The following is a 57,671-nucleotide window of genomic DNA, read 5'->3' on the forward strand; positions in this document are numbered from 1 at the left end:
AAACTTCTACTAACCATTCTTTCTGTCTTTCATCCAATGTGTTGTAAAACTCTGTATTTCTCTCTTGATTTACCGCAATTAATTTTTCAGATTGAAAATTTCTTATCCAATACTCTGTGCGATTACTCACCGCTCTCATTTCATCTAATGCATAGCTCCTATCTATTTTCTTTAATATCCCCTGTAAAATAGTTGAATCAAAATTTAATAATGGTAACGTTCCTGCTACTTGATTAAATTTCGGATATTCTTTAAACCCGATAGTAACTCTAGAAAGTTTAATTGCATCAAGTAAATCTTCATTTTTGAGCGTTTTATTTTCATAACTATCTTTCAATCGCTCATATTCTGTATAATTGCGAATCACATCTTCATCAAGACCGATATGAAAAGCTGCGTTTGGTCTATATTTTGCAAACATAAACAGAATTACTTCTGGTAAATACACTTTTAACAACTCACTAGGTGTAATACTATTTCCTGAAGAACTAGACATTTTTTCATGATTGCCTTTAATTCCAATAAAATCATAAGCAACATAATGAGGAGCTTCACGATTGAATATTTTCCTTGCAATTTCTTTTGATACATTATAACTACCCGTTTCTGATGAATGGTCTCTGCCACCCGGCTCAAAAACAACCTCCTCTATCATCCATCTCATCGGCCAATCGATTTTCCAATTTAGTTTCATTTTATTTGTATTTAATACGGATAACTCTTTTTCATTTCCGCATTCACATTCATACCGGATTGTTTTTAATACTTCATCAAAATGTGTAATAGTTGTTGTATCTTTCCCGCACCTCTCACAATATAATGTAGCTGGATAAAAGCTCTCTCGCTCTTCTTCACTACACTCTCCAGTTTTAAAATCCATTAAAATATTATATATATCTTTTCGTTTATACAAAGCCTCTAATATATTTTCGTTATACCTTCCGCTTCTATATTCATCATGTTGATAAATAAATTCCACTCCAATTCCAAATGCTTGAAGCGATTTTTCAAACTCTTTTTCAAAATGCTCCGCATACGAGTTATGACATCCATACGGATCTGGAATATCACAGTATGGCATACCAATATACTTTGCAAAAGATGGATCAATATTTTTTGGAACTTTTCTAAACCTATCATAATCATCCCACGAAAATATAAAACGAGTCTTTTTCCCTAAATCTTGAAGTGCTCTTACTACGAAATAAGTCGTTATGATTTCACGAAAGTTCCCAATATGAACAGAACCTGACGGACTAATTCCAGATGCACAAACAAACGTTTCTTTATTTGGATGTTTCCTAATTAATTCATGTGCTACTTCATACGCCCAATGCATATATTACTCACCTCAATTATTTTTTTGTTTTCTAATTTCCAGTTTTATGCAACAAAAAAACTCTCACCCCCAAGATTATTCATCTTGAGGACGAGAGTTGTTAGCTTCGCGGTACCACCTCAGTTTGTTAATATGTCACCATATTAACCTCTTCAGGTACGGCAAAATATGCTTATACCCTATCTCTATAACGGGAGAACCCGTCGCACCATCCCTAAATAAATTAGTTCCTTGCGCAGCTCCAAGTCTTTTTTCGTTAAGATGTATACCGCTCTTTCTCAGCTACCAGAGCTCTCTGTACGTATTCTTTCTTAACTACTCTTCTCTTCTATGCCTTAAATATTAGTTTTTTAATATGATAATTTATAACACTTTTATTGTCAAACTTTTCCGAATCGAAATCGTAAAATTATCTAAAAAAATTCTTTATCGCTTCTAATTGAATTTTGTGGCTACACTCATCACAACAATATGCCCCTTTTGGTTTCTCTTTAAATCGCTTATATTTTTCACTACCTTCGTAAACACGAAATATATTCTTACAAGAAAAGCAAACAATTTCATAAAACATCATATGCATTTTCCTCTCCTTGTTTATATATACACTTTTTTAATCACTTGTGAGAAGGTCATTTTTCTACATTATAAATTTTAATATCCTTTGACTAAAAGGTTTACCTCTATTCTTATCGAATTATATTAATATCTTATAACGCGAGGTGAACATCTTGTTCAGTAATATAGAATTAGTTTTAGATGCTAAAGCAAGTTTAGCTGAAGGACCATGTTGGAATGAAAAAAAGCAACTTTTATATTGGGTTGATATTATGGAGAGAAAATTATGCATATACAATCCTACCGCTAATACGAACCGAGTAATTGCTCTCAATCAACAAATTGGCTGTGTTGTTCCATATTTAGAGGATGTACTACTCTTAGCTATGGAAAACGGCTTTTATTCTATTAATGTAAATACAGAAAAACTGACACATATTTTTGACCCCGAACAACATTTAATAGAAAATCGTTTTAACGATGGAAAATGTGATCCCGCTGGTCGTTTCTGGGCAGGTACTACAGATACATACGGTATTAATGCTGCAGGTTCCTTATATTGTTTACATAATAATTTGAGTGTAGAGAAAAAAATTTCACATGTAAATACTTCAAACGGAATGGCTTGGTCACCTGATCATACATACCTTTACTTTATAGATACACCTACTAAAAAAGTGGTTCGCTATCAATATAATATACGTACTGGAGAAATTCATAATCCAAGTGATGTAATCATTTTCTCTGAAAATGACGGTCTACCTGATGGTATGACAATTGACGAAGAAGGTTGTTTATGGATTGCACATTGGGGAGGTTCAAAAATAACTAGATGGAATCCCTCTACTGGAGAACAAATATTAAGTATTCCAATTCCTGCGTTATATGTAACATCATGTACGTTTGGTGGGCCTAACTTAACTGATTTATATGTTACAACAGCCAGAACAAGAATGACGGATGACGAATTAAAACAGTATCCACATGCTGGTGGTATTTTTCGAATTCAAACAAATGTTAAAGGCTGCCCCACCTATTCATTTTGTAATGAAAATATTGGAAGTGACACAATATGAACCGTATCGATTACATAAGACAAGAAGAAAAGGAATATCACGATCTTTGCTATGAACAATATAAACTATTTGAAACTGGATCTTGGCTTCACAAGCCGGTTAAAACAGTTATGGATTTAATGGACTACTTTGAAGAGAAAAACAAATTACAAGTGCTTGATCTTGGCTCTGGCGTCGGTAGAAATAGCATTCCAATTGCACAAAAGATTAAAAATGCTAGCGGAACTGTTACATGTGTTGATTTACTTGATTCCGCTTTAACAAAGCTACAAATTTATAGCAAAGAACATGACGTATTCGAGGTTATAAAAACAGAACAAACAGCAATTGAAAACTATCATATTAGATCTAATACTTATGACTATATCGTTGCAGTATCAAGTTTGGAACATGTCAAATCAGAAGAAGATTTTAAAAATGTACTCCAATCTATGAAAAGAGGTACAAAAAACGGCGGTATTAATTGTTTAATTATTAACTCTAACATACAAGAAATTGATTCAATAACGAATGAAGAATTAGAAGCTTTAATTGAAATTAATCTTTCAACCGAAGAAATGATAAGTGCTTTAAAAAGCATTTATAAAGAATGGAAAAAACTAAAAGTTGAAATAAAGGAATTAGCTTATAATATAGTTCGTAATGAAAGACACGTTCAATTAAAAACAAATGCCATTACGTTTGTCGTTCAGAAATAACACTATAAAAAGTAAGAATATTTCCTCATATATTCATAGGAATACCCTTACCTTTTATTTTGTTATTAGTTTTCGCATCATCTAAAATATAATTTTCATTCGAAATACTACTCAGCTATTAATTGAATTCATTAACTGGAAGAAATATTCCACTTCATGAGTCTCATTCAATTTATACCATGAATGAAGTGTATCCGGCGCAAATACATCTAATTTCCTTAATACTTCTATGGCAAATTCTAGAGGTGCTACACCCGATGCAGTAATAAGATTTTCACTGGATGCTACAGGTCCTACTTCATAAAAATTTTCTCCTTTATAAGTAGGACAAACCATTTTCATATAATCTAAATTATTACTTGTGTGATTTATAGAATCCAAGTAACCGTAATTTGCAAGACCTATAGTTGCACCGCAAATGGCAGCCACAATTGTACCAAGCCTTAAGGCTTCACCAACTTTTTTCAAAATAGGTTTATGTATTTCTTCACTCCAAGTATTCCCTCCAGGTAAAATTAATAGATCGTTACTCTCAAGGATACATTCATCTAGGGAAATATCCGGCTTTATATTCAAGCCCCCCATTGAAATAATCGTTTCTTTATTTATTCCAACTGTTACTACTTTAAAAGGCGCTACATCTTTTTTGAAATATCTTCCTGTATTAAGTTCAGCAATTAAATGTCCGTATTCCCAATCAGACATCGTGTCAAATACATATAGATATGCTTTTCTTGTTTGCATTCAATAACACTCCATTCATATACTACAGTTTTAAATAAAAAAAGTACTCTTTTCAAGTTTAACATTTTATGCAATATTTATGGTTTAAAATTCCAAATAAAAGAGCACTTGTTTCCGCAAGTGCTCTTTTCGGGGATTTTGAGATACCCTATTAACGAAAGTTAAGGTTACTTAAAGTTAAGAGGTATTTATACTATATGCTTGTCCTTTATATTTGTGCATAATCAATATATAAATATCTTTAGAAATATTTAAAAACTTTTATTTATAGTTCTTTCTGGCATTTTATCATTAAGAAATTTATTGAAGGTTTATTCTCCATGTTCTTATTTGGTTCATCAATTTCGGAAACTTGTACTAGTCCATATTTATTAAAATCTCGTTTTATAGATTCAGAATTATAGAAGAACATTTTTACGCCTTCCATTATTTCGAAATAGTCTTTATCCAACTGTTTCCCCTTCCCAAACATTGGGGCTTTTTGAGAAACAGTTGTGAAAACCATATATCCACCTGATTTCAGCTGATTATAACAACCTTTAATAAATTGCTCTCTCTCTTGCTTATTCAACAAATGTAGAAGTGCATGACTGTATATACCATCATACGATTTGTTATTAAAAGGCATCTCATTTACCGAACCATGATAGATACTAATATCTTCTAGGCCATTTTGCATTGCTAAATCAATGGCTGTTTTTGAAATTTCAATACCTGTTACATTTATACCATTATCGATAAAAACCTTTGCATTTCTTCCATAACCAATACCCGGAACTAATATATCCTTAACGTTCTTTTCAAGAAAAAATCTTTTGTCAAAATTGCAGATTCTGTAGGTTCAAATCCCCACATCGTTTGTTTTTCAATAAAACTTGATTCCAAAAATTCCATTATGTATCTATCTCCTTATTTTCAATCCATTTTTAGTATCAAATTAAAAGCATTTTTGTATTTGCTATAAAGTTTTTTCTTCTATTCATACCACTTACCTTAGTCATCGTAGCTCCATTGAATATAGCATAATAATAAGCCTATATCTAATATAAAGATTGATTAAAAATCTACCCTATTTTATTAACCCTTACGTTTATAGAAAATAAAAAAACAGCCAATATTTTTATTGTAGTATTGGCTGTTTCTCATGAGAAATCATCTTTTTATATTGTACTGATCTAATATTTTTTCTAACATTTCTAAAGTTATTGGTTGTGCTTCTTTTATTAATTGATAGCCAATACGCCCATTCGGTTCCGCTGTAACTTGCTGTAAACTCTTCACATCATGAATCCCTTTTTCTCTTAATTGCATATAAAGTTGTTGTTCTGACATTTTTGCCTGCATCAAATTCTCTTTTACAATCTCTCCGTTTTCAACAATTATAATGCTACTTCCATTTAGGAATTGTTCCACCTTCCTTGATTTCAATTCAAAGAAATGAATGGTAAGTAGTATGCTTGCAAATATGATAGCTGCAAATAGAGATGGGACTACTTTTCTACTTAATACAGGTTCTACAATAATACGGCCAATTGAAACAACTATAATTATTTCAGCTCTTGTCATTTGGCTGACAGATGTACTACCTGTCATTTTCAAAACAATTATTCCTGTAAGAGTTAATATAATACTTTCCCAAATTATATTCATAATAACCCAATCCTTTAATGGTGGATATTACTATCATTCCTATTAAAAGTGTATTTTACTTCCCTATCAAATTGTTAAACCCTTCAGACCATGATGGAAATACAGGTGTCCATCCATACTCTTTACGTGCCTTATTATTTGAAGCTCCTCTTTCCCAACTATTTTTCCCATCTTGAACTTTAGGCTTAGGTGCCCCTATCGCTGCTGCATATATCGGTAACCATTCTTTACTAGTTGCTGGATAATCATCTACAATATTTATGATTCCTGAAGGCCAATTAAGAACTAGCATAGTAGCTCTTGCAGCATCTTCGACATGTATAAACGAGCTTATCCCGTCTGATGCAATAATCTCATTATTACCATCAGAAAGTATACATATTTGTCCATTAGTTTTAAGAGCTTTTTGCAATGCATGAAATCCACTATTTGTAGCAGAACATTCGAAACCATAATTATATGTTTCTATTATTTTTTCTTCTGAATCATATATGTTTTTCGCACCAAAATTCTTTGCAAAATCTCTTCTATTTTTATTAGGCTCAACAACATCCACGTGCTCAACGCCTACATAGTATTTTAAGAAATAACAAGCGAGTAAACCAATAACTCCCATTCCAGTTATAAGTACTTTTTCATCCTGTTGCGGGTTTAGTTTCAATACTCCTTTAGCGGCATCACACGAAAGAATAGATAATAAAGCAACTTTAGGTTGTATAGAACTAGGCACTCGAATTACTTTATGCCCCTTAACTATCCCTATTGTTTCATGTCCATAAAAAAAACTACTTTATCGCCTACGTTTACATGTGTTACTTTATTACCAACTTCAATCACTTCACCATAACTTTCATATCCAGTTTTTCTTGGATAAAAAGGATTCGTATCCGTAACATCGGATCCATTATACTGTGGTAACTCGGCCCCAATGCTTATAGCTCCTGCAATTGTTTTAACAATAATTTCATCGTCCTGTACGGATCTAATTTTACCCGGTTCCCACTTAAGTTGTTTCGCACCTTCTAAAACTAACTTATACTGTTCCATTCATATCCTCTCACTTTATAAAAATATATTCTCACTAAATTTCAAACAATGTATAATAGATTCATCCAAAATTAAAGCTATAACGTTGGCTAGCACCCAACAGTGATAACATGATAATTGAATTTGATGGATATAGAATAAACGAGTATGTTATTGGCCGTAACTGTTCTATTAACGAATTAATAACGATGTATTTAAATGTAAGAAATGAAGAGATATCTAATGAGGATCTGCTACGCTTATTTTGTGTACGATATTATTACAAAAAAAATCCAAAGTTACTACAAGAAGACGTCACTAGCAATGTTGTCATTGATTTAGATACGGACTATATTTATACCCCAAATAGATAACAGTAAACTAGATTGATTAGTATTTATGATTCAGCTAAGTGTTTAATAAAATAAGTAATTGCCCAAATTAATGTCGCAAATTGAGTGACAAAATACATTGTCCATTCAAAGCCAGTCAGTTTTCTCTCTCGTTTAACCTTCTTTAAGTATCTGTAAAATATGAGTGTACTTAAAAACATAAGTAACAATGATAATTGCTGTAAATCATCGACTATACGTACCGCCATAGACTCCATCGCCCTCCTATTCAAAATAAAAGCTATACTTTAAGAGTATCATTAATTGGTAGTTTTTTCCATTTTAAACACTTATGTCATAAATAAAAAGAGCACTCAGCTATTGAGTGCTCTAAAAAATATTAATTAAACTCAGTTCCTTGTAATGGTTACATGTAATTCCCCTTACTTTTTATAACTCAGTTCTATTACTTGTGGTATATACTTACTATCATATTTTCTCGTATAGATTTCTCCATCTGGAGTAACTAATTGTAAAACAATCTCACCACAAACCCCATCTAGTATTTCAAATTCACCTTGTGCATTTGAAATACTGCGTTCCTTACTTTCTTCAATTGAATCTTCATATATTTTCACATTAGATATAGGTTCGTTATTTTGATCTACGATAATACCTCTTGAATACTTACCAACCACGATGCATTGGTCATCTTTTTTATAATATTTAGTCACAACTATAGCTCCAATTATTATAGCGGCACACACAAACAAGAGAATTATTTGGCGCCTCACAACAAACCTCCTAATTCAAATTATTCTTTTCTAAACTGAAAATTCAAGTGTCTTGATTGGTTGATTTCCTCAATTACTTTACAAATACCTTCTTCAATCTTATCTTCTTTTACATTCGAAACATTTAACTTTAACAGTTTTTCTTTAGGAAAATTCCTCATATAATTCTTATCAATAGTATCGACACTTATTTGCATGTCACCTAATTTTTGTATAAGTGTTTCTGTAACTGTGTTTTTCTGCATTTCTAAACAAGTGTGTATTCCAAATGTGTTTTGTCTATTATATGTAAATAATGATTGATCTTCATTTTGCACTTTTTCTAATGTTTCTGCTAGTTTTATTGATCTATTGTAGTAGGAAGAATTAATTTTACTTTTATGACGTTCAAACATACCGCTCTTTATATAAATTTCTAAAGCCGCTTGAGAAATCATCGGACTATCAATATCTAGTATCTTTTTGTATGTATAGAAAGCATTTGCAATGGATGGTGGGATGACTGCAACTCCAACCCGTAAACCAGGAAAAATAATCTTCGAATAACTTTTCAAATATATGACATGACTACAATTATCCAAGCTATATAACGGATCTGCTTTTGAATCAGTTTCTAAATCTGCTAAATAATCATCTTCCACTATAAATACATTGTATTTCTTAGCCAATAGTGCGATTTTTTCTTTCTCATCTTTAGAATAAGAAGTTCCAAGCGGATGATGATATCTCGGTATCGTATAAAAGAATTTTATTTTTCCAGTTTGAAATATTTGCTCCAATTCATTCAAATCGATACCTTCATTCGTACGTTTAATACCGATTACAGGAACTTTATTTATTTCTAGATAATCAATATATAGATGATATGTTGGCTGTTCAATTAATACAGTTTCATTTCCATTCGGAAATGGTATAGAAGTTAATATAGCAAGCGCCTGCTGCACACCTGACGTTATAAAAATATTGTCTTCTTTCGTGAACACTTGATAATTTGCCAACTGTTTTTGAATGACTGGAATTAAAGATGGTAACCCTTTCGGTGTTCCGTATACGAACAAATCATTTTTATAAGTATCAATAGCCTTATTAATGCAATGCTGAAAATCTAAATATGGGAAAACATCTGGATCTGGTGCTGAAGAAGCGAAATCAATTATCTCGTTATTTTCTATGGTACTCCCAGATTTCTTAACAACGTAGTATCCACTTTGAGGGACAGAATATATAATGTGACGCTTTTCTAATTCATGAAGCGCACGTATAACTGTTGCCTTATTACATTCATATTGCGTAACGAGTGACCGTATAGACGGTAATTTCTTCCCTTCTTTTATTTCTCCATTTTGAATCATATTTTCTATGTCACTTAAAATATGTAAATACTTATACATATTACACCTCCTCCAGCAATTCTATATTTAATTACATCGGTTCTCTATTCATATAGCATTCATTCCTCAATTAGTTAATTTTCCGATCATCTATATCGTAAATCCCAATAGCATATGAATCATTTTCAATCCATTTCTTTACTGCTTCTGTTTTAAGTACCCCTTCAACTTCTTTTTCTATTTTCTGTCCAAGTTCTCTCGCCCCTACTTCATCATCACTAAGCTTAGATTTTATATCAATGGTAACAGGTTGATTCTTTTTATAATTTATTTGCTGAATACCAAACCCTTCATATCCATTTTTTCTGAATACGTCATCAAATATATGTCCAAAAACTTGATTCCATCTACTCTCTGCCTTTACAACTTCTCTATTTCTTTGAGTTATATTGATTTTATAAGACGTTACACCTTGTATCACCAATCTTTTATTAATATCATTTTTTATTTCGTTACTATCTTCGCTATCAGCAATCTCTAAATCTAATATTCTTTCTTTTTCATCTCTTATAGCAGCACTAAAAAAAGATTCCTCCTTTACCGCGGCTGTAGCAATATCCATCACTATAGACTCTTCACTTTTAGCATCTTCAATCTCATTCTCACAGGCACATAATAAAGTGAAACTTTAATCATTGGGGGTTTTGTTCATCCCCAATGATTATTAGTTGAACCAATCGGGCTTTTACGGGCAGTTGATCCCCCCACCTAACTTCTTTCGCTGAATTTTGAGGTGGGGATCTTACTGCCCGTTAATGCGGAATAAAACAAGTGGAAATAAAAATACAAGTAACTTCTTTCCCTTTCTCATGCAGCACCCCTCCATATATTTTCATTTACGATAAACTTTTTACTTTGACATATAAATACCTTCTTTAATTATTTAAATTTAACATTATTTCACATTTACCCCACTTAACAAGGGAATTACAATTAATAAATAGAATATCTCTATGAATAAATAAAAAGTGAGGGATATATAATGCAACGTGTAAATACGATTGATATTAGTAATGTACTACAATTGGAAAAAACTCTTTCGACTTTATTAAATAAAATGATTTCTTCAAAACTAGACCTTGAAAATTGGTTAAAAGAGCAGTCAAAAGTAATTTGGGACATCGAAGAACAATTAAGATCACATTACATCGCCTTTCAATGTAATACGGATGATGAAGAAATAAAGGATACTTTTGAACATGATCAACAATTTGTAAAGCCACTTTTAAAGCGGTACCAAAATTTATTGGATAATAAATATTTAGAGTCACCTTTTCGAATGGAATTAGATTCTAACGTATATGGTTTATTAGATACAAAAATAAAAAATGCTCAAAAGTTATTTTGTGAGGAAAATATCGAATTAGAAATACAGGAAGACAAATTAGTCACAGAGTACTTTGAAATTACTGGAGGATTAAGTGGAATTTGGGACGGAGAAGAAAAAACGATAACAGAATTACAATCCTATTTACAAGATTCGAATCGTGACACCCGTAAAAAGGCAAAAACCATTATTTCTGAACAATTTTTATCTGTTGAAAAAGAACTCCAAAACATATTAAATCAATTAATTGAAATTCGCCATCAAAAAGCAAAAAATATTCAACTAGAGAATTATCGCGATTATATGTTCAAAAAATACGAGCGTTTTGATTATTCAGCGAAAGATTGCTATGAACTAGCTGAATCCATACGTAAGTATGTTGTGCCTCTTAAAGATAAAATATTGCTAGAGAAAAAAGATAAACTGCAAGTTGATACGCTTCGCCCGTGGGATGTATCAGCTGTAACTCCAGATCAAAAAGTACTTAAACCTATTGCAAATGAAAATGATTTAATTGAAAAGAGCACTCATATCTTTAATAAACTAGATGTTGAATTTTCAGCACTTTTAAACCGAATGTATAAACACAATTGTCTTGATTTAACAAGCCGCAAAGGAAAAGCAGCTGGTGGCTTTTGTGAGTACTTACCAGCTTCACAATTATCTTATATTTTTATGAACTTAAATTATACACAAGATGATATTGTCACTTTTATACATGAAATGGGTCATAGTATTCATAACGAACTCATAAAACCATTAAAATTACGACAGTATATAGAAATTCCAGCTGAAACAGCTGAGCTAGCCAGTATGACAATGGAGTTATTCTCGCTTAATTATTGGGATACCTTCTATACAGACAAAAAAGATTTAAAACAAGCAAAAATTAACTTCTTTAAAGATGTTATTTCATATTTACCTATTATGCTTATTGTCGATCAATTTCAACACTGGCTGTATGAAAATCCAAGTCATACTTCTGAAGAAAGAAATGAAAAATACTTACAACTTCAAAAACATTATCAGTCTAGCGTCATACATATTGATGGCTACGAAAACTGGATAGCAACGAGTTGGCTACCTGTACTCCATATTTTTGAAGTACCATTTTATTATATTGAATATGCGATCGCCCAACTTGGTGCATTACAAATGTATAAACAATATAAAGAGGATCCTAAGCAAGCGCTAGAAAATTATAAAAAGGCATTATCACTAGGAAGCTCGCAATCTATAAAAGAAGTGTATGATGCAGCCGGTATTCGTTTTGATTTTTCTGGTGAAACAATTAAAGAACTAATGCTATTTGTAGAAAAAGAATTAGAATTACTTGAGCAATTATAAGAAGAAAGCTGCACCTATATTTTTGGTGTAGCTTTCTTCTTTATTTTATTAATCAGCTCTATGTACTGAGTATCTCCATATCCGATTGTTGGAAAAAGATAAAACAACTTTATTAATAATTCACGAGTTGATAAATCTTTATTTTTAGAGATGAATTTCATTACTGCATTATCTTCTGTTAACATTTCTAAAAATAAGTCTATAGCCTGATACATTACAGGTGGTACCTTATGAGAGGTCTTTTTATGGTTTACTAATACTTCATTGTATATAGAAGAATAATTCCCCAATTCAAGTTCAATTTGATTTACTTTAAATTCATCCTCTCTAAAGCTATTTAAGTATACCTTCCCTTCATAAGCAGACTGTTCAAGGTGAGAAAGTATGGTAAGTAGGTTCATTTGGCAAAACATATCTTCACCAAACCATAGAACAATACATTTATACTTTTTCGTAAAAAGGTTTTCTAACGGATCTATAACCTTTTTTATATAACTTTCTACTGAACTGTTATGTCCTTTCGCTCTTGTTTTAATAAACTCTTCATTAAAAACTTGAGTAGTAGCCGAGTTCACACACATTGCCTCATTAAATGGTGCATAATCAGAATCACCCATTAGCTTTTCGTTTTTAAATTCTTCATACATAACTTGACCATTTAATATGTTAAGTACCTCTTTATCAAATAGCTCACTCTTCCTATTTCGTAACTGCTCAACCTCTATTTTTCTAGAAATATTCATATTAAACGCCCCTTCTTTATTTAAATTTAGTTTAACAAATGATTGAATAGGCATTTTGTTAAGTTGGTATTCTCTTGGATTCATTCCAAAAACATTTTTAAAACTTCTACTATAAGCCTCTTGGGAAGAGTAATCGTAATCCAATGCGACCTCAATTATCTTCCTACCATTCTTTAAATCCTCCGTAGATAAATACAACCTTCTAAGAAGAATATAACGTCTAATACTGAAACCCGTTACTTGATGAAATTTAAAAGAGCAATAATAAGGAGAATACCCCATGTAACGAGATAATTCATCTAATGAAAATCTCTTTTTTAAATTGCTCTCAATCCAATTAATCATCTGCTGTATATGTTCATTCATTTCCTTCACTCCTTATTTAAAAGTATAGGAGAAGTGCATTTCTTTCTTTTGATATTTCTTGTGTTTTATAACATGAGCCTTTCTCTAAAGTCTTTATAATCTATATATAAGTATTAATTTTATATTTTTTCATCTATCTTATTTTGTCATACCTTCTATTCATTTTTCAATTTAGCGTTAATGAGTATGTTGGCAACACCTTACTAATTATTAAAGGTCAATTTACATCATATTTCATTTTAAAGGATTTCAAAAATTAAACACGAATTTTATAAAATAAAATTCTTTTAATTCCCAAGTTAAAAAATTAAGGTTTGGAAAGGACGTTTCAATGAACAAGCTAGAAAAAGAAATACTTCAATTCATAAATGAACAGTATCCGTTGAATTTTATTAACATTAAGCCAATAACAAATGAGATGTATGAATGTCTTACAGAACAAGGTACATACTTCAGTAGAATTACAAACTACAAAACATATGAAGAACAGATAGAGGAAGTTTTATATACAAATTTTTTATATCAAAATGGTTTAGGTGTTCCACCAATAATCCCTTCATTACAAGGGAATTTTGTAGAAAAATTCACATTAGACAAGGAGATTTTTGCTGTATTATATAAAGCTGCTCCTGGTATACATTTACCAAGGTCTGAATGGAATTCTAATATATTTAAAAAACTTGGTAAACAAATTGGAAAATTACATCGTATATCTAAAAGCTTTGAAAAGATTAAACCAGTAAAACATATAAACGATTGGTATGAAAATGAAGAATATAATTTTCTTAAATATATCCCTAAAGAAGAAAATACAATAAGAGAAATTGCATCTGACGTTTTAACTTCCATAAAAGAGCTACCAAAATCCCCTTCAAATTACGGCTTAATACACGGAGATTTATGGTTAGAAAACATTTTAGTCGAAAATAATTCAAACTTAACAATGATAGATTTTCAAGACTGCGAAAAACATTTTTACATATTCGATTTAGCCGTTCCTATTTATAGTGCAATAGAATATTCATTTGCTGGAAATGGGAATATCGTTGACTATGAGTATTCTATTACAAAAGCACTATTTGAAGGCTACCAAGAGGAAAATGAGCTACCAAAAGAGATGAAAGACAAGTTTCCGTTATTTATTAAATTAAAGGAGATTTTTGAATATAGCTTAATGCATATGTATTGGGATAAAGATGAATTAACGGAGGAACAAGTACGGATTATGAACCTTTATAGGATGAAGATCGAAAATAAGAATACCTATATCAATATTTAAGAATACTGTTGTTTAACTACAAGGAAACTTTGGTTAAACAACAGCATTTATTAATTAGCTGACAACCTTTTTTATGACTTATAAATACTGATTCAATAATCTTTTCAAATACACTTCATTTTGCGGTGATACTTTTTCAGAAAATCTAGCTGCAATAATAATAGGAGCCCATTGAAAAACTTCATCTCTTGATATGCCGGTACGACTGCAATATATATGTAAATACATCTCAGCTAATTCTACCGAAGATTGTGAGTACAACAAGTATGTTCGAAATACATCTGCGCGAATATCACCTGAACTAGCATCTACCCAATCTATAACTTTCACTTTCTCTTCCTTACTCAAAATCAAATTAAATGGATGAAAATCTCTATGACATAGCCTAAAATCAAATGTAATAGATTCTAATTTTTGTAATATATCCTTCTTTTTGCGTTCATCCAATTTATGCACAGATTTAATTTGACGCTCTAACCTTTCCCTCATTAACTCCATTTCATCTGTATTCACATGTATAGCATGGATCTTTTTTTGCTCATTAACACAAAGGCCGATATAACGCTCTGCCTCATTTAAATTATTAAGCAGAAGATCACCAATGTTGTCCCCTTTTACATGTTCCATAATAATTGCCTGTCTATTTTGTATCTTTGTCACTTCGAATACGTTTGGAACTGGCAGCCCGCATGAATAAGCATATTTTTGTTTTTTTGCTTCATTCATAGACTCTGTATCTGGGAGGTAATCTTTAAATAATTTTACAACCTTATCATCAGTTAAATAAATTTCTGCAGTATTCCCTTTTGCAATTGGATTACCTAGATTCACTTCATTTCTCTCCTTAAAATAAGTTTGAATAACGCTTAATCCTTTTCTTTGCATTCACTCTAATCATAACGAAAACCTTCTTCACGAAGATATAAAAAACTTACCACTTTCTATCCTTAAATAGAAAGTGGTAAGTTTAGTTCTTTAGGAATATTGGAATGAAACTCTGGTGTATACACAATAGAAAATGAATATCCCTGCTCAATAAATGATACTTCATTATGTTTACATTCAAAGGGAACATTATTTTTCTTAAAGTTATTTTGGATGTGCTGTAAAAATGCTGAATCCGGTGTTCCGAAAGAAACATGAACTTTCGGTGGTAAAGCTTTCATTGCGATTGGAATCCAAGGTCTCTGCCACCAAGTCGCGACGATATATGCAGTGCCACCTATAACAAAGTTAAAAATATCCCCATCTTCCATCGTTTTCATATTTAGATTTGATTTTAACCATTCCGTAAAAACAGGTACACTTTTAACAGGAAGACCAATTTCCCTTACGTATAAAATGTTTAAAGGTGAGTGTGGTACTAATACATCTTCTTTAACATAACTATGCGCGATAATTTCGAGAAGATTTCCATCGCCATCTCTGAAATATAAGTTGAATCGGCCGCTCTCTTCATCAATTGTATGACCATCTTTCCATTTTACAATGAGTAATCCAGACTTTTCAAGCCATCTTGCAACTTCATGAAATTTTGAATATGGAATCTCAAAAGCAAAGTGCGCAGGTGCAATTGGTTCATATAATTCTTGAAAACTAATTGTAGTGTACGGTGTTACTTTAAATTGAATAAATGATTCTGTTTCTTTTTTTATTGGAAAAGATAATATGTCCCTATAAACTTGTTTTACCCCTTCTATGGAAACCGTTTGTAGTTTTATATCTGATATATGTGTAATCACGTTACATTCCCCCTTGTTTCTTATTATCTATTCGTATTGTATTACACTTATAAATAGATAAAATCAAACGGAAGGATGGATTTTTCATGTAGAAACTACAACTTTAGTATGAATATGTTAGCTCCAATTATTTTTTATTTCTGCTATAACAATTTCTGGTTTATCCCAGTGCAACATGTGTGTAGTATCAGGAATTACTTTTACTATACTGTCCGTTTTCTCTTTAAAAACATTTACTGTCTTATCTCTATAATCCGCCCAAACTTGTGGGACTGTAGCTCGAAGTAATACAATATTAGCCGGTAGCTTCTCATATATATCTATAGTTTCATCTTTATGCATACCTCTTATTATATTACTAGCTGTATTTCCCCTGGCATGCCACCATACTTTATTATCCATTTCGATCCCTAGATCCTTTACAGCAACTTCTATAAAACTTAAACTCGTACTACCTAATCCATGTAAACAAAAGATAACGGGCTTGTCATTATTCCCCCATTCAGTAATATGTACATTTATTTTTTCATTGCTAATATAGTAACGTTTCAAAACATTTATCCTCCATATTTTGATTTTTTAATTTACACTTTATTTATTTCTATTATTTTCAAGTATTTCCTGTATTCTTTTCCACACAAAAAGCTGCTTTTCTTTAAATGAAAAGCAGCTTTTACACTAAAATATATTATAATTTAACAGCAATAATCATAAATCTTTTTGAATTAGTACGAATCCCTTTTTCAAAACTATACGTATCAATGAACTTTTGTAAAATAGTAAAATCCTCTTCCTGTTCTCCGAATCTAGGAATAATAGGGGTATGTTTTAATAAGAAAATGAGATCTTCAGACCTACTGTAATAATCAGTAACATCATATTCACGTACTTGCACGAGATCAAATCCTGCACTAATAAGTTCATTCATATACTTTTCTTTTAAAGTACCATCCCGTTCACCTAAGCATTGCCCTCTACCAAATGCTTCTTTCAGGTTTAATTTATCATTCTCACTTACTTGTTGTGTTAAGAAAAAGGCACCCTTTTTCATTACTTTCGCTAACTCAGATGCCAGAAACGGGGCATGACAACTTGAAGCAATATCAAAATGTGCATGTGGAAATGTTAAAGCTTCAGAACCCATTTGAAGAAACTCAACATTTTGTACACCTGATTTTTTCAAGTTAGAATGTGCCGTTGCAATCATGCCGTTAGAATTATCAATTCCAATCAACAATTTAGCTGATGATGCTATGTTAAGTACATTTTCTCCTCCCCCTGTACCAACATCAAGTAAAATATGTGATGGTTTACACCTTTCTTTTACCTCACTATAAAAGTCCCATGTATCTCCTACAGTTTCACATTTTATTTTACTAAAATCCCATCCATTTAATCTTCCTACTTTATCATAGAAGCTTTTATACTCTAATTCGTTCATCTTATTACTTCCCCTTTGTAAAAATAAATTAAATATGTATAATAACCTACGACACTCCTTAATTATATATTATAAATTACAAATTATTAAAACAATATTTCCCTTCACACTACAATAAGTTTACATAACATTTTTATGGTTTATCTTTATCTATATATTCTAAATGCCCTCTTCCCCAACTACACATACTATCCAAAACAGTACTGACTGTTTTTCCATGTTCAGTTAAGCTATATTCTACTTTAGGTGGTATTTCTTGATAAATTTCGCGTTTTATTAGTTGATCTTGCTCTAATTCACGTAATTGCTTCGCTAACGTCCCTTGAGATATATCTGGTATCAATCGCTTTAATTCACCAAAACGTTTCATTCCATCTGTTAGCAAAATAAACAAAATGAGTGGCTTCCATTTCCCACCGATTATTTGTAATGTTGCTATTACCCCTTTTAACTTCGGTTCTTGTAAATCCATTTTTCTCACCTCTCCTCAGATATCATAAAGTGAAACTTTAATCAGTGAGGGTTTTGTTCATCCCAAACTGATTATTAGTTGAACCAATCGGGCTTTTACGGGCAATTGATCTCTTACCTAACTTCCTTGCATTTTCCTAACTTTGAGGTGAGAGTTTTACTGCCCGTTAATGCGGGATAAACCATATTTAGCGATTTTTCCAATTACTTATCCGCATAAATAGCGATTAGTACGAAATTTACGACTATGTACATATAAAGTGCGTACTTTTCACTTGCTCCCTTTTAGCGAATAATAAAAGCATAGCACAGTTATATTCTAAATTTTTTATTAAAGGAGTGGCTAAAATATGTCTATTACTACATTAGAAAATAGTCGTATTGTTATCATTGGCGGGAGTTCTGGTATTGGATTGGCAACGGCAAAACAAGTAATTGAACAAGGAGCACATGTTATTATTGCAGGGCGTTCGGAAGAAAAATTAAAAGTTGCTAAAAAATTAATAAATAGCAATCATCTTCAAACTTATATATTGGATAATCAAAATAAAGAGCAATTACAAATTTTTTTCAAGACAGTTGGGAACTTTGATCATTTATTCACACCGGGAGCCTCTTACACACTTGGACCAATTACCTCTACAGAGGAAATTGCTGAAAGTAGCTTCATCGGAAAGTTTTGGCCTCAATATTATGCCGTAAAATATGCAATTCCTTTTCTTTCAAACTCTGGATCTATCGTGTTAATGTCCGGTGCATTTAGTCAAAGACCACTTAAAGGCGCACCTGCTTATGGAGCTTGCAATGGTGCTATTGAAAGTTTAGGGAAGGCTTTAGCTGTGGAATTAGCTCCTATTAGAGTTAATGTGGTTTCTCCTGGAACAATACAAAAAGAAAATGAACAAAATGAAAATAGACTAGTTGCTTACGAAGCTTATAAATCTCTTTCACTTGTACAACGAGCTGGATATAATGATGAAATTGCACATACTGTCCTATATTTAATGCAAAATAGTTTTACTACGGGTAATGTATTGTTTCCTGATGGAGGGTATACATATCATTAAATTATTTAAGACAAAAGCCCCTTATTACGGTGGCTTTTGTTGCTCATTTAAACATTGCTGAAATTTCCAAATAGATGATTACATTACTTTAGTACCAACTGGTTGGTTTTTAGATGATTCATTACAATCCGCTCATTTTGTACATTTGCAAATAAAATTGTGCTAGTAGTTGACGAATCGAATCTCGAAGTAATTTGTCTTGATATTTATGGATAAGTTTCCAAAGAAAAAAGGCATATAATTAATGCCTTTTTTCTTTATCATTATTTAACTGGATAACAAACTTCTGTAACCCACTTATTAGGATCCGATTCCATCGCTGGGCTCACATGATAAATATTAAACATCGGGCCTGCTAATTTGTAACCTTCTGTCTCAATCCATTTTGCCGCAGCCTCATTTACAGCTGTCATCTGTTCATAACTTCCATTAACTGTTATAGAAGCTACATTGGTTGATTTCATATTTTTAAATGTAACGTCTTTTGTATTTTCGTGCTTACCTAGAATACTTAGCTGTATTTCTATATCTACATCATTTTCTTTGTATTCACGATCATGGAAAACCGCAATACTATAACTCGGATGGGGAATACTAATATTTTTCATTTGAATTTCTTGCATTAATACACTCCATAAATCACCTTCGCAATTATACGATGGAATAATCTTTCTAACACTAGCTACAGTTCTTTCTGGAATTTCTTTTATTGAAACATGATAATTCATCTCAACAACATCCTCTCTCATCGTTTTCATTGAGTCTTCGAGGAGACGTAATTGTTTTTGGAGGTTATTCATGTCTTCTTTAATTTGAGCACTACGATTTAAAAATTGCTCTTTTATGCTATCTATATTATCGCATTCTATTATTTCTTTGATGGTAGCAATATTAAACCCCATAGCTTTTAATGTTTGAATTTGATTTACTTTTTTTAATTGGTCAGCTGAATAAAATCGATATCCACTCTGCTCATCGACTTTTACTGGTTGTAATAATTCCACTTTATCGTAGTGTCTCAACATACGTATACTAATGGAAGATAGTTTCGAAAAATCCCCTATTTTAAACATGATTTCCTCCTATAAGTTACATCTACTTTGAAGCTCAACTTCATCATAAACAATGACATTATGTGAGGGTCAACTATTTTTAACGATTTAAATAACAATTTAACATGTTATATTTATATAATTAAAAACCTATATTCCTGTTTTTATGACTACTGCAATTGATAACCATTAGTTATTTTTCTCAAGACATTCATAAACCGCCATCATATCTCGTTTATCCAACTCACGAATACGATTAAAAATTGGTATTTGCCCAACAGCTTCTGTTAATAAGCTCTCATCCACAACATCACTAACTTTTCCAGTTAACCACGTTTGTACATCCACGCCCTCGACAACTTCTTTTAACCCTTCGTCATTAATACCACTTGCATTACAAGTTACACATGGAATTGTTAGTTTAAAGACACCATCATGTAGATTATCTTCGGTTATCACTTTCTTACCTTTACAAAATGGACATGGATTACTTTTTTTAATTTTATTAATTTGGGTAACTATTTTTTTGTATCCAAACGCTTCGTATACATACGTAAGTTTTTTATATTTACCATTTGTGAAATACTTATCTATAATGTTTTCTCTCGTTTCATAAACATTAGGGAAATCACAAACAGTTACTTGATTATTAACACTAATGGATTCGATATTTCCTTTTATTTCACCCCAGAATGGTAAGACATTTTGTAACACCATTTCATAGTTTGAAAAGCTTGCTTGTTCTAATTCAAACATCTTCAGTGCAACTTGTGCTTTTCTTGGCAATAAAGAAACATCTTCTGTCAATACCATATCGCCACCAACAATAGACTTCAATTTAACAAGTGTCGGTAAATCACCAACTGTTTTCACTACTTCATTAATAGGCTGATTAATTATTTCACGAATATCTACGTTATCAAATTTAAGTGGTTTATGATGATTTAAAACCGTCCCCTCGCAAATTGGACATTTCATCATTTTTTTTGAACTTTTAATTTCTTCTTTAATAGGTGCTTTTGAAATAACAATATATCCACCAATAATTGTATTAAATCCTACCCATGTTCTGCGTGTCTTTCCTTTTTTATCATAAAATGATTTTTCAAAATACCCGTACCAAAACGTATGCTTTTCTTCTTCTGACATATCATTATAGCTCTTTGACAAATCGTGATCAAGCTCATTTTTTATTTCTTCGAATAGAAATTCTATTTTTTCATGCTGATAAAATTTTAATACCTTCATGATTTCTGGATCGAATAGCCCATCCCAAAATGGAACACTTTTATCTTGAATGGCAATATCTTTATCAAAAACTTCAATTTGAAGACGTCCAGAACAAGATGGACAATGATTGTCCTGTGAATAGAAATCAAAACTTCTCGTATCTTTATTAATTGGATGAGCAGCTACAATATGATTAATTAATCCACCAATCTCATATAAGAAACTATATTGACTATATAAATGTCTTTCAAGATCAATAGCAATAACAGGTGCGATTGTATCAGATTCATATTCACCATAAATTAACCTAGCCATTGATGATAAACTTTTTAAAATACCGCCCTTATAAATATTTTCGGCATTTTTAAAATAGTTAATATGATTTTCTTCTAAATAGTGAACCCCTTTTTTCTGCTTAAGCATTGAAGAGATGTGTATTTTCTCTGTGCTATTCACATTACTTTTTTGACGATAGTAATCCTCATGATTGACAACATCCAAATGCTCTATAGATTCATTCTGCCTTTTTCCAAAATCAACTATATAATCAGAGCTTTCTAACATGTAACGATTATGCTCAATCATAATGATCGAAACTGATTCATCTTGCAGAATACCTCTAATACTATCGATAAATTGATTTAAAATATTTTGTGATAAACCTTTTGAAGGCTCATCAAAAATAAATAATGTATGTGGATTTCTAGTGTTTGCAAATAATTCCGAAACTAAATGAACACATTGAAACTCACCTGTCGATAATGTTTGTGTTTTTCTCTCTAATGTTAAATAGCCAAGCCCTAATTTAATTAGTAGGCTCAAACGTTTATAAGCGATATCTTCATTTGGAAGTTCATCAATAATATCCTCAATCGAGCGCTCAAAAATATCATCAATGTCTTCACTATACTTTGTCAGTTTCTTTTTAATATCTAGGAAAGTTGCTACAGTTGATCGACTTGTAATTGATTGATTTCGGTCTTGTCCTACCATAACTAATTTATCTTTTGGATATCGTTTCAAAAAATCTGTAGCTAGACATTCGTTGACAAGTGTAGATTTCCCACATCCTGATTCTCCTGTAACTGTTACAAGCCTGTTTTTAGGAATTTGAAACTCAGCCATTTGGATATTACGGCAATATAAATCATAGAATGTATAATATTCTGTTGGTATTTCTTTATTTCGATCCCACAGTATTGACTTTGGTCTTGGTGATTCTTCCACAATTTTCCCGCCATATTTTCCGCTACCAGGTCCAAAGAACAATTGCTCATCAGTTGTATCTAGTACTGTATCTGAATGATCAATAAGCCAAATTTGATTTTTACACCCTAATCGTTTAATCTCTTCTAAAATTTGTAATAAAGTTTCATGATCAAGTCCAACTGAAATCTCATCAATAATAATTACAGCATTTTCACTTACTGCCATGAATTCGGCCAAATAAAGTCGTGTTAACTCTCCACCTGATAACGTACCCATAATTCGATTTAATGTTAAATAACCAATGTTCATATTAATAATATTTTGCAGTATATGCTGTTTTTCTTCACTAATATTTAACTCTTTTGCTAGTGAAAGAATAGATTCAATACTTAAATCATTAATATTTGAGATTGAATGTGGCTTGTCCAACAAATCAATTTCATGTTGTTCAATTTCTTCACTATAACGTTTTCCCTTACATTTTTTACACTCAACATTTTTTGTAGTACCACGGCCTTTACAACCAGTACACCAGCCTAATTGATTATTAAATGAAAAGACCTCTGGAGAAAGATTAAATACCTCAGCAAGTTTTTCCCGAACCTCTGTAAAAACACCAGTATGAGTACCAATCGTTGAACGCGGATTAGACGAAATCGATGATTTTCCTAGAAAAAGTACTAAAGGTATTTCTTCCATCTTAATGGCACTAAAATTTGTTTCCATAATGTTAGGAAATAAATATTGATATTCAGCCTTTGGCAATAAAGAAACTAATCGTTTTTTTGATTCTTCACCAATTTTTTGGCAAAAAGTTGTTTTACCCGATCCAGATAAACCAGCAATTCCAAACGATTTATTAAACGGTATAGTTGCATCTAATTTATTTATGTTATTAGCAATTAATTGATTTACTTTCATATTAACCTCTATTCTTATTTATTCACAAAAGCATTTTTACAATATAATAATTACATAATGAATATTACCTATTATGCAATTATCCTCTCGCTTCATGAATCTTATCCTTGTATATTTCAAACCATTGTTGCCATTCATCTTTAGAAAATTCTTTCTCTTCTCCTTTTAAAACGTAAGAAAAAAGATTTAAACAAATATGCCAACCAGCTATATCTCTCGGTGTATGATCTGTTAATTCATGAATGTACTCTTTAAGAAGTAAAAGAGTACCATTTTCCTCTTTATGTATTTCAAATCGGACACGGTCTTTATCCCAAGTAAATTCAAGTACTGAGTTTAGTTGACATTCTAAAATATCAATGTTTATGAATGAACCGTCCATCATGTCGAACTTTATTATTCCACCAGTTTTAAGGCTTTCAATCTGTAAATTGGACATCCATTTTTTCAGCTTACTGTTTTCTGTTAATACAGACCAAACTTCCTCTACCGTATATGGAAATTCACGTTCAAATTTTACAATATATCCATCAGTTAGTTTCCCAATTTCAGCTATCATTTTGATTGCCTCCTTATACAGAATATATGTTCTCACTTCATTTTACACGAATATAAATATAAAATAAATATTTATGACAACGAAGTGTTAATTTAAAGTGAATGGTGCTGAGAAAAACTTAAATATTTTCTAAATCCAGTTATATAATATTAAAAATTAAATATAGATTTACGTACAAATAAAAAAGCCGCATTTGCGACTTATGAAATCATAGGATTAACTCCTGTTTTGTTGAATGATTAACGCTTAATCGCATCGACAATTAGCGATGGAAAACCAAGTTTATCGCCTTTATTTCTAGAATCATACCTTTTCGAACGGAAAATAACACCGTCGTTTGCATCCCATTTGTTGTAATAAAACCGACCATTTTCATCACAATATTCAAGTAAAACTACCTCGAATCCAGCAGTTTCAAACATTTCCGTTAATGTTATATAATTATGAACGATTTTATGACTTGCTGCTGGATGATCTTTCGGACCGGGTCCCCCTATTTGAACTATATTTTGATATGCCTCATCCTGAAAGAATGCATCAGGGACTCCGCACCGAATATGACCAGATGGTTTTAAAAATTCATAACAAATTTCAGCTGCTCTTACACCTTCTTCAAAAGTAAGGTGTTCCCATACATGCTCAGCTAAAATAGCTGAAATAGAGTTGTATTCAAATCTTTCTTCCCACGTAGCTTTATCTAGTAAGTTAAGTTCATCTTCTTGCGTTTGAATCCAACCTGGATTATTATTAAACACTCCAGCTCCGGCAACTACTTTAATTTCGTCTTGTTTTATTGCCACCATGTTCACCTCTTAAATATTTTAATTCATTAATATATTCTATGTTTACTATTATCCTTCCTCCTTTAACAAATTTAGTACCATGAGTGCAGTACAATACCGAACTCATGTCCTAAAACTCTCTAACGCAACGATCTGTCTAACTCTATAAAATTAGTTCATAATATACGATTTTTCTTACAGAAATATAGCAAAGCAAACATTAGCATAATACCAATTACGTAAAAAATTGTTGTTCCGCTCCCACCAGTATTAGGAATTACCCAATTATTCTTCGCATTTTTTACTGTTATTTTTTGTGTCTTTACTGCTTCTGTAATTTCTATTTCTATTGGATCCCTAAGTAACATGTATCCGTTCGGTGCTTTTATTTCTTTAATCGTATACTTTCCAATTGCTAATTGGTTGGAAATTACCTTTCCTTTTTCATCCGTTATTAATCTACTAACTTCTTTCCCTTCTTTATCTAACACTTGAAATACAGCGCCTTTTAGCTTTAATTCACTATCCTTATCATCAACTTTTTCAATTTCAAATTGCCCAGTCGGATCTGGCAATTTCTTATTTTCTATTTTAATTTCTACTACTGTATCTTTTTCTATTTTTACAGTTATTTTTTCTTTTAATAATTCGTAACCTTTAGGTGCTTCTACTTCCACTAAGGTATAGTTTCCTTTTGGTAAGTCCTTTGATATCATTTCTCCTTTTTCATCTGTTATTAACTCTCCAACTACTTTTTCTTTTAAATCTTCTATATGAAACTTTGCTCCTGCTAGTTTTTTATTTTTATCACTTATGTCTACTTTCACAAGCTTCATTTTCCCCATTGGATCTGGCAATTTCTTATTTCCTATTTTAATTTCTACTACTGCATCTTTTTCTATTTTTACAGTTATTTTTTCTTTTAATAATTCGTAACCTTTAGGTGCTTCTACTTCCACTAAGGTATAGTTTCCTTTTGGTAAGTCTTTTGATATCGCTTCTCCTTCTTCATTTGTTACTAGTTCTCCAACTATTTTTCCTTTTGGATCTTCTATATGAAACTTTGCCCCTGCTAGCTTTTTATTTTTATCACTTATGTCTACTTTCACTAACTTCATTTTTCCCATTGGATCTGGCAATTTCTTATTTCCTATTTTAATTTCTACTACTGCATCTTTTTCTATTTTTACAGCTATTTTATCTTTTAATAATTCATAGTCTTTTGGCACTTCTATTTCTACAAGGGTATAGTTTCCTTTTGGTAAGTCTTTTGATATCGCTTCTCCTTCTTCATTTGTTACTAGTTCTCCAACTACTTTTTTATTTGAATCTTCTATATGAAACTTTGCTCCGACCAATTTTTTATTATCATTATTACTATCAACTTTTTTTATTTTTACTTTTCCAGTACTAGGCTTGTTCCAATGTTGCCAGTTAAATTTGAAATTGTGAAATTCAAATCCACCAGTTTGTTGTACCGCACCGACAAATGCTTGTCCATTAATCGAACCGCCTTTTGTTTCTAATACAGCATTGGGGGCAAACACACTACCAACGACACCATATCCCTCTGTTATAATTTTTTTCGCATTTGGAAAAACCCAAATCACTTTCCCATATAGCTCAGTAAACGGGGAATTAGGAGAATATGGTTGTGATGTAGGAACTATATCTGTAGCCCTTCCAATATTGTTCGTGTCATATAGAATAGACCCATTTTTAAATGTAACCTCTGTTGCATCCGAATACATAACAATAAAATCTTTGTCCTTAGCATTTGGTAAAAATACATCTCTTATATCTAAATTAATTTTCCCTGTCAATTCTGATGAAACATAAATATTAGGATTGTTTATATCTTTTCCGATTCCATGACTCATATTTGGAATTGGGGTATTTGTTTTATATTGACCTGCATTTTTACTGACTTGGTTCACTATATTGCGAAATTCATTAAATTTCGCGTCAATTTCTAGTTTTTCTTTATAAACGATACGATCATAAGAGGATTGTATGATGCGATCTGGATCACTCTCTTTTGTCATTACTACTATTCCGTTTTGAATGATAAAAGATTCTTCTCTTGATTTCTTAAATTTTCCAGACAACAACAAGGACGGATATCCCTCATCAACCCATTTTTCACCTACTATATTAGATGTTCCCGCTGCAGCACCTACAATCGTATACCCCGATGCATCCATATCACCTTGAACTGCAATTGCTCCTTCAATGTCGCCACCTATTGCTTTATGGTTACCAAAGACAACTGCATTATAACGCGATATATCACCTAGACCTTCTAAGTTTGTCGTGGATCCATATACTTCTTTTGGTACATATACGACAAAACTTACACTTAACATTAACAAAACAATAAAATGAATACTTACCAGCTTTAATCGTAGCCTCAATTCCTTTGTTCCCACCTTTACCGTATTTTTTCTATAGTCGAATAAAATGACATATTTGTCAATGAGGATTTACTTCATTCCCTATACACCTTCCTTCTTTACTTATCTCTGAATTTCCGGTCCCACTGTCCATTAATGCAGGATAAATAAATACATTCTATCTAGTTAACCTTTTCTTATAAATTACGACTAGAAACACACATAACAATAGGATTGGAACTATTACAGTCCACTTATTAAATATAAATATCTCTGTACTCACTTTTTGTTTTTCTTTCTCGTTTAACTCCACACGCACACCTCGAACTAGCAATCTATTGGTGTTTACTCCATAAGGCGTACACGTAATTAAAGTTGTATAATCTTTTTTTTGTACAATTTGTAGATCGTCCGTTTCGTGTGGTAACACTACTTTAATTTGATCTACTTTATAAGCAAGAACTTTGTCTAAAGAATGAATATAAAAAAGATCTCCTTCGCTCAACTTATCTAAATCTGTAAATAATTTTGCTGATGGTAAACCACGATGCCCTGTTAAAATAGTGTGCGTATTTTCTCCACCTATCGGGAGCGAAGAAAAATCTAAATGACCTATCCCGCGGCTCAATACTTCCTCAGATGTCCCTTGATAGATTGGCAGTTTTATATTAATTTTCGATATTTCAATATACCCCATTACATCTCCTAAATTTAACGCATCAGCATATGCTTGATGATTACTTTTTTTTTCAGAAAATGGATCAGTAAATGTTTTCGTGGAAGTTTGAACTTGTTTATTATATTCGGCTGCTTCTTTTTCCCTACGTTCGACTTCTTTCTTTTGTAGCTCTTTGATCTTCTTATCGTAAGAGCTAATCTCAGAATAATGTGCACGAGTCGCCAACCAATTACTAATAGTAGGATATAAAAGCACACCTAATCCAAATAAAAAAATACCTCCCAAAACAAGATTTCGTTTCATATTTCCACCTCTGTATATGCTTAAATATCGAAAAGAGGGAAGCATTTTTCTTCTCCCCTTTTCCCATAGTTACATGTCCCTAAAATCTTAATTATTAGCAAACTTTTTTCTGAAGAAAACAAATGCCGCTGTAACCATTAACGTAAGGCCTATTACAGTAAAAAGAGTCGTTCCTATGCCACCCGTTACCGGAAGAACCCATCCACTTTTATTATTTTCAATCGTTAATTTAACCGTTTGATTATTTTCGCTAATCTTTACATCAATAGGATCTTTTAACAATTGATAAGAAGCTTTTGTACCATCTTCTTTTGTATATGTTGGTGCTTTCGTTTCAAAAATTTGATAGTCTCCATATGGAATGTTAGACCATTTAATAACACCATTTTCATCTGATACACCTGTTACTTCTTTTCCTGCTACAACAACTATTTTTCCATTTTTATCTTTAAGTACAAACTCTGCACCTTTTAATTTATTCTTATTAGCACCATCAATTTTTGTTAACTCAATTATTCCAGTTGTTGGAACAACAACTACAGGTTTAGATTCCTTTTCTCCAATTACATCATTTTTATTTGTAAAATCAATTTTTGCTGTATTTAAAATTTCCGAACCAGATGGTACTCCTTCTTTTACTTGAGATTTAATTTGCACATGAAATTCTTTTTTACCATCTAATTTTGTGAAATCTTTTACTGTAGCTGTTACTTTTTGACCTTCTATAGCTACCTCTACAATGCTTGCATTTACTTCTGCTCCATCAATTTTCACGATTGGCTTTCCTTGAATCACTAAACGATTATCCAAAGTATCTGTTACCACATATTTTTTGTATTCCTTAATGTCTTCTGGAATTAATGTTTTAATATCATAATTATAATTAGTTAACGGATTGATTGGTAACGCTTCCAATTTTCCGTTAATCTTTTTATCAATTATTGGTTCTTCATAGTTTTTCACTTCTAATTTAACTACTGTACCAGAAGTAATAGTTCCATCTTCATTAATTGTTCCGGAGTTCTTAACAAAAAACTCACGTTTAGTTGGATCTATTACATAGCCTTTCGGAGCTTTTGTTTCTTGGAAATAGTATTCTCCATACACCAATCCTTGCACGCGAATATGACCATTAGCATCTGTTACTAACTCTTTTTTCACTTCTGTACCGTCTTTTTTAAATAAAGAGAATACTGCACCTGCTAATGCTTTTTCATTTACACCAGTTTTTATTAAATCCACTGCACCACGTTTAACCTCATTTTTAGGATACATGTGAACATCATAGTTTAGCACCTTACCCTCTTTATTCGTTAATGGGATATCCACTGTATACGTATTGGGATTTAGATTAACATGTGGAGGTCCTGCCACTTCTTTCACCTCATAACGTCCTAGCGGAAGATCTTTTAATACAGCTTGTCCGTTATCATCTGTTACTACTTGCGTTGGAGTTGCTCCCATTACAGGTTTCACATCTTCTTTCACGATTTTCCCATCGTTTGAAATTTTTTCAAAAGACGCAACCTTTTTCACTTCAAACGTTACACCTTTTAATGGTTTCGCATCTTTTGGCACCTCTTGATTTGCAGAACCGTCACCTTCTAGTCCCTGCGCTCCATCTTTTTCTTGTTCATACTTATGAATCGTTAAAGTACCTTTAGATGGTGAATCTGCCTTTACTAATACACTAGACCATGTAGAAAATGTTAAGAATAACACTAAAAGCACACTAAATATTTTTTTCATTTCTCTTATCCCCTTTACTACTTCTATCATTTTAAAAATCTCTTTATTACTATTACCTTCTTAAAAGCAATAGTGTGCCAAGTATCAGATTTAAACGAATAACATAAAACATAGTCGTCCAACAATCCATTGTTTACAATCACTTATTCACATTTCTTATCTTCTATTATTACGTTGTCTCTCCACATGATATATGTAATTTTCTCCCCTAAATTACACTTATATCTCTACTTCAAAATCATTACATTTGTTACATAATAGCTTTCACTGCTAATTTCGACTAGTCACTTACTGTCAATCTATTAATTTCTCACTTCCTATCCCCATTTAAAATCCAACCTTAATCATTTTTAATACATATAAGTAATAACCAACAAATAAGTGTGACGATTCATATTTTACGCTACTGTCCAAAACTATTACCTGTATATTCAAATAATATGTGCTATTCATGTTAAATTATGGTATTATTCTTAGAAGTTTATAACTTTTATTTATATTTTTTATTAATAAAGGTTTTCCGTTTCTACTTATGAAAAAAGGAATATATGTTTATTTAACTATTACGCATAACTGTAAGGAGGAAGAATATGACTAAAAAGCTCAGTCTAGTTGAGATAGAGTACATTTGCAATATGTTTTTCCAATCTTTTGAAATTCCAGTTTGTTTTTTAGATTGTAACAAAAATATCCTTTTAGAATTCACATCAAAAAATGATTCACACTTGTTGTATACATCAAAAATAGAACAGTTACATGTGCTTTTTCAGAGAAATGATACATATAATTCCCCCATCTTCAGAACTCACGAACATCTAGGGCACTTCATTTTAATTCACATAAAGAGCGATTATATGGTGAACGGTACTGTTATTATTGGGCCCTTGGCACATGTGAATTTTTCTACAAGTAAAGCGGATAGTAAACTTAATTTTATTCCAAATTATAAAAGAACAAGAGACCATTATTTTTCATTGTCAGTCAAAGATCAAAATTTCTTTGTAAATATAGCAATATTGTTCTATAACATTCTCTATAAAAAAAATTCAGATGTAAGCACATTTTCAAATAACAGTGACTCACTTCATATAAGTCATAGCAGAATCTTAAACGAAGATGTATATATTTCAATGCAAAAAGACGAATCCATTTATCATAATTTATATATAGAGCAGCAACTACTTGGTTCTATAGAAAACGGGGATAAAGAAACCGTGCTCAAATATTATTACGAATTCCAACAAGAGACTCTTTCATCTTTATCTTCATTCCATCAATTAAGACGTCATAAAAACATTTGTATTTCATCCATTACGCTCGCCACTAGATATGCGATAAAAGGGGGTCTTCCATCTGGGATAGCTTACAAAATTTATGATTTACATATTCAAAGAACAGAAAATTTAAAAGACAAAGAATCTGTTTGGGATTTATTAAAAAATGCTTTTTGTACCTTTGCAGACCGTGTAAAGGCACAAAAAACACAGCAACATTCACAGACTATTGCTATTTGCAAAAACTACATTTTTAAAAACATTTACAATCCAATATCTGTTAAACAACTTGCTAAATTTGCAAATGTGAATTCAGATTATTTATCTATATTATTTAAAAAAGAAGTCGGTATTTCATTAATTGAGTACATTCAACGTGAACGAATCGAAGAAGCAAAGAAATTATTAACTTTCACCACCTATCCCTTATCAGACATATGCGCTTCGCTTAATTTTAGCGATCAAAGTTATTTTACTAAAATTTTTAAAAAATTCACCAATGAAACACCTGGTAAATATCGAAAATCTCATGTTGTCATTTAGAGTGACACTTCCATTAAAGCAAAGTGTTTTCAGTAACTTATCAATGGCAAATTAGAAGTACTCCTATATTCATGAGCTATAGGATTTATGCTATTTTCAAATCAAAAAACACGTTACTATTCTCATTAAAATAAAAGAATAGTAACGTGTTTTATATGTAATATAGTTCTGTAGACAGAATAGTATCCAACTGCAAATTTTTATAAAGGCCAAATGTACCGCTTAACTATTAAAATCTTAATAAGTAAAAAATCCATATTTCGTTTTATTTACTTTCTACTTTATTTCTTTTGAATACTGAACTCTTTTCTTCAAACGAATAATCCCTACTATTATTTTTGTATCTTTCTAAATTTGCGAATCAAAGTGAGTACTGTACCTGTAATAATCATCAATATGCCGATTGCTGCACTGTTAGTTGTACTTACACCCGTCTTTGGCAGCTCCTTATATGTATATTCTTTTTTATCTGTATTACTGTTATTTGAGATACTATTGCTATTTGTCTTATTAGCAAGACCATTAGGTTTGCTAGTTTCTTTATCTTTCACTAATACTTTTTGTATTGTATTTACCTCATTACCCACGGAATCTCTTACACTATATATTATTTCATAAATACCAGCTTTAGTTGTATCTATAGTTCCTTTATACGCTACTTTAGAAGTAAGATCACCGTCTTCTTTGTCAGTAGCCGATACTCCTATCAACGGATCAAATTGATCACCCTCAGTAATCGAAGTTGTAGCAGGTACTTTTAGTATTGGTTTTTCATTTTTAATTTCTTCTCTAACTTTGACCGTTACAGTTTGCTTCGCCGTTACTTCATGACCTTTAGAATCTGTAACCGTGTACGTTAATACGTAAGTACCGGCTTTTGATGTATCTACTTCACCATCAACTTTAATTTTAGAAGTGAGATCACCGTCTTCTTTATCGATAGCTAATACTTCTGCCATTGGAACAGATGAATCTCCTACATGAAGTATCGCTCCAACAGGCACTGTTAATTTAGGTTCTAAATCTGATATTTCTCCATTTCCCTCTACAATTACAGTCTGTATAGCCGTTGCATTCCCGCCTTTAGAATCAACAACCAAGTATTCCACAATGTATGTACCTGGTTTTGAAGTATTTACATCGCCTTTATGCTTTACTTTATTTGTTAAATCACCATCTTCTTTATCAACAGCTTTTACATTTCTCATTGGATCAAACGTATCTCCTACACGTAGTGTAATCGTAAACGGTACAGTTAACTCTGGAGCTTGGTTTTCTGCTGTTTTTTCGTTTTCTTTCACTTTTTCTATAATTTTTGCAGCATCAAAAGCATTTTGGACTGCTTGAACTTCAATTGAGTTCGTTCCATATTTATTAGTTGCCACTTTAAGGCATGCCAATTTCAATTCAGAAAAATTAGAAGTCATGTTTAATTCATCAGTATTTGCATAATAGAAAATATCAAACATTTTATCTTCACCAATGCCATTTACATTTACACCGTTATGAGTACCACCTTGTGCAATTAAATTCGCAACTTTATTAATAATACTTGAGTTAAAATGAACGCCTCCATAATCCTCTCCATTTAAATCATTATATTTACTATAATCATCAGGATACGGTAGTCCATCTGAAAAATTAATTGCAGTTGGATTTTTCATATTACGAAAAATCGATCCAGTTTGTTCTCCTATTGTCCAGTTAAATTCCCCATTATTTATGTATTTCTCTATAGCCGTTCCCATAATATCCGATAATGCCTCATTAATTGCCCCAGATTCTCCTGAAAATTCAAGGTTAGATTCACTTGATGTAACTGCATGTGTAAATTCATGACCGGCTATATCGAACGCTTTTACCATAGGATCTCCATATAAAAGCATACTAATGTTATTAATATTAGTACTAAATGCATTTTCCCAATTTTCAGGATCATTTGTTCCTCCAGAATCCCATGCATGTACAACTGAAACTACTTTGTTTCCTTTATTATCAAAACTATTACGCTTATATTTTTCTTTATAAAAATCGTATACCTTTGTTGCTAAGAAATGAGCGCTTACCGCCTTTGGATCATTAAATGTTGTTGAAACGCTAGTTGCTAGTATACCAGGATAATAACTTTCTTCATTTGTAATATCTCTATAATTTACATCATATGTCTCAATTCCTTGTCCTCTTGTGTAATCAGCAAGCGCATAATTCCCACTGGTCTGTTTAGAAATACCAAATGTACGAGTTACGCCTAAATCATCTTTTCCTGTTCCAGTTAATGATGTAAAATTGCTAGTTTTATTTTCCTTAACGGATTGAACATACTCTTCACTTATTTTCAAACTTGATTCTTGTACCATATCTTTTAACATTTCACCATTATGAGCATTCACTAAATAAGTTCCAGATACATAATTTGGTATTGTAGCAGCAAATGTAACTTGATATGCATTGCTAGCCTGTCCATGATTTTCATCAACAAAAATAACTGCCTTAACTTCTGGCTCAGAAATAAATTTAGTATCGTTTCCGTACTTTTTATAAATATATTGTTTTGCTTCTTCTTTTGATAAATTAATAGGTTTCTTTAAATCTTCTTGTGTTAAATTTTGTGCGCTATCTCCTGAAATACTTTTAATAATACCTTTTTTATCTACGTGAGCAATCAACTGGTGACCATATACTTCTTTTCCTTCATATATTTGTTGCATGCGCACAAGTGTAGTTCCATCATAAGAACCACGTTTTTGAAGAACCTTGTAATCTACTCCTGTTTCTGCACTAACTTGTTTTGGAGACAAAGCATGCTCCGTATTTTCCTTAAGTGCATCTTTAACTACATTCTCTGGCGCCTTTTTTGATGGTTGTGTAAGATCACCTGTACGGAACGAATCCTCTTGAATTTCTACTTGCATTTGACCAGTTTCCTCTGCATGACCTAATCCATATGGCGTTACACTTGTTAAAACGAATCCTGTTGTTAATGCAACTATAGCTATTTCTTTTTTATTTCCCATGATATTCCCCTCGTATAAATTCCTATTATTTATATGAAACTGCTAAAATGTATACAATCTATTCCTAACATAAAAAGATGACTTTTGTAATCAACAAAAGCCACCTCTTTAATATGTAATATCCCTAAAATGTTTTTAATACATAATTTCTATACAAAAAAGAAAAAAGCATTCATTAACGAGCATTTTGCAATACTTTTATTAGGTCATTTATATTTTCAACTTTCTGTTGAAACTGATCAAGTCTGCTATGTAGCAATGAAGGATTTTTATCTTCAGTTGAAATAACTTGTTTTAATTCGTTTTCTAATTTATCATACATATCAAAGAAATTATCAAATTCTACACTTACAAGCTCTTCATTTTCGCGATAGAATCTTTTTGCTTCTATATAAGTCATATATGATTTATTTAAAAATCCTAATGAAATTAAATATTTAGAAGTGTTTTCTTGATAAATAGCAATATCACACGCTATTTTAATATCAGAATAAGTCTTTTGAACAAGACAATGCAATTCAAAAATCTTAAACTTTAATCCATTATTCATTTCATCCCCTCCCATCGTATCTATTCTACATAAAATTAGAATATTATACAAAGAAAATTATTAGCATGAAATTGACAATTAAAAAGATAACTTAAGGATAAACAAATTCCTCTCATTACAAATTATAGTTGCGAAGCATTTACCAACTTAACAGAAAAAATAAAAAGCGAAAAGAATAAATCCCTTCCGCTTTTAGAGTAATAAATACATTTCATATTGCGCTAAAGAATTCTTTTCAAATCCACATTTCTTTAAAAAACCCTCCAGTAAATTATTGTTAGGAAACCCAATTGATAAACTTGATAAAATTAATTCTTCTCTTGCTACTTCTAATAATTTCATCCCAACACCAATATTTCTATAAACTTTGTCTACGAAAATAAAACTAATTTTACCTTGTTCATTTACACATAGAGAGCCTTTTAAGTCATTATCGACATATGCACCATAAAATACATTATTTGTTTTTTCGATATAATCAACATCATTTTGCCAATTTATATGGAAGTTTAACCATTTCTGAATTTCATCTTTAAAAGTTGGAAATTCTAATTGTTTTACTTCAATATCCTTACAATCTTTATTCATTATTTTAGTCAAATCATTTAAATTATAATAAGAAAGATCGTACACTTTTTCATAGCCCAACTTATTATAAAAATGAATCGCTCGGTCGTTTCCTACAATGACTTCGAGAAAAAGTTGCTTACATCCATGTTGAACCGCCTCTTCTTTATGCAGTTCAAATAATTTTTGACTCACACCAATACCGCGGTAATTAGGATGAACCGCTAATGTTCCACAGCGCATAGTCTTTATACTTTCATAATCCTTTATACCACCTAATATTACGCCAACTGATTTGTCACCGTCTAAAGCAAGAAAAGAATGTTCTAGCAAATTACCTTCTGGTCCAAAAAAACGTTGTATAAAACCCTCTTTTGAAACTTCCATCTTAATAATATAATCGGAAAATCCATCTTTAAAAGCTTCATATACTAAATCAATATTTACTTCACTACACCTTTTATATTGAATCATATAAAATTGCCCTCCAATTGCTTGTATTAATCTCAACATGTACCCATATAATATATTCCATCTATTATAAATTTCAGCTCTTAATTTGAAATGAACGGACATTTCCCTACATATAACTTACTATTAATTTGTTTTATAACAAACTATCTATTATTTACTACATTAATCTCATAAACACGTAAAAAAGCAATTAAATGCTCACATGCTCTTTCGCATGCTAGCATTTTAAAGATTTTTTGTTCTTCTTTCGTTTTATCATTTGCTTGATCTGAAGCAGCTTTTAAACATAAAAATGGTTTTTTATTTATTTGACACACATAGGCGAAAGCTGCTACTTCTTGATCAACTGCCAATGCTCCGTATACAGTATGAAGTAAATATCTCATTTCTGAACTACGAATACGTTGATCTCCAGATAAAAATGTACCGAAATGTATCGGATCATACAATCGTATTTTTTTTATTCTTCTTACAAGTGATTTTGTTGTTTCAATAGGTGCTGTTCTACCGTTATATAAATTAAAAACATCTTCTCCTGAGCCAGCAGCAGTAACATCGTGTTGTATTGCGTTTAGTGCTACTACAATATGACCGTTTTTCACTTTGTTTGATAAACTTCCGCATATTCCTGTCATAAACAACTCATCTGGCTGAAACTCACTAATTAACAATTGTACACAACTAGCGCAGCTTACTTTACCGACACCAGTTACAACTGATATAATTTCCAGCTCATTGATAGTATGAAAATGAAATTCCCAAGCTGCTCTTTTTTCAACACGTTCACTCGGATAATGTTGATGCAAATACGTCAGTTCTGGTTCCCATGCAGATACAATTGCAATACGTTTCATTACACGCTTCACTTCCCCTATTGTCATTTAAATAAGTTATCTATACTTTCTCGTTCATAATCTGGAATCCATTCTTTATATTTCTTATATAAATCTCGTATTATTTCTTTATTCTTCGCAATTACTTCACATCCTCTATCATCATACATAAACATGACAATATCTTTCGTTGCATTTATGAGAAATACATCTGGATAAGAAATTTCTTTTTTCCGTCCAAATCGAGGATACAAAACAGAGAAATCCTCATGATTAGCAGCTTGTATAAGCGATTCATATTTAATATCTTCCGCAAGACATTTTAAAGAAAATTGATATGTACAATATAATGTGAAACTTTAAACAGTTCATCCCCCACTGATTATCAGCCCTCACCAATCGGGCTTTTAGGGGCAGCCCGCCCCCCACCTACCTTCTTTGCTTTCGCTGAATTTTGAGGTGGGGGTCTTACTGCCCGGCAAATAGCGGGATAAATCTGCCTCTTCATCTTCAAATAGAAACGGTAACGTTTCTTGTCTTATATGAAATCTTAAATCTCTTTTCTTAATATATTTATTGTATACATTTATTTTCTGTGGAGTTTTTGTGTTTTCCTTTTTAAATCTATAAACATTTGTCACTACAAACACTACATCTTCTTTTGAAAATATGTCTTCAAATAAGAATTTATTATATGTATATAGCTGAGAAAAGTATTCCATATTTAAATCGTCGGTTCCTTCTACAATTTGATATTTATCTTTTCCAAAATCAAAATACAAATGATTTCCCCACTGAGAATATAAGTACGGTACTAATGTAACTCCTGGAAATGTTTGATTCATATATTCTTTTAATTGCATTTCCTTGTCCCTTCTACTGTACAATTCTTTTTAAATACCAATATGCTTCTTCTAGCCACGGATGTATAACTTTCAATGTATCTTTCCTTTCCCACAAATATGAAATATATACAAAAGCAGCTTTTTCCAAAGATTTTTCCAATTCTTTTTTTATTTCTATTAAATATGGTGGTGTCCCCTTTTGATCCCATTCTATTTTATCTGCAACAAATAAAACTAAATCCATCTTTGTTGGGTGTTTACGCAGTGTAGTATGACAACAAATTGCATCTAATACGTCTTCATCTTCTACTTTAAATATTTCTTTTGCGATTACTCTCGATAGTTTTTGATGAATAATCATAGGAAACTTTCTTTCTGCTTCCTCTATTTCTACCCCAAATTCTTCAGCAACTGCAATCCGCTCCTCGTTCGGAAAAATGCCACTAATATCATGTAAATATCCTGCAATTGCTGCTTTTTCTTTATCTACGTGAAACTTTTCTGCAATCTTTTTTGCCTCATTTGCCACACGAATTGAATGTTTATATGTAAACTCTTTATTATATTTTAGTAGAAAATCTTTAATATCATTGTCTATTTTTCCAGTTGGAGCAAATGAATATATATCATTATATAACATAGAAAATCCCCCTTATAACTAACTTTCAGTATAATGCAGAATTTAAATATCTTTGTTATTTTATATTCGTTATTAATCTTTTTACTCCTTTTTAATACGTTACATGAAATTTTATACAGAATCATTGCTACAAGTACATAAATGTTTGATATTATAGTAATGTTGATGATTTGTAAGGAAAGGAACTACAAAATGAATAAAAACATATTAATTATTGATGATGATAAAGAAATTGTTGAATTACTTGCTGTTTATTTGCGAAATGAAGGCTATAACATTTATAAAGCTTATGATGGCGATGAAGCATTGCAGAAGGTTTCTACATATGAAGTTGACCTTATGATTTTGGATATTATGATGCCAAAACGAAACGGATTAGAAGTTTGTCAGGAAGTACGTGAAAATAATACTGTACCAATTCTAATGCTTAGTGCAAAAGCAGAAGATATGGATAAAATATTAGGTCTTATGACAGGTGCCGATGATTATATGATCAAACCATTCAATCCATTAGAATTAGTAGCTAGAGTGAAAGCTTTATTACGAAGATCATCTTTCCAAAATGCTACTTCGCAAAAGAATGAAGATGGTATTATTCGTATTCGCTCTGTTGAAATACACAAACATAATCATACTGTTAAAGTAAATGGAGAGTATATTAAACTAACCTCTATTGAATTCGATATTTTATATTTACTTGCGAGTAATACAGGAAGAGTATTTAGTTCAGAAGAAATTTTCGAACGCGTTTGGAATGAAGATGGTTATGGTTCAAATAAGACGGTAATGGTCCATATTAGCAACTTACGGGATAAACTTGAAACGGTAATGAATGGAGAAAAATTTATTCACACTGTTTGGGGAGTTGGCTATAAAATTGAGAAATGAAGCATTTGATATATTAAAAGATATCCCTAAATGGAAACTTATTTTTTGGCTCTTACTAGCTATCACACTCACTCCTATTACTGAATTAATTATTTATCGCCTCGTTACGAGTGTAATTGAAAGTTCACTTACTCTAACCGAGCTCGGTAAAGAATTCATTCGAATTTTTGGTTATGAAAAGTATAAAGGGGTTAAAGAATCTTTATGGATGATGATTGTTTCTTATTTGTTTTTATTTTCTATTTTTTCATCCTATCTTTACATTTTTTATCGTCACGAGAGAAAACTTTACTATGAAACTTGTATAAAAAAAATGATAGAAGAAATTCGTTACATTGCAAATGGAAACTTCAATCATAAAGTTTCTGTTGTAAATCATAATTATTTGGAAGAGTTAGCAATCGGGGTCAATGAAATTGTTGAACAATTAAAAGTCTCAATTGATGAAGAAAGACAAGCGGAACAAGCAAAGAGTGAACTTATTACAAATGTATCACATGATTTACGTACTCCCCTTACTTCTATAGTTGGATACGTAAATTTAATTCATCATGATAATTATAGAGATGAAGTGGAATTGCGATACTATATTCAAGTCATTTATGATAAAGTAACTCGTCTTAATGCATTAATGAATGACTTGTTCGAATATACACGTGTTCAAAATAAAGAGTTAAGCTTGTATTCTGTCCCCATTGATATTGTAGAGTTACTTGGACAATTAACTGTTCAATTCCGAATACAGGTTCAAGAAGCTAATATAGAATGTAGACCTTCTTTCCCATCTCAAAAGCTCATGGTATTAGCTGATGGTGACAAATTAGTGCGTGTGTTTGAAAATCTTATTATAAACGCTATCGCTTATGGAAGCGAAGGTCGCTATATTGACCTTACTGCTTATGAAAGCAATAATATGATTACAATTGATATAACAAATTACGGACAACCTATTCCTAGTACGGATTTACCTCATATTTTTGAACGTTTTTATCGCGTTGAAAAATCGCGCTCTACAAACACTGGTGGATCTGGACTTGGATTAGCAATTGCAAAAAGTATAGTCGAATTGCATAAAGGAACAATTGAAGTATATAGTGATGACGAAAAAACAACTTTCACTGTAAAACTACTCCCCTACAAAGGTTAATATCACAAATAAAAAGTTCAATTTCTTATCATATAAGAAATTGAACTTTTTCCATTAATTACAAAAAATTAATAATCCTTTATAATTCTTTAGAAATTCTTTACCTTTTCTTTCTTCCTAATTAAGCATTCTTTTTTACAATACTATTATTGATGTCATAATAGGAGGATCGCTTATGCAATTCTTAAAAAAATTCGCTATTTTATTATTATCTTTTTTCATTACTGCACTTATCGTTTTATATTTTTACCTTTATGTAAATGGTCCGATTATTCAAGCTAAATCAGCTATCTTAATAAATGCTAATTCAGGTGAAATTGTTTATAAAAAAAATGAAGAAACTCCAGTACAATCAGCTGCTTTATCTAAATTAATGACAGAATATATCGTATTGGAGCAACTAAATGATAGAAAAATACAGTTAGATGACTTCGTACAAATAAGTAACGAAGTTTTCCGAGTAGAAACAAGCCCTATACAAGTAACATCGAATGATAAAACAACGGTTCGTGATTTACTTCATGCATTGCTACTGGCAGGGAATAATCGTTCTGCACTCGCTCTTGCAGAACACATTGCTGGAAATGAAGATAACTTTACAGTATTAATGAATAAAAAAGCAAAAGAACTAAAGTTATTACAACCATCTCCATTTCTAAACTCTACTGGAATTAATAATGATACAAATAAACAATCAACTACAACAGCAATAGACGTAGCTAAATTAGCAGCACGATTAATAAAAGATTTTCCAGATGTATTGAATATTACGAAACTAACCTCTTACCAATTTTCCTTCAAAGATTCCCAGGTTTTCAATACGAATAAAATGATATATTCCCTTAATGAAAACATTAAACTTCAAGGTGTTGATGGCTTACAAACTAGTTTTTCAACTAATGGTAATTATAGTTTTGTCAGTACAGCAAAACTTGAAGATACTAGACTAATTTCAGTAATATTAGATGCAGATGAAGAAAACATTTCATTTATTGAAACAAAAAAGTTGCTACAGTATGGTTTTGATCCTTCCTCGTACTCTGCACTCCAAGCTTTTAAAGACACCCTTACATCGTGGACAATATTGCTTCAGTTTAAAAATTTAATTATACAAACTATAATGATTTTTTTAATCATTACCACCTTAATGTTTTTACATATACGTCAGAAAAAATCCGAGGATTTCAATTAAGAAATCTTCTTATATATAAAAACCGACTTGCGTTTGAGATGCAAGTCGGTTTTTAATTCTATCATCCTCTTCCAATTAAATTTGCTGAAACTGGTTGCAAGTTTAACTGCCTCGCCCATATAGACAGCTGACCAATATGATGAATTTCATATCCCATGTCTTAAAACCTATGTTTTTCGAGGCATACACCCATCTCTGTTTCCGTTCGTTGTGTTCGTTTGTTTAGTTTAAATGGGTTAATCTATTAATTCTATTAAATCCAACAATTTAACTATTACATATTAAAGTTCTATTCATATACTATAGTAGATTACTAGAAAGGAGGCTTAACTATGGATAGTTGCGTTGTATTTGTAAACGGACAACCTTTTTTAGTTCTTTCAGTAGCTGGTATTGAAATTGCTAGATTAGAGATTTCCCTTCAAGTAGCATTAGCTCTAAGAGTGCTTGGGATACCAATCTGTGATTAATTACCAAATTAATAAAAAAAGAGGGCATTAGCCCTCTTTTTTTATTTTCTTCTCACCTTTTCTTAACAACAAACAAAATTCAAATTTGATTAATTATAAAAAATTAAAGTACATGAACGTTACATGAAACACTTGTTAAGATCGCTGTCCTTCACACTATTTATTTCGCCGACATTATATAATCAAAGCACACGATGATTAACTTTTTATACGGCTTATTTTAAGTGTGCTAGCCAATACTTTTACTTGTATGTTCTATACACTCATTCTCTACGGTATACTGATACCAACTTATATTTTTTGATGAGAGCCCATTTCCCTATATCCCTCTTTATTCCCATGCACTTTTTTCTCAAATCCAAGCTAAATAATCTATATTGTTATCTTTTAAACTCGCCTCACTATCCGATTATATTAATAACCTATCACCTGGTAACCATTATCTAATTTATCTTCAATTGGATGGTCCATCATTTATACTTACGGATTGGCTTTCCCGTATCTATTGTGCATGGACATTAGGTTTTCTAGCATCTAGCTCATTTCTTTAAAAATGTAGGGTATTTCGTCTATTATTAAATGAATAATGTTTGGAAGGGTGATGTAATATGACAGAAATTAAAGTAGGGCTTACACAATTTTTAGACTTCACACTGAAAGGTAGTACAGCTAAAACAAACTTTATAAAAAATCTAAAATCCCAACCTGAATATCAACCAGCTTTTGATTACTGGAAACAATTACGAGAAACTGTTATTAAATTTCATCAAAACAAACTACCTTTTGAATGTTTCGAAACATTAGTACAAACGGTTGATCAGAAAAAAAAACAAAACTACATTGATGTTATAAAGCAATACAAAAAATTCATTAAAAATAAAGACATCTCCTGGTTTGATCCAGGTAAATCACATTGGAAATCAGATGATTTAATCGTCCGTTCATCACCTGAACTTGGCTTATTCATTAATAATGAGCCACATCTTATCAAACTGTTTTTCAAAGGAAAAAAAGAGCGAATTGATAAATACAACATTAACTCGACACTTACACTATTAAATGAATCAACATTTTCAAATGAACGAAACGATGTGAATTATACGGTACTTAACATCCAAAAGAACAGAATGTATACGAATAACTCTATTAATAATAATCATTTAGTAGCGCTTAAATCAGAAGCTAACCAGTTTTGTTACATATGGAATAATCTGTAAAGTTTACTATTCATCCCTTTCAATACCTTGTTGATGCATACTTTAGTTACAATTTTTACAGATTCATTCAGTTTCGTTTAATTAGGGCTCACCCTCTTATTCCTCAGAAACAATGCAGGTGGGCCTTTTTCAAAAATGGTTTCTTTGTCAGTTTTAATATACTAGCTCTCCCCCTGAAACAGCTGCAATTGAAATTATTTTTGTTTTATTATCCACTATACCCACCAAGCCCCTTTTGTTAACATAATATAATTATAAATTACTATTGTTGCTACTTCTTCCATTCATATTCTAACATACTCATTTCCCATAAATTCCAATACGTTTCTCCTACTCTTTTTGACTCTCTTAATAAGCCTTCTTTTACAAACCCTATTTTTTCGTAACAGAAAATGGCCGATGTATTAAAATCGTACACACCAAGAGTTACCCTATGTAGTTTTAATTCGTCAAAAGCAATATGAAGTACTGCTTTCATCATATGTTTTCCTATAGAACGTCCTCTCATCTTCGTATTACCAACTAATACTTTTCCAATTCTAGCGGACTTATTAATATTATCTATTTGCCCAAGCGAAATATGACCAATAACGTCTGAAGTCACTTCATCTACCACTTTGAAAGCGAGTGTATTTGCACTTTCTATATACTTCTCTAATTGCTGTTCGTCTAAAGGGAATGTGAATGCATTTCCTGACCATTGTATTAGAAATTCTTCGGAGTTAATCCAATTTATTAATTGTTTAAAATCAGATTTCTTAAAGCTTTCTAGTTTAATCACTTCCATGCTCCTTTCATACATCATGCTTTATAACCTCAAACTTATTTCTATATAAAGAATATATTCTCCTTTTATATGAAATTAAAATAAAGCCATTCATGTGAATGGCTTTACAAAAAAGCAGCATAATTATGCTTTGTTTGCTACATCAATACCATTAAAATCAAAGTCAGCAGTAACCGTTGTAACAGGTGGGAAAATTGCTTCAATTTTACAAATGGAAATAATTACTCCAACCGATCCAGGAATAGCCGCAAGCCTAACTAGATCACAACTTACAGACGAAACAGTACCTACATAAGTACGTCCCTCTGTATTAATTTGAACTGTTCGATTAATTAATTTCTTAAGTTCATCTCTAATTCCTTGTACACAAGAATTATCACATTTCTCATGCTGTTCTTTTTTACACTCTTCGAATACTTCCCAACAATCATCTTGTTTACATGTACACTTCTTTTTACAATTATTAAATCGAGAACCCAATACCTCACCCCCTAATCCTTTCTATTAGTAAAGTATGTCCACTAGCTTAAAAGGGTACGAGGCAAACACATAAAAAGAAAAAAACAAACAATTGTACTATACTTTCTTTTCATTATTCATTATAAAAACAGACTTCTCCTAATTAAAAGCTTGTTTAATGAGCGGCCGTGAATTTAGTCCTACTCCATTTAATGTTTAGACACCACTTTCTAAAACAAATCTTTTTTCTTTTAAATAAGACGCTCCTTAAAAACACACTAGATTTTTCCATTAACTCACATATACATAGACTTTATTTGTGGATTTTTCCTTTGTTATTGTGAAATATACATTTAAAAAAGCGTACTCGAAAATAAGATATTATTTGTAATCAGAACGCTTTCTTCAACAAATGTTTATTGGAAAACACCATAACTAGTAGTAGTTCTCTCCACTATCTCTTAAAAATTAGCATGGTTTGTATGAACTCTATATCGAGTAGAAAACACTCTATCATATAAAGATAAAATAGTAGGTTAATAAACAAGCCATTTTTTTATTAAAACATAGAATAATATGAACACTATTGAAAGGAGGTAGAAATGAATGTCTTGGAAAAATGATTGCTGGAGTTCTCAGAAAAAGCATTGTTGTGATGATTGGTGGAAATCTAAAGAAAAGCATCATTGTGATGATGATTGGAGTTCTCAGAAAAAGCATTGTAATGATGATTGGTGGAAATCTAAAGAAAAGTGTCATCGTGACGATGATTGGTGGAAATCTAAAGAAAAGTGTCATCGTGATGATGATTGGGGTTCTAAACGAAATAAGTGTCGTTGTAAATGTTTCTTTATTTGTTGCCATTGTAAAAGAAAAAATTGGTAATTTTTTTAATGTCAACGTAAAGGAAAGAATATGGCTTTTGGAACCAATCGGGCTTTTCCGGAAAGTTAATCCCACACCTACTTCCTTACTTTCGCTGAATTTTTAGGTGGGGGCATTACTGCCCGGCAAATAGTGAAATAAATACTAGAATGTAATATATAAAAAGCTGACTGAGTATAGTCAGCTTTTTATATATTAACACGTAAAAGTTTTAACAGACATATAAAGCAGGCACGCTTTGTTATCACCTTGTTGTAAATTAGTATTTCTCCATTGAGTAGACATTCCATAATATCGTATTTTGATTAAAACTATAAAACATACTTAACACTAATAGTAGAATTTTTCTTCATCAACTTCACTTTTTCTCTTTTTATAAACATAAGAAAGGATCTCTATTTATATAGAGATCCTTTCTTATGTTTATAATTTACTAGACTGTAACCCCTGAATAAACGGAACTACTTCAGGATTTACAAGTGAAGACAAATCACCTAATTCTTTTCCTAAATAAGCTGCTTTAATAACACGGCGCATCACTTTAGAATTACGTGTTTTCGGCAAATCTTCTACAACGTGGATGTCTTTAGGACACAACGCTTTTCCAATATGAGAGTTTACTAAACTCATTAATTCTTTCTTTAATTCTCCTGTGAATGTTACATGGTCTCTTAATACTACGAAACAATGACAAACTTCACCTTTTACTTCATCAGGTACACCAATTGCAGCAGCTTCGATTACATCGTTATGTTTCACAAGAATAGATTCATATTCAGCAGGTCCAATACGTTTACCTGCAATATTTAACGTATCGTCTGAACGCCCTGTGATGATATATTGTTCACCATCATAAATGACCCAGTCACCGTGGACCCATTTATTTTCAAAACGCGACCAATATGTGTTTACGTAACGTTCATCATCTTCCCAGAAGCTTTTCGTCATACCTACCCAAGGTTTCTCTAAGCATAATTCTCCGACTTCATCTCGAATTGGTTTACCTTGATCATCCAGTACGACAGCTGCCATTCCTGGTAAAGATGCATTAAAACTAATCGGTGCTATTGGCTTAATAAGAACATTACCGAAAATCCCACCAGAGATTTCAGTTCCACCTGAGTAGTTACAGATTGGTACATTTCCTTTTCCAACTGTTTCAAACAGCCACATCCATGGATCAGGATTCCAAGGTTCTCCTGTTGATGCAAATACTTCCAAACTCTTTAAAGAATGTTTATTGACATACTTATCACCTTTCGCCATTAATGCTCGTATTAACGTTGGTGAAATACCTAGATGAGTAATTTCATATTTATCAACTGTCTCCCATAACCGGTCTGCTTCTGGGAAGTCTGGAACACCTTCGTACATAACCATCGTTGCTCCATTAATGAGTGAACCGAATAATAGAAATGGCCCCATCATCCAGCCCATATCAGTTACCCATAATACACGATCACCTTGTTTAATATTCATTCCAAATCCTGCATCAAAAGCTGCTTTCAAAGGAAATCCTGCATGCGTGTGTACTGTTCCTTTCGGCTTACCAGTCGTTCCTGATGTATAAATGAGCATTAATGGATCATCACTTTGCATTTCTTCGGCATGTATGAATGGTTTTTCTTTTTCTAGCGTACTCCACGAAAAGTCATAGTTATGTGGTGTAAAATCATTTCCTGCATGACGAACGATTACCACTTTTTCAACAGTTGGGCAATGTTCACAAGCTTTATCTACTTCATCTTTTAAAGAAACAATTTTTCCTCGGCGTGAAAATCCATCTGCGGTAATAATCATTTTTGAACCTGCCGCTTGCACACGTGTCATGACTGCATCAGACGCAAAGCCTGAGAATATTGGTGAAATAATTGCACCGATTTTCATTACAGCTAGCATCGCAACAACTGTTTCTGGAATCATCGGCATATAAATTGTTACACGGTCACCTTTCTCAATACCCGCGTGTTTCAAACCATTTGCAACACGGCTTACCCAGTTATCAAGCTCTTCATATGTAAATGATTTTGAAGTTCCATTTTCCCCTTCGTACTGAAGTGCTGGCTGTATTCTCGTTTCTTCATCCGCAAGCCAGCGGGATAAAGCTGATTCTACAACGTTACATGTTCCGCCATTATACCACTGTGCAAACGGTGTACCATTTTCTAAATCTAACACTTCTGTATAAGGTTTCATCCATTGATAGCCTACTGCTTTTTCTGCCTCTCCCCAAAACCAAGCTGTTTCCTCAATAGATTTATTATAAAAAGTTTCATAGTCTTCATATCCCAATGATTTCATCCAACCATATAAACGTGTTTTTTCCTTATACTCTTCTGTTGGAAACCAAACTGCTTGTTTCAATGTTTTCCCCTCCTTAACTTTTTGAGCAAGAAAGCCCTAAATAGGGCTTTTAAACTGGATATACAGGATGTTTACGATCCGTGAATAATTGATATTTACTCATATACATTTCGAAACGTCCTTTTAACTCTTCACGTAAATTGTTTGGATGAACAATACCATCAATCACCATCTCTGATGCTAAGTGGTATATATCAATATCTTTCTTATACTCTTCACGTTTTTCAGCAATGAAGCTAGCGCGCTCTTCTTCTGGTAAAGCTGCAATTTTATTTGCATATACAGCATTAACCGCAGCTTCTGGACCCATTACCGCAATAGAGGCTGTCGGTAATGCCAGGCAGCAATCTGGTTCAAATGCTGGACCTGCCATCGCATATAAACCAGCGCCATATGCTTTACGAACAACGATAGAAATCTTCGGTACAGTTGCTTCACTCATTGCAGAAATCATTTTTGCACCGTGGCGAATAATACCAGCACGCTCTACTTTTGTACCAATCATAAATCCTGGTACATCCGCAAGGAATAATAATGGAATATGATATGCATCGCATAAATTAATAAACTTAGCAGCTTTATCAGCTGAATCGTGAAATAATACACCGCCCTTCATACGCGGCTGATTTGCAATAATACCAACTGGCTTACCATCAATACGTGCTAAGCCTGTAATTAGCTCTTGAGCAAATAATTTTTTTACTTCATAGAATGAACCTTCATCAATAACTCTATTAATGAGATCTTTCATATTGAAAGGAGCATTTTGATTTTCTGGAATGATTTGTTCTAACGTTTTATCGAATTGTTTCGGTTCTTGAGGTGTAACCAATGGAGTCTTTTCTGAGTAGTTGTTTGGAAAATATGAAATGTATTGTCTTGCTTGTGTAATCGCATCTTCTTCTGTCTTACATAAAACATCTCCGCATCCTGATACAGAGCAATGCATACGAGCTCCGCCCATCTCTTCTAAAGTTACCTTCTCACCGATAACCATCTCAGCCATACGAGGAGATCCTAAATACATAGATGCATTTCCTTCTACCATCATTACAACGTCACAAAAGGCTGGAATATATGCACCACCAGCAGCAGAAGGTCCAAATAATAAACATACTTGAGGAACTTTACCTGATAATTTCACTTGATTATAGAAGATTCTTCCTGCACCGCGGCGCCCTGGGAACATTTCTACTTGATCTGTAATACGCGCTCCAGCAGAGTCGACTAAATAAAATAACGGAACACGTAATTTTTCAGCTGTTTCTTGAATACGTAAAATCTTTTCAACTGTGCGTGATCCCCATGATCCAGCTTTTACAGTAGAATCATTAGCCATTACACACGCAGTACGACCATGTATTTTACCCGTTGCAGTTACAACGCCGTCCGCAGGTAAGCCTGTTTGTTCACAGTTAGCAAATAATGCATCTTCTACATATTCGCCATTATCAAATAGAAGCGCTAAACGATCTCGAACAAATAATTTTCCTTTTGCTTTATTTTGTTCATGATATTTCGGTGCCCCGCCTTGTTTAATCGTTTCAACACGTTCTTCAAATGAATTAGATTGTTGTTTTTGGTCTAACATATTTACTCCCCCTTATACATCGGTTTACGTTTTTCTTTGAATGCCTGTAATCCTTCTATTCGATCTTTCGTATGGATTACACCTTCATACGCTTGTTTTTCCATTTGTAATCCGGTATGTAAATCAACTTGAATACCATTTGAAATTGCCTCTTTTGCTAATCGAACAGCAATAGGTCCATTACTAGCAATTTTCTCTGCTATTTCAATCGCTTTCTCTTCAAGTAAATTAGCTGGTACAACAAATTCTACTAAACCATATTCTTTTGCTTCTTGCGCTGAAATACGTCTACCTGTATAAATTAATTCTTTCGCTCTACCAACTCCAATTAATCTTGGTAAGCGCTGTGTACCACCTGCTCCTGGTATAATTGCAAGTGTCGTTTCAGTAAGACCAAGACTTGCAGATTCAGCAGCAATTCTAAAATCACAAGCTAAACTTAATTCCGTACCACCACCAAGTGCGATTCCATTTATAGCAGCAATAACTGGCTGTGGTAATTGTTCAACCATCTCCATAGTAGTGCGAATCATACTAACAGCATGACGAACTTGTTCTTCATTCATATCGGCACGCTCTTTTAAATCTGCACCAGCACAAAATGCTTTTTCACCAGCACCAGTCAAAATAACTACACGTGCGCTTGAATCTTCACTTATTTGAGTTAATATAGTTTGTAATTCATCTAATAATGCCAAAGATAATGAGTTTGCTTGTCTCGCACGATTTAACGAAATCTTTACTACGTGAGGTGTTACGTAATCAACGGAAATGTTTTGTAATTGTAGCATCTACTCACCTACTTATCGTTTTATGTTGAAGCGCTCTATACACATGACTCGGTAATTGGATATTTAACTTACTTTGAATAAATTGACTAGCTCTCAATAACTTTTCTTCGTCTATATTCGTTTGGACTCCTAATTTATGGAGCATATGTACTAGGTCATCAGTAGCAACATTACCTGATGCTCCTGGTGCATAAGGGCAGCCCCCGAGTCCACCACAAGAACTATCAAACGTTGTAATACCGTATTCTAATGATTTAACTACATTCGCTAGAGCCATTCCATACGTATTATGAAAATGCATTGCAAACTGCGAAGCATCATACTTCTTTAATAGGTGTTCTAATACTTGTTCTACTTGTAATGGATTCGCTACACCGATTGTATCCCCAAGAGAAACTTCATAAATGCCGTATGAAAACAGTTGATTACATAATTCGTCAACTGCTGTAGCACTTATATCCCCTTCATAAGGACATCCAAATACAGTAGAAACATAGCCTCTTACCTTTTTCCCTTCGAATAATGCCTGTTTTGTTATATCTTCAATTACAACTAATGCTTCTTTAATCGATTTATTAATATTACTTTTATTATGAGATTCACTTGCTGATAAAAAAACATTCACCTCATCTACATTTTGCAAAAAAGCTCGTTCCAAACCATTTTGATTCGGAACAAGCGCAGCATATGTAATATTTGGATCCCTTTTCAGCTCAGAAAATACATCATTTGCATCTGCTAATGCAGGGACCCATTTTGGGTGAACGAATGAGGAAACTTCAACATACGACAATCCTGCTTCTGTAAGTAGTTGAATCCATTTTACTTTATCTTTTGTGCCAACAATCTTTTTTTCATTTTGTAAGCCATCACGTGGCCCGACTTCTTTAATGACAGCAAAATTAGGTAGTTTCAATTCGCTTCCCCCTATATCTCCCTATTCAATTTCTAATAATACATCTCCTTCATTTACAAAATCGCCTTCTTGCACATTAATTTTCATAACTGTGCCGGCTTCTTCTGAAATGATTGGAATTTCCATTTTCATAGATTCCAAAATGACGACATCCTGCTCTTCCTCTACTGTATCTCCTACTCCTACAACAATCTTCCAAACGTTTCCTGCCATCGATGCGTATACTTTCGTCATCATTTTTTCCCCCTTAATATTGTTAAATCTTATTTTTTAACGAGTTGTTTCGTTACAAAACCCGTTGTATAAATACCCTCTTTGAACACTTCGTCTTCCAAAACTTGCAGTAGCATTGGCGTGTTCGTTTTAATACCTTCTACTTTTAATTCTTCTAGAGCATCATGTAATTTCGAAATTGCTTCTTCACGAGTCTCGCCATGTGCAATGACTTTCGCAATCATTGGATCATAGAAAGGTGTAATCGTTACATGATTTTCTAAGAAGTGATCGATCCGTACATTTGACGGTAATGTTAAATTTGTAATTTTCCCAGGTGATGGGAAGAATGTTTTCGGATCTTCTGCATAAATACGAGCTTCAATGGCATGACCACTACGTTTTACACCATCCTGAGTAAATGATAGTTTCTCTCCACTTGCGATAAGAAGTTGCTGTTCTACAAGGTCTAATCCCGTAATTTCTTCTGTCACTGGATGCTCTACTTGTAATCTCGTATTCATCTCTAAGAAATAGAAGTTCTTCTGATCATCTACAAGAAACTCAACTGTACCTGCATTTGTATAGCCAAGTGCTTTGGCAGCTTGTACAGCAACTTCTCCCATTGCCTTTCGTGTACCTTCATCTAAAAATGGTGAAGGTGCTTCTTCGATTACTTTTTGATTTCGGCGCTGCACCGAACATTCACGCTCCCATAAATACACTGTGTTACCATGTGTATCTGCTAAAAGCTGAATTTCAATATGATGCGCGTCTGCTATATATCGCTCTAAATACATTTCTCCGTTACCAAAAAAGTTTTGCGCTCTTGTTTTATTACTTTCAAACGCTTTGGTGAGCGTTTGCTCAGTTTCCATCAACTGCATACCAATGCCTCCGCCGCCTGCGGATGCCTTAAGCATTAATGGATAACCAATTTGTTTTGCAATTTCAATTGCTTCTTCAGCAGTTTCAATATTTGTAGTAATACCTGGGACTACTGGGACATCTGCTGCTTGCATTGCGATACGTGATTCGATTTTACTTCCCATCTTCGTAATGATTTCTTCTGAAGGACCGATAAATACGATTCCTTCTTCTTTGCAACGAACCGGAAAAGACGGATTCTCTGATAATAAACCATAACCTGGATGAATCGCTTCTGCATTTGTCTTCTTAGCTATTTCAATAATTTTTTCAAGGTTTAAATAACTTTCTTGAACACGCGGTCCACCTACTAAGTAAGCTTCATTTGCCATCTTCACATGAAGGGCATTTTCATCTGCTTCAGAATAAATAGCAACAGTGCGTATGCCAAGTTTTTGACAAGTTTTCATAATACGAACAGCAATTTCCCCGCGATTCGCAATTAATATTTTTTGAAACATAGTGATTCCTCCCTTTTATCTACATCCTAAATGTCTAGCAATTACGAGACGTTGAATTTCAGAAGTTCCTTCACCAATTTCTAATAGTTTCGCATCACGAATATGTCGTTCAACTTCATATTCACGCATATAACCATATCCACCATGAATCTGTACTGCTTGATTCGCAATACGGCTTGCTGCTTCCGATGCAAATAGTTTTGCCATTGCCGCTTCTTTGCCGAAAGGTTTATCGTTATCTTTTAACCAAGCTGCTTTATGTACTAAATTGCGTGCTAGCTCTACTTCAGTCGCCATATCAGCTAATTTAAATTGAATCGCTTGGAAATTAGAGATTGACTTTCCAAATTGTTGACGTTCTTTCGCATATTGCAATGCACGTTCAAAGGCTGATTGCGCAATACCAACTGCCAATGCTGCGATTGAAATACGCCCTCCATCAAGTGTATATAAAAATTGTTTAAAACCTTTATTTACATCACCAAGAATATTTTCTTTCGGTACACGCACACCATCAAGTACGATTTCACAAGTATTAGAAGCACGAACACCCATCTTATCGTATGGACTTGAAATCGTTAATCCTTCACTAGTAGTAGGCACGATAAATGCAGAAATACGTTTTCTACCATTCTCTTCAACGCCATTGACAGCGGTTACAATAATTGTATTTGCATACTCTGCGTTTGTAATCCAACACTTCTCACCACTGATTACATACTCATCGCCATCTAATACCGCTTTCGTTTGAGTACCACCTGCATCAGATCCAGCATTCGGCTCCGTTAATCCGAAGGCACCTAATGTTTTACCTGACGCCATTGGAACTAAATACTTTTGTTTTTGTTCTTCTGTACCGAAATAATAAATTGGAGAAGCACCTAATGAAATTGTTGCAGCATAGCTTAAACCAGTGCCACCACAAGCGCGACCAATTTCTTCAACTGCTAACGCATACGATACCGTATCGCCACCTGAACCTCCATACTCTTCTGGGAATGGGATGCCTAGTAATCCTAGTTCGCCCATTTTTTGAAATGTTTCATATGGAAACTCTGCAGTTTTGTCATAATATACAGCTTTCGGTGCGATTTCCTTTTCAGCAAAGTCACGTACCATTTCTTTAATCATTTGTTTTTCGCGAGTTAGAGTAAATTCCATTCCGCTACACACCCCTTATCGAATATTGAGTTTCGACAGCGTGCGAGTTTCTACTACAAACATAACAACTTAAAAGACAAGAATATTAGTTAGACAATTGCTATAATTCTGTCATAACTTAATTTTAAAACAGATTCTGTACTAATGCACAAAAAAATTCCTACATTGTTCTACAACAACATAGGAGGTTTTGTGTCGAATTATGTAATTTATTGTTTAATAATCTCTACCTTTTCCGGAATCAGAAATTTCTACTAATGCTTCAGGATATGGTTCGAAATATGTTTGTCTTAATAAATACTTTTCATCAAATCGAATAGCCCATGATTTTAAAATTGTAAGTAAACTACTAAGTGGTATTTTCTTTTCTGCATACTTTTGTAACAGTTCTATAAAATGATCTTTTTCTTGTTTTTTTAACTTTGTTTTAAAATATCCAAAAATGTGCTCGCATACATTTACATTCGATGTATAACGGGGCGCACGCATAAATAATTCATATAAAGTCTTCTCATAGTTTTCAAATACCACTTCAATCTTTTCATTTTTTTGATTTGCAATTATACGACCTAATTCCTTTTGTTTCACCTGATTATATGCCATAAATAAATATTTATTATCCGACTGAAACGATACAAGTTCTTTCATATTTTTATTGTGTTTAATCATTTTGTAATATGCGATTGTAAATAGCCTTGTAAAGAAATGCTCTCTAATAATAAAATTCGACAATCTACCTTCCTCTTCAATAGGAAGATGCGAAAATTTTTTTACTACTGCTCCGCCAAATAAGCCAGCTCCTTTTCCCTTTGCTGGCGCTTTTTCAAAATCAGAATAAATTTTCACATCACGCGTACCACAACTTGGTGAACGATTCTTTAAAATAAAACCATCCACATCCGGTATCGTTTGTAAAAAGTCATTTGAAAACTGCTCCATTTTTTCAGTTACATCTTCTCGTGTCGACGGTTGCACAAGTCTATTCTCACCATTTTCTTCTACAATTCGTATCGTTTCACGAGGAGTCCCCAATCCAATCTCGACTTCTGGACAAACAGGTATAAATGTAACAAATGGCTGCAAATTTCGTATTGTTACATCTGGAATCATCTCTCCATTATAACGACAAGCATCAAATTCTAAACATTTACTTACGACGATTGTAGGTTTTGCAAATTGTCGCATCTTATTACCTCCTTATTACTAGTCCGTATAATATAAATTGTACTAAGATTAACATTTTAAGCAAAGTTTGATTCAGTTATTTTTATGAGAAATATAAATCCAATGATACATTAACAATCATTCAACTCTATTTTCTATAAATGTGCGCCCTATTAATGAGGGTTTAGATATTGTGAAATGAATAATACACACATGCTTCGGAGAAATTAATGATTAAGAAAGGAGGGATTGTTATGAAAAAGAAATTATCATCTATTTTAAGTGTTTTAACACTATCTATTATGTTTTTAGGTACATCTACGCAAGCTGAATACGATGGAAATAATATGAATAGAGTTAATAACACTGATATTTCAACTCGAGTAAATGACAATAACTTAGACAGAGTTAATAATGATGTAAGAACTCGAAATGTAAATACAACAAATGATTTAAATGATAATCGTGATAAAAATAATAATTGGGCTTGGCTTGGTTTATTAGGACTAGCAGGATTATTAGGTCTTAGAAGAAGAGACAAAGAAACACGCTGATTTAGAATGTTTTTAGTAAACAAGCACTTATTTATCAAAAATATATAATGAAAATAAATCGCCTTTTTAAAGGCGATTTATTTTTACTTAAAAGTAATGTATGTAATTCACACTTCAACGATTAAATTCGTGGAGTTAATCCATACAATATAAATTGAATCGTATTTTCAATTTCCGCTTCATCATTCCATTTTTCTTCAGGCAATAATAAAAATCGTGTTAATAATAAACCTAATACAGCTGATAAAGTAAGACGTAGTACGGAAGATGGTGGTATCTCAATAATTTCCCCTTCTTCTTGAAATTTCACAATCAACTTTTTGAAATGTGAAAACAATTCTGTTTCTACTAATTGCTGTATTTCATTTTTCATTTCTGGTTGGAATGGCACCTCTTGAATTAATATTTTTATCATAGGAAAGTGTTTTTGAGCAAATTTAAACCTATTATGAATTACAACCCTTAAAAGTCCTTCGTATGATTCATACTCCGATTTAAATATTTCTTTTGCAAAGGTTTGTACGAAAAATGGTGCAGCGAACTTAGTTAAAGTTGGCATTACGACCGCTAGTAATAAATCTTTTTTCGTCTTATAGTAGCGGAAGATTGTTCCTTCCGCTACACCAGCCCGTTTTGCAATTTCACTTGTTGAAGTTGAAGCGTATCCTTTTTCTCCAAACATATCAACAGCCGCCTCTAATATTCGCATTTGACGTTCATTTCGTTTATCCGTATTAGTTGCAGCTATTAATTCCTCCAGCCAATCCTTCTGCATTTATAAAGCTCCTTTTTGTCATTATTATATTTTGCGATGTTTCTTTAAAGCAAATACATTTCCTACTGCAAATAATATTGAAAAAAGTAATAATACAGTAAGATCTAATGCAATCTCTGTAAACCCTTGATTCCGAATCATCACTTGTCTCATTGCGTCAGCGCCGTATGTGAGTGGAAATACTTTCCCTAACATTTGTAGCCACTTGTTCATAGATTCCAATGGAAACAATCCAGAAAAGAAGATTTGTGGCACAATAACAAGCGGTATAAATTGAATCATTTGAAATTCATTATTTGCGTATGCCGATAAAAACGTACCTAATGTTAGTGCAGTTAAAGAGAGCATACATGTAATAAGTAGCGTTAGCCATATGGAGCCAGCTACGTATAAATCTAAAATATAAACGGAAAAGCTTACGATAATAATGGATTGTATAAAGGCAAAGATTCCAAAACCAATAATATAACCTGCGACTATTTCCCATCTTCTTACTGGGGTGGATAATAACCTTTCTAGCGTACCACTTAAACGTTCTCTTACGAAAGATACACCTGATAATATAAATACAAAGAAAAATGTAAAGAAACCAATTAATACAGGACCAAGCCCATCAAACATCGTAAAGTCTTTAGAGCCATGTAAATAATTTACTTCAGGTTTCATAATCGATACATCATTCTTCTCTGTGCTTTTTTGCAATA

At 32.3% G+C, this 57,671-nt stretch carries 54 protein-coding genes, 4 pseudogenes and 1 other annotated feature (2 of these 59 running past the window's edge); of the genes and pseudogenes, 14 read left to right on the forward strand and 44 right to left on the reverse strand.

The annotated features are described in order from the left end of the window. Both lysS and ASE54_RS34355 read right to left on the reverse strand, forming a co-directional pair. Positions 1-1,339, reverse strand: the 5' portion of a protein-coding gene (gene lysS, locus ASE54_RS14985; protein WP_003263699.1) for a lysine--tRNA ligase. Its footprint begins 215 nt before the window's first position; 1,339 of the gene's 1,554 nt are visible here — the first part of the coding sequence; its start codon is at positions 1,337-1,339; its stop codon lies beyond the left edge, outside the window. 83 nt (positions 1,340-1,422) lie between these two features. Further along, positions 1,423-1,679 (reverse strand) — a binding site (T-box leader). A gap of 69 nt (positions 1,680-1,748) precedes the next feature. Beyond that, positions 1,749-1,919, reverse strand: a complete 171-nt coding sequence (locus tag ASE54_RS34355; protein ID WP_000551042.1) for a DUF2197 domain-containing protein — start codon at positions 1,917-1,919, stop codon at positions 1,749-1,751. A gap of 148 nt (positions 1,920-2,067) precedes the next feature. Here ASE54_RS34355 and ASE54_RS14990 point away from each other — a divergent pair, with 148 nt between their 5' ends. Both ASE54_RS14990 and ASE54_RS14995 read left to right on the forward strand, forming a co-directional pair. Then, positions 2,068-2,970: an SMP-30/gluconolactonase/LRE family protein gene (locus tag ASE54_RS14990; protein WP_000492425.1), complete on the forward strand. Its 903-nt coding sequence runs from the start codon at positions 2,068-2,070 to the stop codon at positions 2,968-2,970. Beyond that, positions 2,967-3,668: a class I SAM-dependent methyltransferase gene (locus ASE54_RS14995; RefSeq protein WP_001079446.1), complete on the forward strand. Its 702-nt coding sequence runs from the start codon at positions 2,967-2,969 to the stop codon at positions 3,666-3,668. Before ASE54_RS14990 ends, ASE54_RS14995 begins: the two co-directional genes overlap by 4 nt. Positions 3,669-3,779: 111 nt before the next feature. Here ASE54_RS14995 and ASE54_RS15000 read toward each other — a convergent pair whose 3' ends face one another. The 5 genes and pseudogenes from ASE54_RS15000 to ASE54_RS36950 form a co-directional block, all read right to left on the reverse strand. After that, positions 3,780-4,412 carry a type 1 glutamine amidotransferase family protein gene (locus ASE54_RS15000; RefSeq protein ID WP_001194777.1) on the reverse strand — a complete coding sequence of 211 codons (633 nt, stop codon included), beginning with the start codon at positions 4,410-4,412 and terminating at the stop codon, positions 3,780-3,782. 265 nt (positions 4,413-4,677) lie between these two features. Then, positions 4,678-5,306, reverse strand: a pseudogene (locus ASE54_RS15005) (class I SAM-dependent methyltransferase). 258 nt (positions 5,307-5,564) lie between these two features. Continuing rightward, complete coding sequence (locus ASE54_RS15010) at positions 5,565-6,062, reverse strand: YetF domain-containing protein (RefSeq protein ID WP_001021710.1); 498 nt, start codon at positions 6,060-6,062, stop codon at positions 5,565-5,567. A 55-nt stretch (positions 6,063-6,117) separates the two neighbouring features. Further along, a complete protein-coding gene (locus ASE54_RS15015) occupies positions 6,118-6,792 on the reverse strand; it encodes a zinc-binding dehydrogenase (RefSeq protein WP_003258674.1) in 675 nt (224 codons plus the stop codon). A 29-nt stretch (positions 6,793-6,821) separates the two neighbouring features. After that, positions 6,822-7,109: an alcohol dehydrogenase catalytic domain-containing protein gene (locus ASE54_RS36950; protein ID WP_003258676.1), complete on the reverse strand. Its 288-nt coding sequence runs from the start codon at positions 7,107-7,109 to the stop codon at positions 6,822-6,824. A gap of 110 nt (positions 7,110-7,219) precedes the next feature. Here ASE54_RS36950 and ASE54_RS34360 point away from each other — a divergent pair, with 110 nt between their 5' ends. After that, positions 7,220-7,462 carry a hypothetical protein gene (locus tag ASE54_RS34360; RefSeq protein WP_043333358.1) on the forward strand — a complete coding sequence of 81 codons (243 nt, stop codon included), beginning with the start codon at positions 7,220-7,222 and terminating at the stop codon, positions 7,460-7,462. Positions 7,463-7,485: 23 nt separating this feature from the next. On the opposite strand, the gene ASE54_RS15025 is transcribed toward ASE54_RS34360, so the two are convergent. The 4 genes from ASE54_RS15025 to ASE54_RS15040 form a co-directional block, all read right to left on the reverse strand. Beyond that, a complete protein-coding gene (locus ASE54_RS15025) occupies positions 7,486-7,689 on the reverse strand; it encodes a hypothetical protein (protein ID WP_000290889.1) in 204 nt (67 codons plus the stop codon). Positions 7,690-7,863: 174 nt separating this feature from the next. After that, the gene (locus ASE54_RS15030; protein ID WP_001254188.1) at positions 7,864-8,214 is read right to left on the reverse strand and encodes a hypothetical protein; all 351 of its coding nucleotides are present in this window, start codon (positions 8,212-8,214) and stop codon (positions 7,864-7,866) included. 20 nt (positions 8,215-8,234) lie between these two features. Beyond that, positions 8,235-9,605: a PLP-dependent aminotransferase family protein gene (locus tag ASE54_RS15035; protein ID WP_000280130.1), complete on the reverse strand. Its 1,371-nt coding sequence runs from the start codon at positions 9,603-9,605 to the stop codon at positions 8,235-8,237. Between the two features lie 70 nt (positions 9,606-9,675). Continuing rightward, positions 9,676-10,167, reverse strand: a complete 492-nt coding sequence (locus ASE54_RS15040; protein ID WP_000350257.1) for a DUF4030 domain-containing protein — start codon at positions 10,165-10,167, stop codon at positions 9,676-9,678. A gap of 420 nt (positions 10,168-10,587) precedes the next feature. On the opposite strand from ASE54_RS15040, the gene ASE54_RS15045 reads away from it, so the two are divergent. Further along, positions 10,588-12,279 (forward strand): M3 family oligoendopeptidase, encoded by a 1,692-nt coding sequence (locus tag ASE54_RS15045; protein ID WP_001190030.1) that lies wholly within the window; start codon positions 10,588-10,590, stop codon positions 12,277-12,279. A gap of 14 nt (positions 12,280-12,293) precedes the next feature. Here ASE54_RS15045 and ASE54_RS15050 read toward each other — a convergent pair whose 3' ends face one another. Continuing rightward, positions 12,294-13,388, reverse strand: a complete 1,095-nt coding sequence (locus ASE54_RS15050) for an AraC family transcriptional regulator (RefSeq protein WP_001002109.1) — start codon at positions 13,386-13,388, stop codon at positions 12,294-12,296. Positions 13,389-13,719: 331 nt separating this feature from the next. Between ASE54_RS15050 and ASE54_RS15055 the strand changes: the two genes are divergently transcribed. Continuing rightward, entirely contained in the window at positions 13,720-14,667 is a 948-nt protein-coding gene (locus ASE54_RS15055; RefSeq protein ID WP_001037122.1) for a phosphotransferase, read from the forward strand. 78 nt (positions 14,668-14,745) lie between these two features. Here ASE54_RS15055 and ASE54_RS15060 read toward each other — a convergent pair whose 3' ends face one another. From ASE54_RS15060 to ASE54_RS15080, 5 genes are all read right to left on the reverse strand, one after another. Next, positions 14,746-15,498 carry an aminoglycoside phosphotransferase family protein gene (locus ASE54_RS15060; protein WP_014895254.1) on the reverse strand — a complete coding sequence of 251 codons (753 nt, stop codon included), beginning with the start codon at positions 15,496-15,498 and terminating at the stop codon, positions 14,746-14,748. A gap of 116 nt (positions 15,499-15,614) precedes the next feature. Beyond that, on the reverse strand, positions 15,615-16,409 hold the full coding sequence (locus tag ASE54_RS15065; protein WP_003263650.1) for a hypothetical protein: 795 nt from the start codon (positions 16,407-16,409) through the stop codon (positions 15,615-15,617). A gap of 117 nt (positions 16,410-16,526) precedes the next feature. After that, positions 16,527-16,961: a hypothetical protein gene (locus ASE54_RS15070; RefSeq protein ID WP_000833452.1), complete on the reverse strand. Its 435-nt coding sequence runs from the start codon at positions 16,959-16,961 to the stop codon at positions 16,527-16,529. A 136-nt stretch (positions 16,962-17,097) separates the two neighbouring features. Further along, the gene (locus tag ASE54_RS15075; RefSeq protein ID WP_001003870.1) at positions 17,098-17,850 is read right to left on the reverse strand and encodes a class I SAM-dependent methyltransferase; all 753 of its coding nucleotides are present in this window, start codon (positions 17,848-17,850) and stop codon (positions 17,098-17,100) included. A gap of 133 nt (positions 17,851-17,983) precedes the next feature. Beyond that, positions 17,984-18,322: a helix-turn-helix domain-containing protein gene (locus tag ASE54_RS15080; RefSeq protein ID WP_000365520.1), complete on the reverse strand. Its 339-nt coding sequence runs from the start codon at positions 18,320-18,322 to the stop codon at positions 17,984-17,986. A gap of 349 nt (positions 18,323-18,671) precedes the next feature. On the opposite strand from ASE54_RS15080, the gene ASE54_RS15085 reads away from it, so the two are divergent. After that, the gene (locus ASE54_RS15085) at positions 18,672-19,388 is read left to right on the forward strand and encodes an SDR family oxidoreductase (protein WP_000029094.1); all 717 of its coding nucleotides are present in this window, start codon (positions 18,672-18,674) and stop codon (positions 19,386-19,388) included. 263 nt (positions 19,389-19,651) lie between these two features. Here ASE54_RS15085 and ASE54_RS15090 read toward each other — a convergent pair whose 3' ends face one another. The 7 genes from ASE54_RS15090 to ASE54_RS15120 form a co-directional block, all read right to left on the reverse strand. Continuing rightward, a complete protein-coding gene (locus ASE54_RS15090; protein WP_000472622.1) occupies positions 19,652-20,461 on the reverse strand; it encodes a MerR family transcriptional regulator in 810 nt (269 codons plus the stop codon). 168 nt (positions 20,462-20,629) lie between these two features. After that, on the reverse strand, positions 20,630-23,800 hold the full coding sequence (locus tag ASE54_RS15095; protein ID WP_014895253.1) for an ATP-binding cassette domain-containing protein: 3,171 nt from the start codon (positions 23,798-23,800) through the stop codon (positions 20,630-20,632). Between the two features lie 79 nt (positions 23,801-23,879). Then, on the reverse strand, positions 23,880-24,359 hold the full coding sequence (locus tag ASE54_RS15100) for an SRPBCC family protein (RefSeq protein ID WP_000559842.1): 480 nt from the start codon (positions 24,357-24,359) through the stop codon (positions 23,880-23,882). Between the two features lie 239 nt (positions 24,360-24,598). Continuing rightward, positions 24,599-25,162: a hypothetical protein gene (locus tag ASE54_RS15105; protein ID WP_000225718.1), complete on the reverse strand. Its 564-nt coding sequence runs from the start codon at positions 25,160-25,162 to the stop codon at positions 24,599-24,601. A gap of 155 nt (positions 25,163-25,317) precedes the next feature. Then, entirely contained in the window at positions 25,318-27,555 is a 2,238-nt protein-coding gene (locus ASE54_RS15110; protein WP_014895251.1) for a SpaA isopeptide-forming pilin-related protein, read from the reverse strand. Between the two features lie 157 nt (positions 27,556-27,712). Next, positions 27,713-28,516 carry a class C sortase gene (locus ASE54_RS15115; protein ID WP_003309507.1) on the reverse strand — a complete coding sequence of 268 codons (804 nt, stop codon included), beginning with the start codon at positions 28,514-28,516 and terminating at the stop codon, positions 27,713-27,715. Positions 28,517-28,603: 87 nt separating this feature from the next. Next, positions 28,604-30,265 (reverse strand): SpaA isopeptide-forming pilin-related protein, encoded by a 1,662-nt coding sequence (locus tag ASE54_RS15120; protein ID WP_080548795.1) that lies wholly within the window; start codon positions 30,263-30,265, stop codon positions 28,604-28,606. 590 nt (positions 30,266-30,855) lie between these two features. Here ASE54_RS15120 and ASE54_RS15125 point away from each other — a divergent pair. Beyond that, positions 30,856-32,082 carry a helix-turn-helix domain-containing protein gene (locus ASE54_RS15125; RefSeq protein WP_000162841.1) on the forward strand — a complete coding sequence of 409 codons (1,227 nt, stop codon included), beginning with the start codon at positions 30,856-30,858 and terminating at the stop codon, positions 32,080-32,082. Positions 32,083-32,414: 332 nt separating this feature from the next. Here ASE54_RS15125 and ASE54_RS15130 read toward each other — a convergent pair whose 3' ends face one another. The 7 genes and pseudogenes from ASE54_RS15130 to yqeK all read right to left on the reverse strand — a co-directional run bounded on the left by ASE54_RS15130 (position 32,415) and on the right by yqeK (position 39,005). Beyond that, positions 32,415-35,096, reverse strand: coding sequence for a M4 family metallopeptidase (locus tag ASE54_RS15130; protein WP_000527044.1), 2,682 nt, complete (start codon positions 35,094-35,096; stop codon positions 32,415-32,417). 175 nt (positions 35,097-35,271) lie between these two features. Beyond that, on the reverse strand, positions 35,272-35,646 hold the full coding sequence (locus ASE54_RS15135) for a hypothetical protein (RefSeq protein ID WP_001059022.1): 375 nt from the start codon (positions 35,644-35,646) through the stop codon (positions 35,272-35,274). A gap of 192 nt (positions 35,647-35,838) precedes the next feature. Beyond that, the gene (locus tag ASE54_RS15140; RefSeq protein WP_000617065.1) at positions 35,839-36,687 is read right to left on the reverse strand and encodes a GNAT family N-acetyltransferase; all 849 of its coding nucleotides are present in this window, start codon (positions 36,685-36,687) and stop codon (positions 35,839-35,841) included. A 143-nt stretch (positions 36,688-36,830) separates the two neighbouring features. Further along, positions 36,831-37,568: an S-adenosylhomocysteine nucleosidase gene (locus ASE54_RS15145; protein ID WP_002082744.1), complete on the reverse strand. Its 738-nt coding sequence runs from the start codon at positions 37,566-37,568 to the stop codon at positions 36,831-36,833. Next, positions 37,565-37,870 (reverse strand): annotated as a pseudogene (locus ASE54_RS35750) (DUF3885 domain-containing protein); the annotation flags it as partial. The gene ASE54_RS15145 and the pseudogene ASE54_RS35750, both read right to left, overlap by 4 nt. A gap of 141 nt (positions 37,871-38,011) precedes the next feature. Next, positions 38,012-38,383, reverse strand: a pseudogene (locus ASE54_RS15155) (hypothetical protein); the annotation flags it as partial. A 13-nt stretch (positions 38,384-38,396) separates the two neighbouring features. Continuing rightward, complete coding sequence (gene yqeK, locus ASE54_RS15160; RefSeq protein ID WP_000966598.1) at positions 38,397-39,005, reverse strand: bis(5'-nucleosyl)-tetraphosphatase (symmetrical) YqeK; 609 nt, start codon at positions 39,003-39,005, stop codon at positions 38,397-38,399. A gap of 192 nt (positions 39,006-39,197) precedes the next feature. On the opposite strand from yqeK, the gene ASE54_RS15165 reads away from it, so the two are divergent. The 3 genes from ASE54_RS15165 (at position 39,198) to ASE54_RS15175 (ending at position 42,232) form a co-directional block, all read left to right on the forward strand. Then, positions 39,198-39,893, forward strand: coding sequence for a response regulator transcription factor (locus tag ASE54_RS15165; protein WP_001038808.1), 696 nt, complete (start codon positions 39,198-39,200; stop codon positions 39,891-39,893). After that, complete coding sequence (locus ASE54_RS15170) at positions 39,883-41,040, forward strand: HAMP domain-containing sensor histidine kinase (RefSeq protein WP_001243314.1); 1,158 nt, start codon at positions 39,883-39,885, stop codon at positions 41,038-41,040. The genes ASE54_RS15165 and ASE54_RS15170 overlap by 11 nt, the downstream gene beginning before the upstream one ends. Positions 41,041-41,215: 175 nt before the next feature. Next, positions 41,216-42,232, forward strand: coding sequence for a D-alanyl-D-alanine carboxypeptidase family protein (locus tag ASE54_RS15175; RefSeq protein ID WP_001160048.1), 1,017 nt, complete (start codon positions 41,216-41,218; stop codon positions 42,230-42,232). Positions 42,233-42,293: 61 nt separating this feature from the next. Here the strand turns inward: ASE54_RS15175 and ASE54_RS35755 are convergent. Further along, positions 42,294-42,383: pseudogene (locus ASE54_RS35755) on the reverse strand (DNA damage-inducible protein DinB); the annotation flags it as partial. A gap of 181 nt (positions 42,384-42,564) precedes the next feature. On the opposite strand from ASE54_RS35755, the gene ASE54_RS34370 reads away from it, so the two are divergent. Together ASE54_RS34370 and ASE54_RS15180 are read left to right on the forward strand one after the other, a co-directional pair. Continuing rightward, positions 42,565-42,702, forward strand: a complete 138-nt coding sequence (locus tag ASE54_RS34370; RefSeq protein ID WP_000376554.1) for a DUF3956 domain-containing protein — start codon at positions 42,565-42,567, stop codon at positions 42,700-42,702. Between the two features lie 608 nt (positions 42,703-43,310). Continuing rightward, positions 43,311-43,919 carry a hypothetical protein gene (locus ASE54_RS15180; protein WP_000136050.1) on the forward strand — a complete coding sequence of 203 codons (609 nt, stop codon included), beginning with the start codon at positions 43,311-43,313 and terminating at the stop codon, positions 43,917-43,919. Positions 43,920-44,190: 271 nt separating this feature from the next. Here the strand turns inward: ASE54_RS15180 and ASE54_RS15185 are convergent, their stop codons facing one another. Further along, positions 44,191-44,724 (reverse strand): GNAT family protein, encoded by a 534-nt coding sequence (locus ASE54_RS15185; RefSeq protein WP_000990088.1) that lies wholly within the window; start codon positions 44,722-44,724, stop codon positions 44,191-44,193. 105 nt (positions 44,725-44,829) lie between these two features. Beyond that, complete coding sequence (locus ASE54_RS15190) at positions 44,830-45,186, reverse strand: hypothetical protein (RefSeq protein ID WP_000535572.1); 357 nt, start codon at positions 45,184-45,186, stop codon at positions 44,830-44,832. 598 nt (positions 45,187-45,784) lie between these two features. Between ASE54_RS15190 and ASE54_RS15195 the strand changes: the two genes are divergently transcribed. Next, the gene (locus tag ASE54_RS15195; RefSeq protein WP_042992790.1) at positions 45,785-46,156 is read left to right on the forward strand and encodes a hypothetical protein; all 372 of its coding nucleotides are present in this window, start codon (positions 45,785-45,787) and stop codon (positions 46,154-46,156) included. Positions 46,157-46,473: 317 nt separating this feature from the next. On the opposite strand, the gene ASE54_RS15200 is transcribed toward ASE54_RS15195, so the two are convergent. The 8 genes from ASE54_RS15200 to ASE54_RS15235 all read right to left on the reverse strand — a co-directional run bounded on the left by ASE54_RS15200 (position 46,474) and on the right by ASE54_RS15235 (position 55,659). Further along, positions 46,474-48,414 carry an AMP-binding protein gene (locus ASE54_RS15200; protein WP_000806483.1) on the reverse strand — a complete coding sequence of 647 codons (1,941 nt, stop codon included), beginning with the start codon at positions 48,412-48,414 and terminating at the stop codon, positions 46,474-46,476. A gap of 49 nt (positions 48,415-48,463) precedes the next feature. After that, positions 48,464-50,005 carry an acyl-CoA carboxylase subunit beta gene (locus tag ASE54_RS15205; RefSeq protein WP_000886747.1) on the reverse strand — a complete coding sequence of 514 codons (1,542 nt, stop codon included), beginning with the start codon at positions 50,003-50,005 and terminating at the stop codon, positions 48,464-48,466. Positions 50,006-50,007: 2 nt separating this feature from the next. After that, entirely contained in the window at positions 50,008-50,796 is a 789-nt protein-coding gene (locus ASE54_RS15210; protein WP_000939799.1) for an enoyl-CoA hydratase, read from the reverse strand. Positions 50,797-50,800: 4 nt separating this feature from the next. Then, positions 50,801-51,712 (reverse strand): hydroxymethylglutaryl-CoA lyase, encoded by a 912-nt coding sequence (mvaB, locus tag ASE54_RS15215; protein WP_000775417.1) that lies wholly within the window; start codon positions 51,710-51,712, stop codon positions 50,801-50,803. 21 nt (positions 51,713-51,733) lie between these two features. Beyond that, positions 51,734-51,949 carry an acetyl-CoA carboxylase biotin carboxyl carrier protein subunit gene (locus ASE54_RS15220; RefSeq protein WP_001987345.1) on the reverse strand — a complete coding sequence of 72 codons (216 nt, stop codon included), beginning with the start codon at positions 51,947-51,949 and terminating at the stop codon, positions 51,734-51,736. A gap of 26 nt (positions 51,950-51,975) precedes the next feature. Next, entirely contained in the window at positions 51,976-53,313 is a 1,338-nt protein-coding gene (locus ASE54_RS15225; RefSeq protein ID WP_000486744.1) for an acetyl-CoA carboxylase biotin carboxylase subunit, read from the reverse strand. 15 nt (positions 53,314-53,328) lie between these two features. Next, entirely contained in the window at positions 53,329-54,474 is a 1,146-nt protein-coding gene (locus ASE54_RS15230; protein ID WP_000397282.1) for an acyl-CoA dehydrogenase, read from the reverse strand. A 216-nt stretch (positions 54,475-54,690) separates the two neighbouring features. After that, positions 54,691-55,659: a DUF523 and DUF1722 domain-containing protein gene (locus ASE54_RS15235; protein WP_001248637.1), complete on the reverse strand. Its 969-nt coding sequence runs from the start codon at positions 55,657-55,659 to the stop codon at positions 54,691-54,693. A 233-nt stretch (positions 55,660-55,892) separates the two neighbouring features. On the opposite strand from ASE54_RS15235, the gene ASE54_RS15240 reads away from it, so the two are divergent. Then, positions 55,893-56,192: a WGxxGxxG family protein gene (locus ASE54_RS15240; RefSeq protein ID WP_000728159.1), complete on the forward strand. Its 300-nt coding sequence runs from the start codon at positions 55,893-55,895 to the stop codon at positions 56,190-56,192. Positions 56,193-56,313: 121 nt separating this feature from the next. Here the strand turns inward: ASE54_RS15240 and ASE54_RS15245 are convergent, their stop codons facing one another. Beyond that, positions 56,314-56,967: a TetR/AcrR family transcriptional regulator gene (locus ASE54_RS15245; RefSeq protein WP_001168195.1), complete on the reverse strand. Its 654-nt coding sequence runs from the start codon at positions 56,965-56,967 to the stop codon at positions 56,314-56,316. A gap of 24 nt (positions 56,968-56,991) precedes the next feature. Next, positions 56,992-57,671, reverse strand: the 3' portion of a protein-coding gene (locus ASE54_RS15250) for an ABC transporter permease (protein ID WP_001266715.1). Its footprint extends 340 nt past the window's final position; only the last 680 of its 1,020 coding nucleotides appear in the window; its start codon lies beyond the right edge, outside the window; the stop codon is at positions 56,992-56,994.

It is taken from the genome of Bacillus sp. Root131 (assembly GCF_001429475.1).
GTDB classification, from domain to species: domain Bacteria; phylum Bacillota; class Bacilli; order Bacillales; family Bacillaceae_G; genus Bacillus_A; species Bacillus_A thuringiensis_S.

What these genes read in the sequence shown, in the direction of transcription:
- ASE54_RS15055 (WP_001037122.1), top strand. Translation starts at nt 13,720, where the DNA reads ATGAACAAGCTAGAAAAAGAAATACTTCAATTCATAAATGAACAGTAT.
- ASE54_RS15010 (WP_001021710.1), bottom strand. Translation starts at nt 6,062, where the DNA reads ATGAATATAATTTGGGAAAGTATTATATTAACTCTTACAGGAATAATT.
- ASE54_RS15040 (WP_000350257.1), bottom strand. Translation starts at nt 10,167, where the DNA reads ATGGATATTGCTACAGCCGCGGTAAAGGAGGAATCTTTTTTTAGTGCT.
- ASE54_RS15185 (WP_000990088.1), bottom strand. Translation starts at nt 44,724, where the DNA reads ATGATGTATGAAAGGAGCATGGAAGTGATTAAACTAGAAAGCTTTAAG.
- ASE54_RS15235 (WP_001248637.1), bottom strand. Translation starts at nt 55,659, where the DNA reads ATGCGACAATTTGCAAAACCTACAATCGTCGTAAGTAAATGTTTAGAA.
- ASE54_RS15000 (WP_001194777.1), bottom strand. Translation starts at nt 4,412, where the DNA reads ATGCAAACAAGAAAAGCATATCTATATGTATTTGACACGATGTCTGAT.
- ASE54_RS15090 (WP_000472622.1), bottom strand. Translation starts at nt 20,461, where the DNA reads ATGTTTAAAATAGGGGATTTTTCGAAACTATCTTCCATTAGTATACGT.
- ASE54_RS15165 (WP_001038808.1), top strand. Translation starts at nt 39,198, where the DNA reads ATGAATAAAAACATATTAATTATTGATGATGATAAAGAAATTGTTGAA.
- ASE54_RS34360 (WP_043333358.1), top strand. Translation starts at nt 7,220, where the DNA reads ATGATAATTGAATTTGATGGATATAGAATAAACGAGTATGTTATTGGC.
- ASE54_RS15075 (WP_001003870.1), bottom strand. Translation starts at nt 17,850, where the DNA reads ATGAACGAATTAGAGTATAAAAGCTTCTATGATAAAGTAGGAAGATTA.
- ASE54_RS15240 (WP_000728159.1), top strand. Translation starts at nt 55,893, where the DNA reads ATGAAAAAGAAATTATCATCTATTTTAAGTGTTTTAACACTATCTATT.
- ASE54_RS15180 (WP_000136050.1), top strand. Translation starts at nt 43,311, where the DNA reads ATGACAGAAATTAAAGTAGGGCTTACACAATTTTTAGACTTCACACTG.
- ASE54_RS15205 (WP_000886747.1), bottom strand. Translation starts at nt 50,005, where the DNA reads ATGTTAGACCAAAAACAACAATCTAATTCATTTGAAGAACGTGTTGAA.
- ASE54_RS36950 (WP_003258676.1), bottom strand. Translation starts at nt 7,109, where the DNA reads ATGGAACAGTATAAGTTAGTTTTAGAAGGTGCGAAACAACTTAAGTGG.
- ASE54_RS15105 (WP_000225718.1), bottom strand. Translation starts at nt 25,162, where the DNA reads ATGGTGGCAATAAAACAAGACGAAATTAAAGTAGTTGCCGGAGCTGGA.
- ASE54_RS15230 (WP_000397282.1), bottom strand. Translation starts at nt 54,474, where the DNA reads ATGGAATTTACTCTAACTCGCGAAAAACAAATGATTAAAGAAATGGTA.
- ASE54_RS15080 (WP_000365520.1), bottom strand. Translation starts at nt 18,322, where the DNA reads ATGGATTTACAAGAACCGAAGTTAAAAGGGGTAATAGCAACATTACAA.
- ASE54_RS15225 (WP_000486744.1), bottom strand. Translation starts at nt 53,313, where the DNA reads ATGTTTCAAAAAATATTAATTGCGAATCGCGGGGAAATTGCTGTTCGT.
- ASE54_RS15145 (WP_002082744.1), bottom strand. Translation starts at nt 37,568, where the DNA reads ATGACAATAGGGGAAGTGAAGCGTGTAATGAAACGTATTGCAATTGTA.
- ASE54_RS34370 (WP_000376554.1), top strand. Translation starts at nt 42,565, where the DNA reads ATGGATAGTTGCGTTGTATTTGTAAACGGACAACCTTTTTTAGTTCTT.
- ASE54_RS15195 (WP_042992790.1), top strand. Translation starts at nt 45,785, where the DNA reads ATGATTGCTGGAGTTCTCAGAAAAAGCATTGTTGTGATGATTGGTGGA.
- ASE54_RS15025 (WP_000290889.1), bottom strand. Translation starts at nt 7,689, where the DNA reads ATGGCGGTACGTATAGTCGATGATTTACAGCAATTATCATTGTTACTT.
- ASE54_RS15050 (WP_001002109.1), bottom strand. Translation starts at nt 13,388, where the DNA reads ATGAATGAACATATACAGCAGATGATTAATTGGATTGAGAGCAATTTA.
- ASE54_RS15095 (WP_014895253.1), bottom strand. Translation starts at nt 23,800, where the DNA reads ATGAAAGTAAATCAATTAATTGCTAATAACATAAATAAATTAGATGCA.
- ASE54_RS14995 (WP_001079446.1), top strand. Translation starts at nt 2,967, where the DNA reads ATGAACCGTATCGATTACATAAGACAAGAAGAAAAGGAATATCACGAT.
- ASE54_RS15130 (WP_000527044.1), bottom strand. Translation starts at nt 35,096, where the DNA reads ATGGGAAATAAAAAAGAAATAGCTATAGTTGCATTAACAACAGGATTC.
- ASE54_RS15175 (WP_001160048.1), top strand. Translation starts at nt 41,216, where the DNA reads ATGCAATTCTTAAAAAAATTCGCTATTTTATTATTATCTTTTTTCATT.
- ASE54_RS15220 (WP_001987345.1), bottom strand. Translation starts at nt 51,949, where the DNA reads ATGATGACGAAAGTATACGCATCGATGGCAGGAAACGTTTGGAAGATT.
- ASE54_RS15085 (WP_000029094.1), top strand. Translation starts at nt 18,672, where the DNA reads ATGTCTATTACTACATTAGAAAATAGTCGTATTGTTATCATTGGCGGG.
- ASE54_RS15120 (WP_080548795.1), bottom strand. Translation starts at nt 30,265, where the DNA reads ATGAAAAAAATATTTAGTGTGCTTTTAGTGTTATTCTTAACATTTTCT.
- ASE54_RS15245 (WP_001168195.1), bottom strand. Translation starts at nt 56,967, where the DNA reads ATGCAGAAGGATTGGCTGGAGGAATTAATAGCTGCAACTAATACGGAT.
- ASE54_RS15125 (WP_000162841.1), top strand. Translation starts at nt 30,856, where the DNA reads ATGACTAAAAAGCTCAGTCTAGTTGAGATAGAGTACATTTGCAATATG.
- yqeK (WP_000966598.1), bottom strand. Translation starts at nt 39,005, where the DNA reads ATGTTATATAATGATATATATTCATTTGCTCCAACTGGAAAAATAGAC.
- ASE54_RS15135 (WP_001059022.1), bottom strand. Translation starts at nt 35,646, where the DNA reads ATGAATAATGGATTAAAGTTTAAGATTTTTGAATTGCATTGTCTTGTT.
- ASE54_RS34355 (WP_000551042.1), bottom strand. Translation starts at nt 1,919, where the DNA reads ATGCATATGATGTTTTATGAAATTGTTTGCTTTTCTTGTAAGAATATA.
- ASE54_RS15100 (WP_000559842.1), bottom strand. Translation starts at nt 24,359, where the DNA reads ATGATAGCTGAAATTGGGAAACTAACTGATGGATATATTGTAAAATTT.
- ASE54_RS15115 (WP_003309507.1), bottom strand. Translation starts at nt 28,516, where the DNA reads ATGAAACGAAATCTTGTTTTGGGAGGTATTTTTTTATTTGGATTAGGT.
- ASE54_RS15210 (WP_000939799.1), bottom strand. Translation starts at nt 50,796, where the DNA reads ATGCTACAATTACAAAACATTTCCGTTGATTACGTAACACCTCACGTA.
- ASE54_RS15035 (WP_000280130.1), bottom strand. Translation starts at nt 9,605, where the DNA reads ATGTATAAGTATTTACATATTTTAAGTGACATAGAAAATATGATTCAA.
- ASE54_RS15045 (WP_001190030.1), top strand. Translation starts at nt 10,588, where the DNA reads ATGCAACGTGTAAATACGATTGATATTAGTAATGTACTACAATTGGAA.
- ASE54_RS15140 (WP_000617065.1), bottom strand. Translation starts at nt 36,687, where the DNA reads ATGATTCAATATAAAAGGTGTAGTGAAGTAAATATTGATTTAGTATAT.